This window comes from Stenotrophomonas sp. YJH_SMC_80, from assembly GCF_059372495.1.
On sequence record NZ_JCAFVP010000009.1, the window covers coordinates 1 to 53,288 of the forward strand.

The following is a 53,288-nucleotide window of genomic DNA, read 5'->3' on the forward strand; positions in this document are numbered from 1 at the left end:
CCAACGCTCGATGCCGCGAGGGCGGATGTGTTCGAATACATCGAGCGGTTCCACAACCCGAGGATGCGACGAAGGGTCGCCAGGCAAGACCAGAAGTTCTCAGCCCTTTTACAACCGTCCGTGATTTCGGGGTAGAACCCTTCGCTCCTTCCTGGTGTAAAGGCCCTCTAGCAGTACTACCGTGAAGTCGAACAAGTCATCTGCATCTTGCTCAGAGAGGTTCCCGCGGTGGGCTCCGTCATTGCCATCGTCCTTGATGCATGTGGATAGGTCATGCAGCTCCTCAGGCAGATACCCCTTCTCAAACAGCCAAGGAATTAGTAGTCCGAGGCTGCGCTTGGTCCTGGGGTCGGGCTGTTCGCCTGAAACGCCTTTCAGTATGTCGCTGACGGCCATGTCCACGCAGAGCCGAAACATCGTGCCCGCTGCGTTTACACATCCTGCTCCTAGGCAAGTAGCGCCTTCCCTGAAGGCCGCATCGATCGCTTGGGGTAGGTGATCGGGAGCTTGCCTAGGTTCGCGATCCTTGAGTGATATGTAATTGCGAACCCGCATATGCCGTGTAAGAGAGCCCCCAATGAGTCGTAGGCTTGCGAGCTCGCCAAACGACATTTGCGCATCTTTGAAAGTGGTCTCCCTTGATTCACAGACCAGAATGCAGGACTTCTTGCATGCACGGCAGATCGCATAGACCTCAGCTACCACCCTCCACCCGTGCTCCAACCCAACGAGATTGCTCCCTTCTACGTCGAGTGTGACCTGTTGAGTTCCACACCTTGGGCAATCGAAAACAATTTCAGTCGTCTTTGGGTTTGACACGTTAGCCTCGCTTGATTCTATTGAGATTCGCGTCGTTGTGCGGGGTCTTTGATGCGCAAAGCGTGCCGCAGGACTCATACTCCAAATCATCCATTTGGCGGCTCAGCGCGAAGGTGCGCCTGTGGCCTGCCGCCTCAAACGCTGCGGCCCGTTGGGCTTTCGCCCAAGCGCAGCGATCGGGATCTGGACCGGCCAGACTTCCGTAGACACTCATGAGCCGCTTTGCGCGTCATGTAGCGAAATTGGATAGATCACTTCTTATCCAACGTGTCGTACCCTCGAGACCAGGGAAGACAGTTCGATGGCTCACGCCCAATACCGATAGCTGCCGACGTAGCTCTCGCTTAACAGCCGCCGGGATCACTATCTTCTTCAGCATCTCCAATCCCTTAGGCACATTACCCTCCGAAAGCTCGGGGACGGACATGTCGGTCTTGGATAGAGGGAAGGCTAGAAGACAAGCGTCTTGAGCGGCGATTCTTTCATGCAGCAATTCTGGGTAGAAAGCAAGAAAGTTGTCGAGACTCTCAACATGCGCAGTCCCCTCCATCCAGAAAGCTGGGCGGGTAATGTAGACCACGCCATCCACTGCATCCATGCTTGCTTGCTCAACTGCGAAGAACAAAGCCTTGAGTGGGTTGGTCGACCAGTCCATTAGTCGTGTTGGCAAGCCATAGTGTTGTGCATGAACCAGCTGCTCGATAACTGGGATATTTCTGAAGTCATTGAACGGAATCGCAAAGTGCCGAAATCTCTCAAGAAGGTGATCTTCGATGTCGGAGATGCTGTTGTACCCATGGATAACGTTTGCGAACCTGGCGACGGATGGCAGCAACGGCCACCTCAGGTCCGACTGACCGCGGAACATTGCCTCGGCTCCATGATCGCCAATGCATCCAAGGAACTCAACTACAGATAAAGTTGCAAGGGGGGGCATGGACGCACACCTACTAGGACGACCGACTGGTCAATGCCCTTCAAATTATCCACGGCTTTCCCCATAGCGCAAACCTCCCTGACCACCTGTAGCCGCTACCAGTAGCGCCAGAGGCGGGACTAAGCGTGATCGAATCTCCGTTCGCTCCCAAGGCACGGGGGCGTCCTCCCTGCCCGGCTGACGCACCACGAAGCCAATCTGACCACTCCCAACGAGGCAGTTGCGGTGGCGCCGTAGAGGACGAAGGCAAGAAGGGGGCCGTCATGACAGAATTGCCCTCTTTGCAGGAAAGACACAGGGGGTGACATGGATAAGTGGACATCTAGAACAATCGAAGTAGGGGATGTGTTGCTGGTCGCTGGTATCTGTTCGATGCTCGGTGGAGTACTCAGTTGGTTGATCTTTGCCTGGGTGGGTGGGCCATCTAAGAGCTTCAGCTTTGGCGCCCTTGCCGACTGGGTTGCGGCGGCGGGCACTTGGGTGATTGGCTATGGCGCTTGGAAGTACGCCAGAGAGGCACACAATTTGCGCATGCGCGAAGTAATTATTCAGCAGCAGAATCAGCTTGAAACAGAGCTTTCCACTCTGGATCAGCTGAAATATCGCCTTGATATCTGTACCAAGTGCGCCTCTCTCATCGATGGAATTCAGATCAATGAGGACAAGATTGACCGTGCTGATGTGATTGCGACCTGTGAGACCATTGCCCTCGTGGTCAAAACACTGGATCTCACTGCGCCTTCTTCCGCCGTTCTCGATGCTGACGCACTCGATGGTCTCAATGCACTTCGTATTGCGGTAAGCAACTTCTTTGAAGTTGGTGAGAGCGTCAGGCAGCAGCTGGAAGCGCTTGATGACGAGTACGTACTGAAGACTGGTCGTATGCGCGAGCTTTGGAGCGACGCGGAGTCGATTGAAGAATTTGCTGCCGCTGCGGTTGAGGGCATCGATCGGCGGGCCATGTTGATTCGAGAGCGGATGAACTCCTGAGTCAGTCGCTTAGAGAACTTCAGTCGCCGGGCCCTTTCGGTTGACAGACGGCCGCACTGTCCCCTTCCGAACAATCTCCATCCTCCCAACCTCACCCACAGGCACAAGCACAGCAGCCCTCCTCGCTTGGTCCCACAGCGCGTAGCTGTCACCAAGCCGCCCAATCAGATTCAGGCCACTTTGCGGCTGCCCATCGACACGCACGGCTACCGTGTACTTGCCACTTCCAGATGAAATCGCTTTGGCACGTTCGAAACCCAGCCAGCTCGAAGCAATCGAAATATAGACCAGCATCACCAAGACGTAGATCAACCAGGGGGAGTCCTTGACGGACGATGGAACGATCGGTGAAAGGCGCACGACCAAGGCACAAGCGCCAGTCAACAGTACCCCTATCAGAACAGGCCACGCGTTCGTCCACCAAAGCAGCGCACCCAATCCCGCAAAGAAGAGCACTGGCGCCAGCCATGCGAGCAACTTCCGCTCAGAACTGCTGCTTGCCAGTTTAACTTCCACCCAGCCACTGAACAGTAACGCAACCAGCATCAGGAACAGCGCCATGCCGATACCCGTAAGGCCGGCCAACGCAAGCTCGCCCACCGCCACAAACTGAAAGGGATCAAGGCCAAAGTGGCCCCAATACGCCTTCAGGTAGAAAGCCCCTTGAACCAAACCAAAGGTAACCAGCGCCGAACTGCATCCAGCGACATCGGTCATCGTCAGTTTCTTCTGCGTACGTTCCATGTATCCCCTTCAATCAATGCAGTGCAGTGCAGTGCTTCGCCTCACAGGGCTAGACCCAATTGCCGTGACGCATCAGGCCCGATTATCCCCCGGTCCATTGGCGCCCTACCCCACGTCCACTTTAGTGCCAGGCCCCACAAGGACCAGGCACCCCACATGCCCTACATTGGAGTCGGACTGCACGTACTTGCAGCCATCTACTTCGCGGTGCACGCCATCCGCTCAGGCCAGAGCGTCTACTGGCTCATCCTGCTCTTCTCGTTCCCGCTGCTCGGCAGCGTCGTCTATTTCCTGGCGATCTACTTCCCGGAAGTCCGCCACTCGCGCGGCGCCCGACAGGCCATGCGCTCCGCCAAGAAGCTCGTAAACCCCGGCCAGGAGCTGCGCAACGCACGTGCCGAACTGGCGCGCACGCCCACCGTGCAGAACCGTGTTCGTCTGGGCATGACGCTCCTGGATGCCGGTCAAACCGAGGAGGCGAGAACCCTGCTCGAGCAGGCCGCCAGCTCACCACTGGCCGATGATCCGTACATCCTGACCGGCCTGGCCCGCGCGCGCCTCGACTCCGGGCATGCCGCGCTGGCTGCTGAAACGCTGGACGATCTGTTCACCCGCTACCCGGATGCTCGCCGCAAACCGGAACAAACCCTTTTGTATGCACAGGCACTGGCCGCGACCCAGGCACCGGAAGCCCGCGCTGCATTCGAGCGCGCGATGGAATGCGGAAATGACGCGGCCGCTGGCTGCCTGTTCGCCGAATGGCTGATGGCACAGCCGCAGCCCGCCGACCGCGAGCAAGCCCGCAGCTTATTCGCCAGCATCATCGACGATGCCAAGCATTGGTCACGCTTCGCCCGTAGCCACAATGCCGCTTGGCTGGAGCGAACCAAGGTAGCGTTGAAGAGTCTTTGACGTCTCCAGACAGTGCATCGACCTGTCGCATCTGCCCTGCCCTCGGTGCTGCCAACCGGGCAGCAACCGAAAACGGGCGTGGGCCACAGATGCAGTTGATAGCCTTGGACCGCAGCGCTCCAGCATCGCCGCGCTATTTGCAACGATTCTGAAAATGCTGATAGCAGTGACGGTATCGCCCTTACTGTCTTGGCATCGCGCACAACCGAGCGTATTCCTAGCCGCGCCATCGAGCATCGGTGGCCGGGATTCGAAACCCCGATTGTGTGGATGTAATTTGCGCCTGCCAACCGACACCGCCCCGCGCAGTGTCGGCTGTCAATCCGTCTGTCGGCCATGGCTGATAGCAACGCTATGGGCGAGGGCTGGGTCTTGGGCGGTCGCGCTCCATGCAGCAAGACTTAGTGCAAGAAGGGCAATGGCAGCTCTTTGTGCAACCGCCACTGCCTCGCGGAGCGGGAGTTGAATGGCAATTTCCATCGGCACGGTAGACGCACCCGCAATGAGGGCAGGTGATACTCCCTTGGCTATCTGGCTTGCAGTCGGCCATCTTCGCTTCCTTTGCAATGTCGCTGGCAGGTTGTTCAGCAACCCACATCTATACAAGTGTCGTCGCGAAGCAGGCTGGGCTCGAGCGATCTTCAGCCCTTGCTCCGCTTCCATCGCGCGTCGATTTCCTCGCACGCCGCCGCAATATCATTCATCTTGCGAACATGTGACTTTGGAGCGGTTGAGACAGTCTGTGTTGAAACATCGATGACGTAACACCTGCGATGGTCGACTACAGGTGATTTCTTCTCTCGCTGCAAGAACACCTTGGTCGCCGCTCCAACATACTCTGCTGCCGATTCGGTTAAGGGTGTTGTCTTGGGGAAGTGGAGCTTTATGGCGCCCCTAATCTCACCGGTCACCGGGTCTTTGAGGTAGGCATCTGGGCGCACAGATACCGACACCCCGCTGATCTGCATTGATTCCGATGCGGAGTTTTCCACGGGCACCACTACTAGATCATCAAGTTCAATTTGCTCGCCAACCTCAAGGAAATTATCTATCGCTTCAGCTGACGCGAGTCGATCCTGGTAAGCAAAATCAGTGCCGCTGTCATCCCGACGAAGTCGCTGCGCGGCAGCAATGAGGGCCGAGTCATCCTCCATTCCAGTGGAAAGATACTGCACTATCTCCTCGCGGGCATCTGAGTATCGGGCTGCAATGAATGTCTTAGGCTCTTGCTGATCTTGAACGATGCGCTTCCGTCGCGATGGAGTGGCCGTCAAATACTCTCCGAGCTTATTAAGACTTATCTTTGGCTGAGCCATGATCAATCCTTTAGTTGTAGTTTACTTCCTGTGGCCTCGATCCTAAGGCCCGCTCTCCACCTTGTCTACAGGCTGCCCTGCGCGGGTACAACCTGGAAGGGCTTCGACCCCGCTGGTAGGTGTCGCATCCGCCCTGCCGGATACACCATTTCTCGGACGTCGACAGCAATGAAGTCTATACCAGCCGATACCGGCGATAGCCTTGCGGCTCAAGCCTCTCGCGCCCTTCCTTGCTATGCAACGATTCTGAAAATGTTGAAATCGGTGACGGCATCGCCCCTAATGCCTTGGCATCGCGCACAACCGGGCGTATTCCTTTTCGCGCCGCCAATGCATCGGTGGTCGGGGCTCGAAATCCCGGTAACGCGACTGTAGTTTGCGCTTGCCAGTCGGCACCACGCTTTGTGGTGCCGGCTGGCAATCCGTCGGCCGGCTATGGCGGGCGGTGCGTGGGGGCTTCGTGCCCACCGGGCCTAGTCGCGTACCGGATTTCGAGCCACGCATCGTCCGCCACCTTTATCGGTGGCGGCTTCTGCATGCACGCAAGGAGCCCAGCCATGACCCAGCCCCACTCCCCTGTCCCGCACCCCATCCACGACGTGCCTGCGAATGGCCCTGCGCTGGACCCGAACACCCTCATCGCCCTGCTGCACAGCATCGGCTCCGGCGCCGCCTCCGATGGCCAGCCCTGGCCTGAGCGCCATCAGATGCCGGGCCGGCGTATCGCCCTGGCAGATACCGATTGCTCGCTGGCTGGCCTCCGCGTGGTGTTGGAGATCCTGCTGGCCGCGCAGCGCGCCCGCGAGAACGGTGAGCTGGAGCAGTACGTTGGCCCGCGCGTGATGGAGGGGCTGATCATGGCCGGAATCGGCCTTACCGCACACGCCAGTACCCGACTGCATCCGGAGGGCTGAGTGGCGTGGTGCCGCTGGGTGGCCAACGCGCTCTGTCTTGTGGTGGTGGTTGCGGCACAGGCGCTGTGGCCGGCGCCGCCGGTGTCCTCGCCTGTCGCGTTCCAAAGCGTCAACGATGATCGATTCTCACAACTGCGCCGCCAAGCCGTGCAGTTCGTGGAGGATCGGCCACGACAGGGCTTCCAGTTCGTAGAGCGGCACCGAGATGCCGCGCTCCAGGTTCATTGCCGAGGAATACCCGTGCTGTGGCTGGAGAGGCGCTCGCACCATCTGCTGTTGCAGGTCTCACTGGACGCGAAGCAGCGGGCGCCCGCCGTTGTTCGGTTGCGGGCGCTCCTCCAATGGCAGTTGGAGCCGTTGGATTACCTGGAGCAGGTACTGGCTGGCGTGCCGGAGCCTGTTCTGTTGGATCGGGTGCTGCAGATTCTTGCTGGTGATGTGCCTGATGGGGCGCGATGTGGCGTGCCGTAGTCGAGCATGACCCGACTCTACAGGGTTGCGGGCAGCGAGGGTTCGGGCTGCAGCTCTGCCGCTCGTCGCCTGCGCGACAGGCATTGGCCCAGTGATCATGCGGGTCACCTCCCGGCATCGATCCAGCCCGCATCGCGCGAACGCGCAAGATCTTCTGGCGTATCGATATCCAGGCCCAGTTCCGGTGCCTGTAGGACATGCACCGTATCGACGGGAAGTTGCCGCAGGCGCGCTCCGAAGCCGCGGTCACCGGTTGCACCGACAGAGGTGAACCATGCACGCGGCACTACTGCAGGAATGCCAAGCGCGTCTCCATGACGCGTGCCAGCGCACCCTGACGCCGAGGCGCGGGCACCCGAAAGCAGCGCCTGCAGATGGGAGCGCTCGATTGCGGGCTGGTCGCATGCCACGACCATCACCGCGGTCACCGTGGGCAGCAGGTGTGCGCCGGCAACCTGCAGACTGCTCGCCAGGCCGCGTTCCCAGTGGGGGTTGGTTACCGGAGTGGCCTCCAGCCCGGCAATGCTGGATGTCACGGCCTGTGCCTTCGCGCCCACTACGACTAGGACCTGCGCTGGCGCGAGCTCCCGCGCCAACCGCGCCACGCGATGTACCAGGGTTTCGCCCTGCCGGGTCAGAAGCTGCTTGGGCTGGCCAAGTCGGGTGCTCCCGCCGGCAGCCAGCACGACGACCGCATGCGCGTCAGTCACCTGCCGTGCGCGCTTCGCCATTGCTGCAGCTGCGCGGCGATGCTGAGCGAAATTGCCTCGGGCCCTCGGCCGCCGATGTTCAGGCCGACCGGTGATTGAAGTCTCGGGGAAAGGCGGTGGCGCTGACCCGGTGTCAGCAGCTTGAACAGGTCCTCGCGCCTTCGCCGCGGACCCAGCAGTCCAATGAACGCGACGTTGGTATCGGCCAGGGCCACCAGCGCCTCCCGGTCCAGTTCGAAATCGTGATGCATCACCAGTGCCGCGTCGCACGGGTCGCCATGAAGGGCCTCGGCCGGGCTGGTCTGAAGATGCGCCTCCGCGCACTGCCCGGCAGAGGCCCAGCGCGCTCGCCGTTCGGCCACGCTGACCCGCCACCCCAGGCTCCGCAGCAACGGAACCAGGAAGGGCGTTTCGGGACCGCCCCCCAACACCAGAGCCCGCGGAAGACGGGGCAACGGCAAACGCCACGCCCCCTCGCCAAAGGGCTGCGTACCATCCATCGGATGCAGCTGCCACGCCTGCTCGTGATGGCCGGCACGGAAAATGACCTGCCCCGACGTGCGAAGGTCGCGCTGGAGTGACACACCCTCGCGCAACCAGGCCTCGATGACGTCGTCGATGCCGGACATGGCACGCAATGGCAGGAGCGCAATCCGCAGCCGGCCGCGGCACCCGAGCGCGGACCCGCTCAACAGGTCGTCGTCACTGCGGGTGTCGATCTCGATCCAGTCGACCCGCCCTGCCGCGCTCACCCGTTCCGCGCGTCGCGCGAGCTCGGGCTCCAGGCACCCGCCGCTGAGCCAGCCGACCTGGCCGCCGTTGCAGAACAGCACCATGTCGCCGGCACCGGCGTAGGTGGAGCCATCGGTTTCCAGCACCAGCGCGAGTACGGCGTGCTCCCCCGCGCGCACGCGCGTCAAGGCCGTCTCGAGTACGCCGCGCGGGCTGCCTTCGGCGAGGAAACCCGGCGCTGCGGACAGGTCCTCGGCAAGATCGCCGGGCTCCCCTCCGCCTGCGGCGGAGATCTCCAGAGTGGGCGAGGCTACGGGTCGGTCCATGCGCACCGTCAGCCTACGTCGGGCAAGCCGGGCAACAGCTTGTCCAGCGTGATGGGATAGTTGCGCACGCGGACGCCGGTTGCGTTGTAGATCGCATTGGCGATCGCGGCGCCAACCCCGCAGATGCCCAGTTCACCCACGCCCTTGGCCTTCATCGGCGAGATCACTGGATCCAGCGTGTCGAGGAAGACCACCTCCTGATACGGGATGTCGGCGTGCACGGGAACCTCGTAGCCGGCCAGGTCGTGGTTGATAAACAAACCAAGCCGTTTGTCGACCACCAGCTCCTCCATCAGGGTCGCGCCCGCGCCCATCACCATCCCGCCGATGACCTGGCTGCGTGCGGAGAGCGGATTGAGGATCCGGCCGCCATCGCATACGGCAAGCATGCGGCGGATGCGCGTCTCTCCCGTGTAGGCATGCACGGCAACCTCGCAGAAATGCCCTGCATAGGTGCCGACGTCGTAGCCTTGTTTGAAGTCGCCGAAGGCAATGCCGTCCTCCGCCGACAGTGTGCCCGCCTCCGCCAGCTTGATCGTCCGCCCGCCCGCCTGGATGCGGCCATTGGCGAAGTCTGCGGTGTCGCCGTCGAAGCCCAGTTTCTCGCCCACCTTGCGGCGCAGGCTGACGCACGCCGCGTACACGCCTGCGGTGGAGCTTGCCGCGCCCCACTGGCCGCCGGAACCGGCGGAGGCGGGATGACGGGAGTCGCCGAGGGTCACCTGGACTTGGTCCAGCGGCACGCCCATGGTCTCGGCTGCCGTCTGCGCGATGATCGTGTAGGAGCCGGTGCCGATGTCGGTCATGTCGGTCTCGACAATCACCCCGCCCTGGCCGTCAAGCCGGACCCGCGCCGCCGACTTCATCGTCGGTGCGCCGCGATAGCCCGCAGACACGCCCATGCCGACCAGCCAGTGCCCTTCCCTGACCTGCGCCGGCCTGGGGTTGCGCTTGTTCCAGTTGAAGCGCTCCGCGCCTTCGCGCAGGCAGCGCACCAGGTTGCGGTCAGAGAACTTCTTGGACGGATCGCCGGGCACGAGCTCGGGCTCGTTGAGGATGCGGAACGCGATCGGGTCGAGACCCAGCTTCTCGGCCATTTCGTCCATCGCCACTTCCAGCGCCATGTGGCCCGGCGCTTCGCCCGGTGCGCGCATCGCATTGCCTTCGGGCATGTCGAGCGTGGCGATGTAGTTGGCCACCAGGCGGTTGGCGCCTGCATAGAGCTTGGGCGTCTGCAGGGTGCCGTTTTCGCCATCCTCGCCGTTGATGTTGCCCGACCAGTTCTCATGGGCGATGGCGGAGATCCGGCCATCCTTTCCGCAGCCGATCCGCACGCGCTGGAGGGTGGCGTGCCGGTGCGTGGTGTTGTTGGGCATCAACGGGCGTTGCAGCGCGATCTTCACCGGTCGCCCGACCTGCTTGGCCGCCAACGCGGCCAGCACCGCGTCGGCACGGATGAACAGCTTGCCGCCGAAGCCGCCGCCGATATAGGGCGAGTCCACGCGCACCTTGGCAGGATCGATGCCGAGGATCGCCGCCATGCCCTGCCTGGCCCAGTCGATCATCTGGTTCGCCGTCCACAACGTGAGCGTGTCACCCTCCCAGGCGGCGATGGTGGCGTGAGGCTCCATCATCGAATGACTTTCGTCGGAGGTGTGGTAAGTCTCGTCGAGCTTGACGGCCGCGCTCGCGTAAGCGGTGTCGAAATCGCCCAGCGTCTGCCGGTCGGGCTTGCCACCGCGCCCCTTTGCCAGCGGCGCGGACGGTGCCAGGGCCGGGAAATCGAAGCGGCCCTTGCCGCGCTCGTAGCGGGTGCGGATCAGCGCCGCAGCGGCGCGGGCCTGCTCGAAGGTCTCTGCCACCACGCAGGCGATGGCCTGATGGTAGTGGGCCACCTCGGCTCCGCCGAACAACGGTGCATTGTTCCAGTTCGATGTGCCGACCGGCTTGGTTTCCGGTGCGGTGATGACCGCCAGTACGCCAGGCGCGGCACGTGCGCGGGACGCATCCATCGAAATGATGCGCCCCTTGCCGATGCCCGCGCCGACGATGTAGCCGTAGGCCTGGTTCGGCGCCACGTCATGGCGCTCGTAGGCATAGGGGGCGGTGCCGGTGGTCTTGCGTGGACCGTCGATGCGCGGCGTCGACTTGCCGACGACCTTGGCCTTGTCGAACAGGTTGTCGCCGGCGGGGGCGTTGAATTCAAGGGGCATCAGCGCTCTCCTTCCACCAGCACCGCTGCGAGGGCGCGCTCGGCGAGCGCGATCTTGAACGCATTCTCCCGCGTTGGACGGGCACCGGCGAACACCTGCCGGGTCGCGGCCTTCACGCCGTCGCGCAGCAGGGGTTCGGCTGCCTCGACGCGCCACGGCTTCGGCGCGACCCCACCGAAGGCGAACCGCGCCGAGCCGTCACGCTGCACGACCGCGGCGACCGACACCAGTGCGAACGCATAGGACGCGCGGTCCCGTACCTTGTGGTACACGTGCCGACCGCCCAGAGGTTCCGGCAGCGTGACGTGGGTGATCAGCTCACCGCGCTGCAGCACGTTGTCCTGCTGCGGCCTGTCGCCGGGGGAACGATGGAAATCGGCAATCGGGATGCTGCGCGTACTGCCGTCACCCCTGACGGTCTGGATCGAGGCGTCCAGCACCCGCAGGGCCACCGCCATGTCGCCCGGATAGGTCGCGATGCAGCTGTCCGAGGTGCCGATCACGCCCATCTGCCGGGAGAACCCCTCGAGTGCGCCGCAGCCGGAACCGGGCAGGCGCTTGTTGCAGGGCAGATTGGGGTCGTAGAAATACGGGCAGCGCGTGCGCTGCAGCAGGTTGCCGCCGGTGGTGGCTTTGTTGCGCAGCTGCCCGGAGGCGCCTGCCACGATCGCGCGGGTCAGCACCGCGTAGTCGCTGCGCACGCGCTCATGCGAGGCGAGCGCGGTATTGGTGACCAGCGTGCCGATGCGCAGGCCGCCCTCGTCGGTGGGTTCGATCCTGTCCAGGCCGATGTCCTGCACATCGACCAGGTGCGCTGGCGTCTCGACCTCCAGCTTCATCAGGTCGAGCAGGTTGGTCCCTCCGGCCAGGAACTTCGCGCCCTCGGTACCGGCGACGGCCTTGGCGGCCTCGGCCGGGGATTTGGCGCGTTCGTAACTGAAGGCCCTCATGAGCGCCTCCCTGCAGAGGTCACGCCAGCGACCTCTTCCATCGCCGCGGCAATGTTGGAATAGGCCCCGCAGCGGCAGAGGTTGCCGCTCATGCGTTCGCGCATTTCCATGTTGGTGGCCCGGGGCCGTGCGCTGACGTCCGCCTGCACATGGCTGGGGACACCCCGCTTGATCTCGTCCAGTACCGCCACCGCCGAGCAGATCTGCCCCGGCGTGCAATACCCGCACTGGTAGCCATCATGCTTGATGAAGGCGGCCTGCATTGGATGCAGGTCATCGGGGGTTCCGAGGCCTTCGATGGTGGTGATGGCGTCGCCCTGGTGCTGCACCGCCAGGCTGAGGCAGGCATTGATGCGCTCACCGTTGACCAGTACGGTACAGGCACCACATTGACCGTGGTCGCAGCCTTTTTTCGTTCCGGTCAGCTTCAGATGTTCGCGCAGGGCATCGAGCAGCGTGGTCCGGGTGTCCAGTTCAAGCTCCCGCCGCTCGCCGTTGACGGTCAAGGCCACCGTGCTGATGACCGGGGGCCTGGGCGGCGGGGGCGCCGCCAGTTCGGCGGCGAGCGATGATGCCCCCGGTGCGGCGGACATCGCCACGGTCGTGACGCCGCCGGCGATCACCTGGCGACGCGTCAGCTTCATTCCTTCATCACAACTTGGCACAGTGACCTCCTGGCGTTCGGGGAAACCCCGTGGCTGGATGGACGCGCTCACACTACCGAAGGGCTACTATGCCCCTCTGCGGGGTACAGACCTGTGAAGTCGGCGAAATGTACGAACATGATGCAGCAAGCCCGAAGAAGTCGGCTGCATCCAGCCACAGCGCGGCACTCTTGCGCCATGCGTATGCCTCACTGGATGACTCACAGTCCTGTTTGTCCCTCAGCATGAGGAACATGATGGCCCGACGCTACAAAGGCGTTGGCTGGGAGGGCTCGGGTTCGTGGATGGAGCCCTCCAACAAGGCAACGTAGGTATCCAGCCTGGTGCGAAGGCCGATCAGCATCCAGCCCAGCAGGTACAGCAGCACCATGGCGAAGATAAGCAGTGCGCCTAGCAATCCAACATCGAAAGCGCCCGCCCAGTCGCCCCATTTCCATCCGCGGAACTGCAGGTAGAGGGCAATCAACAGCGGGAATGGCCCCAGCCGCTGCAGGCCGCCATACATCATGCCCATGCGCTCCATCATGTTTGTGCGCAAGGTGCTGACGAACTTGAGTCGCCGCTCGCGCTGGACGCGCGGGAATCCGCGAAGCTCGGTCACCACCGCTTGCCAGTGAGCGAAGTCTTCATCCATCTCCCGGGCGTGCGAGAGCCGCGGCTGGCTGAACTGGCGAATGCCCCTGCGGGCGGCCAGGACGCCACCGACAATGAACCCACCGATTTCGATTGCCAGGCAGGCAACAACCACCTGGAGCACTACGCCAAGAGGCAGCCATCGATCCGGAAGCTGACCCATGAGAATGCCGATGATCGCCGCACCCACGCCGATGCGAAACGCCCACGTCTCCACCCTGCCCGCCTTGGGGTAGATGCTGTGCTCAACCAGTCCCTGCACCCGCTGGTAGAGCCAGTGGAATGTCAGTTCCTGCGAATCGGTCTTTGCCGACGGATCGAATTCGCCCCCTGCCTGCATGTCCATTGCATCCCCTGCCCCACCGGCCAGGTTGCCGGCGCCACCATCGTAGCCGAGCTGGGTTGTGGCGGAATACGGCCTAGCCGTGTAATCGTCAGGGCCAGGACCTTCCCGGAGTCGAGCGTGGCTCGATTCTACAGAGGCGGAGCCTGCGGGCCGACCCGAACATGCACCACATGGCTGACGCCGCGATGGAACATCTTGGCGTATGGGCAGACGCGTTCGGTGTTGCGAACGAGTTCGCAGGCCAGGTTCTCATCCATGCCGGGAAGATGTACCACGATCTCGGCCGACAGCAGGTACAGCCCATCTGCCGGATCACGGGCGAAGGTGACCGCCACTTCGATGCTGGGGTTGTGCAGCAGCAGGCCGGCACGCGCGGCCACCAGCACCATGGCACCGTGGAAGCAGCCAGCGTAGCTTGCGGCGAGCAGCTGCTCGGGATTGGCGCCGCCGCCAGGCCCGCCGAGTTCCGGCGGCAGGCGCAGGTCCACCGCCAGTGCACCGTCGTCCGACCGCACGACGCCGGACGCCCGCCCGTGCTGGGCCTGGCCACCGCTCACCCGCACGCGGCCGGTATACAGCGGCTTCACGTCGTCGCCCTGGTAACGGTCCAGCATGGCGGGCGAAGGAGGCTTCAGCTCGGTCATTGCGCGGCTCCATCAGGCGCAGCTGCGGCAGGCGATCGATTCGCCGCTCAGGCAGGCTGCCGCTGCAACAGGCCGGACTGCTGCAGCCAGGCGTCGAAATCGACCTGCCCCAGCCACGCGTGTCCGACCGGCACCAGCGTGTCGATCTGCAGCGGCGCGCCGAAGTACAGCGCCTGGGCATCCGCAACGACCTGCCGGGAATCACCCGTCATTTGCAGATACTGCCTGGCCAGATCCGCCATCGCGCTACGCTGCGGCCCGGCGATTTCCAGCACGCCATTGGCCGGCGGCTGCTGCGCGATGCGTGCCACCGCTTCGGCAACATCCTCGGCGGCAATCGGCTGCACGTCGGCGGCCGGCAGCCGCAGGGTCTCCCCATCGCCGGCGGACTGGATGATGCCCGGCAAGAACTCGAAGAACTGCGTGGAATGGATGATGGTGTACGGCAGGCCCGAGTCGCGGATCAGCCGCTCCTGGGCGATCTTGCCGCGGAAATAGCCACTGGCTGCCAGCATGTCGGTGCCTACGACGGAAAGCGCAACGTGGTGATGTACGCCGGCACGGATAGCGGCCGCAAGTATGTTGTGGCCAGCGGTCACGAAGAACGAAAGCACTGCCGCATCTTCGAACGAGGGCGAGTTGGCCAGGTCCACCACCACGTCGACGCCGTCCATGGCGGCATCCAGACCTTCACCGGTCAGCACATCCACCCCGGTCGAGGGCGCTGCCACCACGATCTCATGCCCGGCTACGCGCAGGCGCTCCACCACCCTGCTGCCGATGCGGCCGGTACCACCGATGACGAGGAACTTCATTGCATGTCTCCTGGAATGTGAAAGGGCTACTGGGGTGTGGCCGGGTGCAGGCATCGTAGGTAGCGCGGGCGCGAGGCAGTAGGTACGTGACGTGCCGCGCACTGTTGCCCGGCACGCACCAGTACGCTCAGGCCAAGGCAGGCTATGCGCCTGGCTTTAGAGCGGCGCCCTGCTGGCGTGCTTCCCAGTGCGAGATCACATCCAACTCGAGCGCGCGCACCCGCTGCGTGCTGAAGTCGATGAAGGCCCGCACGCGCTTGGGCAGCTGGCGGCGGCTGAGGTAGCACAGGTAGTGGCCGCGATCGAGCGGCGCATGCCGATCCAGGCAGGTCACCACCCTGCCCGCCCACAGCGCTTCACGCACCTGATAGCTGGGCAGCTGGGCGATTCCGAGCCCGTCGATGACGGCCTGCAGGACCAGGTCGGCATCATTGAACACCAGTGTGGCCGGCGGCTGCAGGTGCACTTCGGCACCGTCGACACGGAATTCCCAGGGCTGCATGCGTCCGCCCGGCAGGCGCCGCCCGATGCAGGCATGTGTGGACAGCGCATCCACCGACACCGGTAGACCGTACGCCTGCACGTACGCTGGTGAAACACATACGACCAGCTGCATCGGCACCAGCTGCTTGGCGATCACTTGGCTGTCTTCCAGCAGGCCGTCGCGAAACGCCACGTCGATGCGGTCACCGGCCAGGTCGGGGGCCTGCTCGTCCAGCAGCAGTTCTACAGAGACCTGCGGGTACTCGGCGCGGAATGCGGCCAGCAAGGGGGCGATCACCCGCCGGCCGAAGCCGTGGCTGGCACTGATGCGCAGGTGCCCGCGCGGCGGACCCTCGCGCAGGTCGCGCATTTCCTCCAGCGCCTGCAGGATGCAGGTCACGCCCGGGTTGCAGCCCTCCAGGAACAGCTCGCCTTCCCGGGTCAGCGTGGTCGAGCGCGTGGTGCGCAGGAACAACCGCACGCCCAGCTGGCTTTCCAGCTTCTGCACGCTGCGGCTGACGGCCGAGCGGCCGATGCCGAGGCGGTCGGCCGCGCGCGCGAAACTGCCCTCGGAGGCCACTGCAATGAAGGCCAGCACGCCGGCGTAGCTGGTGGAGAAGGACGCATTGAGCGCATCGTGGCTGTCGCTGGCCGCGCGGGGCGTTGCGGCGTTCATGGGTGGCCTGGCTCCAGGCGGGCACGTTGTGCGTGCAGGTGGCTCCGCGCCAGCGCCAACCGTTGCCTGCACGCGGCAAGATCGAGCCCCAGCAGGGGCACGATGTCCTCGAATCCGGCACCCAGCACGTCGTGCAGCAACAGCACCGCACGTGCATCGGGCGGCAGTTCGCGCAATGCGGCGAGGAAGGCCTGCCAGACCTGTTCGCTGGCAGGGCGCGATGCGGTGCGCAGGTGCGATGAGGTGTCCATGCCCGGCAGACGGCCGAGCATCGGCCGCTGTGACAGGACATTGGTGTCTTTCATGCAACAGCGTGCGGCCCGGTCCCCGCCTACCGGCATTGCGAATGCAGGCCTAGCCTCGCTGTGCCCTTCACACGCTACAGGAACACACCATGACCCATGACCGCACGCCTGGATTACGCCGCGCAATCCCCCGAACTGTTCAAGAAGCTCGGCCTGTACTCGCATGCCGCCCACACCGCCTCGATCGAAGCGGCCATCATCGATCTGGTCAACATCCGTGCGTCGCAGCTCAACGGCTGTGGCTTCTGCCTGGACATGCACGTGAAGGAGGCCACCCTGCGTGGTGAGCGCCCGCTGCGCCTGCATCACCTGGCGGCATGGCGTGAATCAACGCTGTTCAGCCCGCGCGAGCGCGCCTGCCTGGCCTGGACCGAAGTACTGACCCAGCTGCCGGCACAGGGCGTGCCCGACGAGCTGTACGCGCGCGTGCGCGGCCAGCTGTCCGATCAGGAAGTTGTCGACCTCACCCACGCGGTGATGGCGATCAACGCATGGAACCGCGCCAATGTCGCCTTCCGTACCACGCCCGGCACCCTGGACGCGGCCTTCGGCCTGGACAAGGCCGGCCTGGCCTGACCCTTCCGCCGCTGCCCCCATGCAGCGGCCCTCCCCTACCGCTTTGGAGACCTGCCATGCGTCTTTCTGTTCTGGCCCTGTCTGCGCTGCTGCCACTGTGCAGCGCTGCCGCCACCCCACCCTCTGCGGCGCCCGAACCCCTGGTGCGCGAGGTGATGACCCGCGCCCTGCCGGAGCAGCCCGGCAAGGAAGCGCTGATCCTTACCGTGGAGTACCCGCCGGGTGGCGCCGATCCTGTCCACCGCCACGATGCCCATGGCTTCGTCTATGTCCTGGAAGGGCGGATCGTGATGGGTGTGGCCGGCGGCAAGGAAGTCACCCTTGGCCCGGGCGAGGCCTTCCATGAGGGCCCGGCCGATCTGCACACCGTAGGCCGCAACGCCAGCGCCACCGAGCCGGCGAAGTTCGTGGTGTTCCTGATCAAGGACATCGGCAAGCCGGCGGTGCTGCCGCCGCACTGATCGCACGTCCGGCGCTGGCACCAACGACAGGTTCCCGGGTGTCACAATCCGGGGACCTGTCCCGTCTACGCTGGCATGGACGAATCCACTGCGCTGTTCTCACGCCTCCGCCCACGCCTGTTCGGCGTGGCCTACCGCATGCTTGGGTCTTCGCACGAAGCCGAAGACGTGGTGCAGGATGTCTGGCTGCGCTGGCATGGCGCCGACCAGTCGCAGATCGAGAATCCGGAAGCCTGGCTGGTGGCGGCCACCACCCGTCGCGCCATTGATGGCCTGCGCCTGGCCCGGCATGCGCGCGAACACTATGTGGGCATGTGGTTGCCCGAGCCGCTGCTGACCGATGACACCGCCACGCCCGAGTACGTGCTGGAAACCGCCAGCGATCTGTCGGTCGCTTTCCTCAGTGTGCTGGAACGGTTGGCCCCGGATGCGCGTGCGGCTTTCCTGCTGCACGATGTGTTCGATCAGGATTATGCGGTGGTCGCGCGCACACTGGACAAGACGGAAGCCGCCTGCCGGCAGATCGTGCATCGCGCACGCCAGCAGCTCCGGCAGGAACGCCCGCGCTACAACGTCCCGCAGGACGTGCACCAGAAACTCCTGCGTCGCTTCGCCGAGGCCGCGTCCAGCGGAGATTTCCGCACAATGAAGGCATTGATGGCCGAATCGGCCGAGTTGGTGGGTGACGGCGGCGGTATCGTCACCAGCTTCCCCGGGCCGATGGTCGGCGGCGCACGCATCGCCCAGCTGCTGTATGCCCCGCACCTGCGGCGCAGCGCGCAATTGCGGATGGTGCCGGCCATGCTCAACGGACGGCTGGGACTACTGCGCTATTTCGATGGCGTTCTGGAGGCGGCGATGGCCTTCGAGACCGATGGCGAGCGGATCACGCAGGTCCTGGTGCAGCGCAACCCGCACAAGCTGCAGCGGTTGGCTCGCCCTACCGCCATCCAGTAGTTCCACGCCAGGTGTGGATGGCGTCCGTTGTCGGCCTCGCCCTTGCGGGATTCGAGCGGGGCGCCGATGCGCCCCGTCGAAAACCCCTGCTTGCGCTGTATCCGATCAGAAGTCCCAGAACACCGGCACCCAGCGGAACGTCTCGCCCTCCAGCGACACCCGGCCCACTGACGGGAACGGAAGATGCGTAGCCACCAGCATTTCGCCGGTGCCGGCCAGTTCCTTCAGCAGAGCGATGCGTACGCGTGCGGATTCCTCCGGGTCGTGCTCAAAACCGTTGTGCCAGTTCGGCTGGTCGAAGCCGACCGCGAATACCGCGTCACCGGCAAAGGTCAAGGCGTGCCCCGCAGACGCCACGCGCACCACGCAGTGGCCCGGGGTATGCCCACCGGTACGGCGGGCCGTCACGCCAGGGGCGATCTGCTGTTCGTCCTGGAAGGTGTGCACATAGCTGCTGTACTCGGCCCAGAAGTGCTTGGCCGTGGCGCGTAGCGCATCGGGGAAACCCTGCGGCATGTTGGTGCGGCTGAAGTCCGGCGACTTCCAGAACTCCACCTCCGCTGCGGCCACGTGGATCTTCAGGTCCGGGCGCAGCTGTTCCTTCACACCTTCAACCAGCAGCCCGCCGACGTGGTCCATGTGCATGTGGGTGATCACCACATCGGTGATTTCGCCCAGGTTGATACCGGCAGCACCAAGGCGACGGATCAGCTGGCCGGCGCGCGGCAGCTGCAGGTCCGGGTCCATGCCCAGGCCGGCATCGATGAGAATGGTGCGATCCCCGCTGTGCACCACCATCACGTTCAATGCCCAGTCGAAGGCATCCTGCGGCAGGTACATCTCTTCGAACCATTCGGCACGGTCGGCCGCCGGTACGTTGTGGCCGAGCATCTGGGTGGGCAACGGCAGGACGCCATCGCTGATCACCAGCACTTCGACGTCGCCCACTTTCAGGGCGTAGCGCGAGGGCACCAGTTCATCGAGGGCAGGGGCAATGGGCGCGGCGGTGTTTTCCATACTGAACATGAGGGATCTCCACGAAGAGCCATTTGGCGGGCAGCAATGCAAGGCTGGCGCGAACGAATCCGGGCGCTTGTCCATGGCGCAGGCAGTGACATCGCCAGGGCACGGTTGCCTGGCAGGCCAGCGCTGCGGAGTTCATGGGAAGACGGGCCACTGCGCGGGCAATGGGCCCGGAACACGGCAGGTGCCGTGTGGGATCAGCCTAGGCAGTACGCCGCAGGTGCGGTAGCGCCGTGAAGGGGTACGTCATGTTGCGTTCCGGGAAGCAATGCGGAACCGGCTGCAATGCCACCATTGCAAGCGCCTCTGGCTCGTTCGGTAGCGCGCAGGCCCAGGTCGGGCAGCTTCGGATGATCATCCAGTCGACCCCACTGTGGATCCGTGCACTCAGGACGATCTATCAAGAAATTCGGACTTGTCATATCCCTGGCTCCTGATTGCAGGCGCAAAGTACGTCTCACCACCCACCCATGAGAGTTCCCGCATGAACACCTTCGCCCGTACGCTGGCGGTTGCCGCCCTCGCCCTCTCGGTCCAGGCCGGCCTGTCCGCGCAGGCCGCCGAACCGGCCAAGCCGGTTCCGGTCACCGCCATCGCGCGCACCGCCAGCTACATCACCACCGCCGACGGCGTGCAGCTGTACTACAAGGACTGGGGCCCGAAGGACGGCCCGGTCGTGACCTTCAGCCATGGCTGGCCGTTGAATTCGGACAGCTGGGAATCGCAGATGATCTTCCTGGCCGACCATGGCTACCGCGTGATCGCGCACGACCGTCGCGGCCACGGCCGTTCCAGCCAGCCGTGGGACGGCAACGACATGGATCACTACGCCGATGACCTGGCCGCGGTGATCAATACGCTGGACCTGCACGATGTGACCCTGGTGGGCTTCTCCACCGGTGGTGGCGAAGTGGCGCGCTACATCGGCCGGCATGGCACCGGGCGAGTGAAGAAGGCGGTGCTGATCAGCTCGGTACCGCCGTTCATGCTGAAGACCGCCGACAACCCGAACGGCCTGCCGATCGAAGTGTTCGACGGCATCCGCAAGGCACAGATGGATAACCGCGCGCAGCTCTACAAGGACATCCCGTCGGGCCCGTTCTACGGCTTCAACCGTCCGGGCGCGAAGGTCTCGCAGGGGCTGATCGATGCGTGGTGGGCGCAGGGCATGCAGGGCGGCCACAAGAACACCTACGATTCGATCGCTGCGTTCTCCGCCACCGATTTCCGCGCCGACCTGAAGAAGTTTGATGTGCCCACCCTGGTCATCCACGGCGACGACGACCAGATCGTGCCGATCGATATCTCAGGCCGCCAATCGGCAAGGCTCATCAAGGGCGCCAGGCTGATTGTCTACCCGGGTGCGCCGCACGGCCTGACCGACACCCACAAGGACAAGGTCAACCAGGATCTGCTGGCGTTCCTGCAGGAAAAGTGAGTGACAGGGGCTCCGGCACTGCGCCGGAGCCCGTTTCATCCTGCAGGGTGCGGCCTCCATGCGGGCCCTTTCGTGTCGGACATTGGCAGCCGGGCATGGCTCGGCTCCGCACAGGTCCCCGCAAAGACGAACTCAGTCCGCCCCGCCCCGCGCGTTGCGCCGCAGGGACTGCGGGGGCTGGCCGAAGGCGCGCAGGAACGCTCTTCGCATGCGTTCGGTGTCAACGAAGCCCGTTTCGGCCGCGACTTCATCCATCGTGTAGCGGCTCTGCTCGATCAGCACGCGAGCGGCCTCCACGCGCAGGCTCTCCACCGCCTTCGCAGGGGATTGCCCGGTTTCTTCGCGGAACGCGCGACTGAACTGACGGGTGCTGAGATGTGCGGCCTGCGCCAGTTCTTCAACCGACAAGGTGGCGCGCAGGTTGCCACGCGCAAAGGTCAGCGCATTCTGGATGCGATCGGACCGGGCATCCAGCTCGAGCAGCACCGAATGCTGGGACTGCCCGCCTCCACGGCGGTGGTAGACCACCAGCTTCCGGGCCACCGCCCTGGACAACTCCGCACCGAAGTCGTTCTCGATCAAGCCAAGCGCCAGGTCCAGCCCCGCGCTCATGCCGGCGGAAGTCCAGATCGGGCCATCGGTGATGAAGATGCGATCTTCCTCCACCTGCGCGGCGGGAAAGCGCTGCTTGAGCGCACGGGCGTGGAACCAGTGCGTGGTGGCGCGCCGCCCGTCCAGCAGCCCCGCCTCGCCAAGAATGAAGGCGCCTGTGCACACCGACGCGGTCCGGCGCGCGCGCGTGGCCCCCTGGTGGATCAGTTCGATCAGCGTGCCGGTGGACGGGGCTGGCTCCAGCAGGCCGGCCACGATCAAGGTATCCAGCGGCTGCTGCGCCAGCGGCGCCGTCTGCATGGCCATGCCAAGCGAGCTGGGCACCAGCCCGCCCTGTTCGGAGAGCATGTGCAGATCGTAAAGGCGCGCGCCTTCGGTGGCATTCGCCAGTTCGAAGGCGGACGCAGCCGCGATCGCCATGGTCTGGAACCCGGATGGCAGAACAAATCCAGCATTGAGCATGGCGGTTTTTCAGGGATGGCCGTAAACGAGGTATATACGACATTTACGCCATTCACAAGCCGGCCTAGATTTGGCCCTGACCCCGGCGACGCCCGCCGCTTCGGACTGACCACCGTGAACAACCCTACCCCTCAAGGCACCGCTCTCATCACCGGCGCATCGTCCGGCATCGGCGCGATCTATGCCGATCGCCTGGCCCGCGCAGGACACGACCTGATCCTGGTTGCGCGACGCGGCGACCGCCTGCGCCAACTGGCCGAAGCACTCGCCCGCAGCACCGGCCGCGCAGTGGACATTGTCGCGGCGGACCTGACTACCTCCGCCGGGCTTGCCGAAGTTGAGAAGGTCATTCGAGACCGAGCGGATATCCGACTGCTGGTCAACAATGCCGGCATCGGCGCAACGGCTCCCCTGCTGCAGTCGGACATCGGCGAGATGGAGCGCATGATCACGCTCAACGTAAACGCCGCGATGCGCCTGGCCTACGCCGCCGCCCTGGTGTTCGTGGCCCATGGCCAGGGCACGATCATCAACATCGCCTCCATCGTCGCATTGGCGCCCGAGCTGCTCAACGGCGTATACGCGGGAAGCAAGGCGTTCGTTCTGGCGTTTTCGCAGTCGCTCCACCATGAGCTGGCCGACAAGGGCGTGCGCGTCCAGGTTGTGCTGCCGGGGGCTACCGCAACAGACTTCTGGCACCTCTCCGGCCTCCCGGTGGAGCACCTGCCGCAGGGCATCGTGATGAGCGCCGAGGACATGGTGGATGCATCCCTGGCCGGGCTGGCGCAGGGCGAACGCGTGACCATTCCGGCGCTTCCGGACATCGCTGAGTGGGACGCCTTCGAGCGCGCACGCAAGGCGATGGCGCCGGGGCTTTCGCGTGCCCAGCCGGCACAGCGCTATATGAGCAGGGTCTGACCGGCGAACGGGCTACAGACGCCCGGTGCAGGGGATGGAGCGATGGCCGGGCGGCGTCGCGTTGAGCGCTACGCGCCCTGCCCTGCTGATTGTTAACGCGTGTTGCCTGAAGGTTTGACGCCACGTTGCCCCGCCCTTGATGGGGCCGGTCACAGCGCACTCCTATGCTGGGCCCGCCACCTGAGGGGTGGTGATCAACCTGGAGATTCACCATGCAACGCGATCAGAAAGACCTCCCCCACCCGGACGCGGAAGCGCAGCGCCCCGATCCTGTCAGCCCGCTGCAGGCAAAGCTGCACAACCACCGCAATCATGACGAAGCGCTGCAGGAAACCTTCCCTGCCAGTGATCCGATCTCCCCCTTCGTCGCCGCGCCAACGCCGGAAGAGCAGGCCAAGCGCCTGGGTGAGCGGGTCAGGCTGCCAGATCGTCGAACGGATGAGGAGGCCGCGGGAGGTGACGAGTGATCCGGCGCGGCTTCGCCCGGGTCGCGGCCGCGACTGCACGATTGTCCGGCAGCCTGGGCGCATTCGTCGCGGCGCTGGGGGTGATCATCACCTGGGCCGCCAGCGGGCCGGCCTTCCACTTCAATGATACGTGGCAACTGGTGGTGAACACGGGAACGACCATCGTGACCTTCCTGATGGTGTTCCTGATCCAGCATACGCAGAATGCCGATACGGCCGCGCTGCACATCAAGCTGGATGAACTGATCCGGGTCAGCAAGGACGCCAACCAGGAGTTGTTGAACCTCGAGTCGATGGAACCGGCACACCTTGAAGAGATTCGCCAGCGTTACGAGGCACTGGCGAAGACCGCTGCAGACATCAAGTCCAAGAAGGAACGCTGCATGCCCTGCGAGGCGGATGCGGCCGCCGAAGCCTGAGGGTCACCGCTGCAGCGGCTGCTCCGCCTGCAGCGGTTCTGGCGTGAGGCCCTGCCGGGCGGGGCCTTCCAGCAGCGCCCCGGTGGCGGAAAAGCGGCTGCCGTGGCATGGGCAATCCCATGTGCGTTCATGGCCATTCCATTGGACAACGCACTTGAGGTGTGGGCACAGCGCCGACATCGCGTGCAGCTGGCCGTGCTCATCGCGGTAGACGGCGGTCCGCTTTCCATCCACGTCCAGCAGTGCGCCACAGCCACGGCTTAACTCGCTGGGTGAGTGCGACAGCGCAGCACCAAGGCGATCTCCCACCATGTGCCGTGCAACCGTGCCATTGGTACGGGCCCAGCCGGCCGCCGAGCGCACTGGCGTGAAGCGCATGGGGCTTAGCAGCTTCTCGATCTCGCTGGTCGTGCCCATGATTCCCTCGGTGATCGCACGAGCGGCCACGCCCGCCCAGGTCAAGCCATCGGGACCATAGCCGGTGGCGACCCACACATTGTCGTGCGCGCTGCTGCCGATGTAGGGCAACTGGTCGGCTGCACGGAACTGCTGCGCCGACCAGCACAGCGGTTCGCCCTGCACGGTGAAGTTGCGACGCGCGTCGGCGACCAGATGCTGTGCCGGATCCATCACCGGGGTTTCGCCGGTGCGATGTGTCTCGCCGACCAGCACCAGCCAGTCGCGGCCATCAGTACCGCGCACCCCGCGCAGCGAGCGGTGCCGATCGGCGATCCAATGAATACCTGCCGCTGGCGGATTGGCAACCGGCACCGCCACGCCGTACTCGCGGTACACCTCCATCTCGGCCTGCACCAGGTTGAACCCTGCCGGCGAGTGGGTGGCGAGCACGAAGTGCCTGGCATGGATGCGGCCGCCAAGGGCGGTGGCAACGCCTGCTGATGCCTCGATGCTGTTGATCTGGGTCCAGTCGTGGATGCGCACCCGGCCCACCAGGTGTCGCGCCAGCTCCCTGCAGAAGGCCGCCGGATCCAACTGCGCCTGATCGGGAACACGGAACGCGTGGCCCAATGCGAATGGCAGCCCGGACTGCTGGTGTTCGCACTGCAGGCCTACGCGCTGATAGGCCTGAAGTTCACGCTCGAATCGCGTCGTCACCTCGCGCGTGCGCTCCTGCATGCCGTATTGCATGGCCACGCGTTCGAAGCCGCAACGCAGATCGTAGCGATGAACCAGCGTCTCGATGGCGCGCAGCGCCTGCTGCCGCCACTGCACGATGCGACTGGCCGTGTCGCCGCCCCAGCGCGAGACCAGTTCTGCCAGCCGGGAGACGGGCGCGTAAAGATTGCCCGTGGACATCACCGTATTGCGCCCGCCGATGGGCCCTGCATCGACCACCAGCACATCCAGGCCGCTATCCGCCAGGCGGGCCGCTGTCAGCAGGCCGGTCATGCCGGCGCCCACCACCAGCACGTCCGCGCGCGTCGTGCCGGCAAGGGGGCGGAAGCAATGCGACTCGGTGTCAGCTGACCATAAGCTGGCGCGCGGGAACGGTTCGGACATGAAAGGGATCCTTGCAGCTTCAGCTGGGAGGCCTCTCTGATACGCCTTGCCGGGTGAAACGATGGTGGCGCGGCCGTGCAGATGATGCTCACGCGCTGCGACGATCAACGCCATGGTCAAGACAAGGTGAGCACTGCGTGGGCAACACGCCTGTGTCGCCTCTGCGCACCGCAACTCTCTGCTTGCAGCGTGGTCGCTAACGTGCCTGGAAGGAGGATCAGGCAGTGAGCACGCACCTGGAAATCGATCTGATGATCGCGCAACTGGACGAACTGCTGCCAACCTGGGCAGCGTTCTACCCCGAGCAGCAGTTCGTCCGCATGCTTGCCGAGGCACTGGACTACATTGCTGCCAGTGCAGACCCGGAGGCCCGGCTGTATTGCGTGATGCGCACCGGGCACCTCAACGCGTGCAGCGGAGAGATTCCATGCGCGGCGCGCTATGGAGGCCGCTAGGCCGGTGGATCACGCCGCGACCGCGTAGGGTTCCACCAACCTGGCCAGGATATCCATCGCCGTCTCGGTTGGCGCATCGTCACCGCTGTGCTGGGCGAACCCTGACCAGTCCGCGCGGGCAAGAAGCTTCAACTGCTCGGGTTGGGTGGGCAGCCAGCGCATCGGCCAGAACGGGAGCCGCCGGTTGCCCACCCTGCCGCGCTGCAACTCGATGAGCCCGGTATGGCTGGAGGCGCCCACCACCCGCGAATACGCCACCCTCAAGCCGTCTTCGGGCCCCTCCATGTACTGCAGGAAGCGGCTGCCGTCGAACAGCAGGACGCCGGTGACGCCGGCACTGCGGTTGAAGCGGGCGGCATCATCGACCAGATCGTCGAGCTTTCCGCTGCCCAGGCCGAACGGATCACCAGCAACGGCTGGGCCCGCTTCGCTGACGTATGCGACTGCCCTGATCGGCATTAACTGCTCCTGTAGCGAATCCCCCCAGATTCCGTGGCCGTAGGATAGGCCACCTGCGCCCCGCAGTTGTTCCCATCATGTGCATTTTGTGAATCAGTTGGGTTCCAGCTGACAAACGGCATGCAGGACGCCTACACCGCCCATGCCGTGGATCGTTTACGCTTGGGCCAGATGACTCGGGAGCGCCCCATGCCCAATACCGGCCTTTTCCATGTTCTGGAGCTGGACGCTGTTTCCGGCGTGCAGGGTATTGAGCGCGTCAGGTCCATTCGCGTGCGCTGCAACACCTGCGGCGGGATTACACAGTTGTCGGGGGACGCGTTGGGGGCGGTGCCCGGTGGAACGACGCTGGTGTGCGGCGCTTGTCCTTCGCGCCAGACGGTCAGCAACGCGCGGCTGGTCGAATGCGATCATGTCCTGCCCGGCAGCGCGCAGGGATCCGACGCGTAGGCGCGGGCTACGGGTCTGCCTGCGCCCAGCGCGCCAGATTCTGCTTCACTTTCCCAATGCCGGCCCAGGGGTCTTTGCGCCGCCGCTTGAGCTTTGCTGGCACGTCCTTGATCGTGAACGCGTCTGCGCGCTTGAGTTTCGCCAGATCGCCCCAGGCGATCGGCAACGCGACCGGTGCGCCCGGCCGCGCCCGCAGCGAGTAGGACGCGACTGCCGTGGCACCGCGCCCGTTGCGCAGGTAGTCGACGAAGATCCGCTTGTTGCGGAGGCTTTTGGTGGCCGTTGCCAGGAATCGCTGGGGCTCGGATTGCGCCAGCGCATCGGCGAAGCCCTTCGCAAAGCGCTTGGTCAGGTCCCAGTCGCATCCCGGGTTGAGCGGCACCACCACGTGCAGGCCCTTGCCGCCGGAGACACGCAGGAACGATTCCAGCTGCAGCTGCGCGAGCAGTTTACGGATGTCGGTTGCCGCCTTCTTGACCTCTGCAAAGGGTACGTCCGGTCCTGGATCCAGATCGAACACCACCCGGTCGGCCTTGTCGGGCGCTTCGGCGTGGCTGCCCCAAGGGTGGAACTCCAACGCGTTGAACTGCACCAGTTCAAGCAGGCTGGCCGCGTCACGCACCACCAGGTAATGGGCGTTGATGCCGCTTTCCTCCTTCAGCCTTACCGGATCGACCAGTTCCAGCCCGGCTGTGTGGTGTTTCTGGAAGAAGCAGGGCTTTGCGGTGCCACTGGGGCATCGGATGATCGACAGCGGACGATCAACCACCTCGGGCAGGAGGTGCTCCATCACTGCTGAGTAGTAGTCCCATACCTCCTGCTTGGTGTAGCCATCGCCAGGAAACAGGATCTTGCCGGGGGACGAAAGCGCGGGCGGTGTGCGGCCGGTAGCGGGTGACTTTTTCGTATCGCGCGCAGGACGCCTGGATGCGGGCTGTCCACCAGAGGGCATGGCCGGCCCGGAGCGATCAGAATCTTCGAGATCGGCGATGTCCTTGTCCGCCCGTACCGCCTTCAGCGATGCCTGGCGCAACAGCTTCTGCCCGCCAATCCCGCGATAGAAGACCTCCACCACGAAACGCGGTGCGAACCAGGTCGCGGCGCGAAGGTCGGTGTCCTGGGTGGGCACGTGCGCCGTCGGCTTGCGGCCGCCGCCGCCTTCGATGCGCTTGCTGACTTCGCCGATCAGTTCGTCCGAGAACCCGGACCCGACGCGGCCGACGTAGAGCCAGCCATGTTTCGGGTCTGGCCGCGCCAGCAGCAGCGAGCCGAACCCGGTGCGGCTGCCTTTCGGCGCGGTGTATCCGACCACCGCGAACTCGTCGCTGGCCAGCTGTTTGGTCTTTCGCCAATCCTCACTGCGGCCGCTGTGGTAGCTGCGATCGGCGCGCTTGGAAATGATGCCTTCGAAGTGCTGCTCACCGGCCAGGCGATAGGCCTCGTCGCCATCCCCCTGCACATGCGAACTGAACGCCAATGGCCTGCCCTGCCCCTCCAGCACGGAGTGCAGCAGGGCTTTGCGTTCCAGCAAGGGCGCATCGGCGATGTCCACGCCATCAAGATGCAGCAGATCGAACAATGCATACGTCAGGACGCCCTGCCGCTCGCCGGAGAGCGTGGCCTGCAGCAGGTTGAAGTCTTCCTTGGTGCCGGCGCCGGCGATGAGCTCACCGTCCAGTGCCGCCGAGGTGAGGCCCAGTGCCGCGATCGCGTCACGTATTTCAGGCAGCTTGCCGGTCCATTCCAGTGCGTTCCGCGACCACAGCTGCACGTTGCCCTCAGCCACCGTAGCAAGGATGCGGTATCCATCCCATTTGATCTCATGCACCCACTGCCCGCCCTGGGGCGGCGCGTCGCCCAGCTTGGCCAACTGCGGCTCAAACGGCCCGGACGGCGCCGCCGCCCTTCTCGCCTTGCCGAGCGCCAGGGCCTTCTTCGCCCAGTTCTTTCGTCGGGTGCGTGTGGGGGATACGACCGTGAGCTTCTTCTTCGCGGTCTTTCCGGCTCCGGCACGCTTCAGGTCCTCCGGGGGCGCTACAGCAACATCCGCGAGCAGATCGTCTGCCTCGATATCGCTGGCAAATTCATCGTCATCCTTGAACAGCAGCCACTGTGGCTGGCGCGCAGGCTTGCCGGAACGGACCAGATGCCATCCACCCTTGAGCTTGGCGCCGAAGAGCTCGAAGCGTAAATGGCCCTTGGCGAGCTGGGCTTCCGGGTCGCCCTGCGTGGCCCACACACCGTGGTCGAACTGGGCGACATGTCCGCCGCCATACTGGCCTTTGGGAATCTCGCCTTCAAATGCTGCGTAGTCGACGGGATGATCCTCCACCTCCACCGCCATGCGCTTGACCTTCGGGTCGTAGCTGGGGCCCTTGGGAACGGCCCAGCTCTTCAGGGCGTCACCCACCTGCAGACGGAAGTCGTAGTGCCTGCGGCTGGCATGATGCAACTGCACCACGAAAATGGCGCGTTGGCCTTTTGGCAGCGCCTTGCCCGGTTCGGGCTCCCTGGTCTGGTCAAAACGACGCTTGCGGCGGTACTCGACCAGTGACATGGCAGCTCCGCGCTACTTTCCCAGGTGCTTGCGTACAGCAGCGGCGGTGGGCCCGACCTCGGCGACCGCGGCCCGAAGTTCCTCGGCTGACACACCCAGCGTCGTGGTCCAGTACTGCAGTTCATAGTCTTCGTTGACGTTGATGCGATCCCGGTCCGGGCTGCCGGTGTTCTTCTTGTCATCGCTCATGGGAGTCTCCACGCGTGATCGGGCGTGAAGTGACCGTACCGGCCGGCCCATGGGCACCAGGCGATGCCACCGTGAAGCGATGGCGAAGGCCTGCCGTTATCGGCACTGCGGCAGGCGGGCGACGGACGCCACCTCGTGAAGACAACGCGCAGGGTTCGCGTTGGCGTTCACATGCCGCCTTCACCTGGCCCCCGCCTGATCGCAACCGGGCGGGACCTACGCTGAGCGCTCCACTCACAGCGGAGCCCAGCATGGCTATCAAGACAGCGGAAGACCTGTTCATCCACGAACTCTCGGATATCTACAGCGCCGAAAAGCAGCTGACCAAGGCCCTCCCGCGCCTGGCCCGTGCGGCCGAGAACCCTGACCTGGCCACAGCATTTGAAACGCACCTGGAAGAAACCCAGGGCCAGATCGAGCGCATCGACCAGGTGGTGGAGGTTCTCGGCATCCGGCTGAAGCGTATCAAGTGCGCGGCGATGGAAGGTCTGGTGGAGGAAGGCAAGGAAGTGATCGAGAGCATCGACAAGGGCCCTGTGCGCGATGCCGCCCTGATCGGCGGCGCGCAGAAGGTCGAGCATTACGAGATCGCGTCCTACGGCACCATCGCCGCGCTGGCCAAGCAGCTGGGCTACAAGGACGCCCTGCCGCTGCTGCTGGAGACGCTTGAGGAAGAGAAGGCCACCGACGAGAAGCTCACCCTGCTGGCCAAGGGCGGCGGCAATGCCAAGGCGGCCCAAGCCGCCTGATCGACGCGCCCCGAAGCCGGCCGCCATGGACGGCGGCCTCAGGGTTCGTACAGCACCTGGTCGTTCGGGCAGAAGAACGTGCGCCGCCGGGTGGTGCCCATGTAAAGCTTGCTGATCGGGCCGCCGCATGCCGGGCAGATCCTGCGCGTGTGTACCTGCCAGTGCTTCTTCAACTCGAAACGGCGCTTCCACTGCAGGAAATCAAAGCTGTAGGCGCGGGCCTGCGTGATCAGCGCGGTGAGCCTGCGCGGTGGCAGGTCGCCCAGCCGCGTGGCGGGGTGCACGCCTATACGGAACAGCACCTCGTTCTTGATGATGTTGCCCACGCCGGCAAAGACCGTCTGGTCCAGAAGCGCATCGCAAACCATGACGTCCGGCATTGCCTTCAGCTTGCGCCGGGCCAGCTTCGGATCCCATGCATCGTTCATCACGTCCGCGCGCCAGTCGTAGACCTCGTCCAACGGCTCGTCGATCAGCCGCACGGAACACGCATAGAAGTTCAGCTCGCCATTGTCGAACAGCAGGGATACACGCGGCGGGGTTGGCTTCCGTTCGTCGATGCGCCAGCTGCCGAACATCATCAGATGGATGCGCAGTGTGTGGCGGCTGAATTCCAGCAGGAAGTGCTTGCCCCAACTGCGGACCGCCTTGACCCTTCTGCCCTGCAGCGGCGACAGGTCGACCCGGCTGTTCCCGGAGACGGCGCGGACCACGCGCCCCTTGAAGTGGCTCGCTGCTTTGCGCAGCAGGACGATCGAAGGGCCTTCAGGCATGTTCCTTCTCCTGCAGCAGCGCCTGCAGGTGCAGGGCGTTGCCGGTGGCGTGACCCAGTGCGGTGTTGTCCAGTACGAACCAGGCGGGTCGTTTCGCGTCGGCCTCGGCCAGCAGCTGCCGCGCAAGGTGGGCAAGGGTGGGTTCGTCGTAGGCACTGCGATAGATCTGTGGCTGGCCGTGCCAGCGCCAGTAGCTCCACGCGCGGTCACCGCCGGGCGTCGCTGCCGCCGGCACACGTGCCGGATCCGCGGCAACCCGTGCCACGCCATGCGCGCTCAGAAGCGCATCCACTTCCGGCGTGAACCAACTCGGGTGGCGCGGCTCGCACGCCACATCGGCCCGGGTGCGCGCGCGCAGGCCCCGCAGGAATGCTCTGGCCGCGGCCGTGTCGTACACCAGGCTCGGCGGCAACTGCAGCAGTAACGGCCCGAGCTTTTCACCCAGCTCCAGCACGCCTTCAAGGAACCGCTCGAGCGGTTGCATTGCGTCGCGCAGCCGACGCTCATGGCTGATCTCTCGCGGCAGTTTCACCGCGAACCGGAAGCCCTCCGGCACGCTCGCCGCCCATCGCGCATAGGTCCTGGCCTGGTGCGGTCGATAGAAGGATGAGTTGATCTCCACCATCGGCAGGCGTGTGGCGTAGCGCTGCAGCGCGCTGTCGCCCGCGCCGAACGCTTCCTGAGCCGCGCGCGGCAGCGACCAGCCCGCACAGCCGACACGCAGTGGAGCGGATGCACGCGGGGCGGCCGCCACCGTCATCGTACCAACTGCCCGTACGGTTCCAGGGTCTCTCCCGCACCTGCATCCGTGTGCAACTGCGAGACCGACAGCAGACGATCCAGTGCGCTGTTTCCGGAGTCGAGCGCCGAGGCGCTGCGCACGAAGCCGGTCCAATCAGAGATGGCGATCTTTCCCAGCGCGAGCTCATCCACCCGCACGCTGCGCATTCGCCAGTGCGGAAACTGCCGCCGCCCCACCCTGCCCCGGTTCAGCTCGACGATCCCACTGTGGCTGCCGGCCGCGAGAATGCGCGTGTACGCCGCATTGATCCCGGCCTCCGGGCCCTCCAGATACTGCAGGAAGCGCGAGCCGTCGAACAGCAACGTGCCGGTGACATCGACGGATTCGTTGAACTGCACCGCTTCGGCCACAAGCCGTTGCAGCCGCTCTTCGGTCAGGCTTGGGGACGCTTCACTCACATAGGCAATCGCACGAAAAGGCATGGCACCACCGGTTGTCGCAGACAGCTCTACCTTAGCGACGCGGGTCGTATGTGCAGTGAGGCCGGCGTAGAGGCTGCGTCGAGTTGAGGCGCGGGCCCGCCGCATTGCTTTGACACGTGATCGAGCGCGGCGGGCGCGCCTGCGGCGCACACGCGCGTGCACCACGTTTCGTGGAGACCGGATGAGGAATCGTGGGCTTCCGGATGACGCCACGTTGGCGGTCATGCCACCGCCGTCTAGCGCCGGATCTGGAAGATGGTCCCTGCCGCCAGTCGGGCGGCTCAACCCAGGGAGACTTTCCATGGCCAACCAGAACCAGAACCAGGGCAACAGCAACCGCGGTTTCGCTTCGATGGACGAGGACAAGCAGCGCGAGATCGCCGCCAAGGGTGGACGTGCCGCGCACGAATCAGGCAACGCCCATGAATTCAGCTCGGAAGAAGCACGTGAAGCCGGCCGCAAGGGCGGCGAAGCGGTGAGCCAGGATCGCCAGCACATGGCGGACATCGGCCGCGAAGGCGGCCAGAACAGCCGCGGGGGTGGAAACCAGGGCGGTAACCAGGGCGGCGGGCAGCAACAGCAGGAACGCGGCGGCGGCAACAACCGCGGTGGCCAGCAGCGCTGATCGCGGCTGAAGGCAGATGCACCGCTTCGTGGGCGGACGTGATGTCCGCCCACTTTCGTACGCCTTGACGCTGATCAAGGGCTTCGCCACTGGGGCGCCGCAGATGGGCGCCCCAGCCCTTTCACGGCTCGCGTGGTGGCAGGTCCAGTGCTCCCGCGCCCGGGCCGGCCCCCAGCTCGGCCCCGGTGGTCGGCCGCGCTTCCGGGTCGGAGAGTGTACGCAGGGCCATGGTCTGCACTGCCGCTTGTTCGCGCGCGTCCAGGTCCACCGTGCCGCCGCCGTCGCCACCATCCACAGCGGTCTGTGCCTCGCGGTCGCTGACCCGCTCCCATAGCTCGCCGCTGTTCCAGCTGCCCTGCAGGTCGTCGGCGCCGTCGCCCTGCGACATGTCCATGTACAGATCGGTGAACGCAGGGTCCCCCGGCAGCTTGCCCGGCGGGAAGTTGGGCTGGATGCTGTGCAGCGCCTTCTCGAATGACTTCATGTGCGCGATCTCGCGCGTCATCAGGAAACGCAGCGCATCCTTGATGCCGGGGTCGTCGGTGACGTTGATCAGGCGCTCATACACCAGCTTGGCGCGCGCTTCCGCAGCGATGTTCGAGCGCAGATCGGCGGTAGGTTCCCCGATCGAGTCGATGTAGGCCGCTGTCCACGGCACCCCGCTGGAATTGACCAGCGCCGGCCCGCCACCGTACAGGATCTGCTCGGTATGGCTGGTGCTGTTCTGCCCCAGCAGCCGCATATCCTCGGCCTCGGCAAGCCCTTCGGACTGAATGGCCTTCGGCCCGCGGTTGAGCATGGCGATGATGGTGCCGATGATCTCCAGATGGCTGATCTCTTCGGTGGCGATATCCATCAGCAGGTCCTTGCGGCCCGGATCGCATTCGCCAAGTCCCTGGGTGAAGTAACGCATGGCGGCAGCAAGCTCGCCCTGCGGGCCGCCGAACTGTTCAAGCATGAGGCCGGCGAGCTGCGGGTTGGATTCGCGCACGCGCACGGTGTACATCAGCTTCTTGTGATGAAAGAACATGGGGTTTCTCCAATGGCTGGCTGTGCTGGCTTCGGGGTCAGCGCTTGGCTTGCGCGCCCGGCGTTTCGTCGCGATTGAGGAACGCACCGACCAGGCCGTCCTGGTGGTCTTCCAGCCAGCGCGCCATGGCGATCTCTTCCTGCAGGATCTGGCCACAGACCGCGGCGATGTCCGGCGCTGCGGCACGCTCGGCAGCAATCACCAGCGCCCGGTAGGTGGCGATCTCGGTGTTTTCGAAGCCGAACGAGAGCCCTACGCTCTTGACCACCTCGTCTTCCATCAGGCTTGTGCCGGCCGCATGGAGAGCCGCAGTCATGCTGGCGAACAGTCCCTTGGCGGTCGGCACGCTTCCTCCAAGCGCTTCAATGCACTGGCGCAGCGAGGCGGCCTGCCCCTGCGTCTCCTGGACGTGCTGGGCGATCCGTGCAGCGAGGTGGGGATAGTTCTGGATCCGCGAAGCCATGGCCTTCATCATGGTCTCCGCCTCCTGCTCCATGGCGTAGGCGTCCTGCAGCCACTTCAACAGGCGCTCGCTTCGGGCGTTGTTCTGGTCTGCCATTTCGTTCTCCGGTGCGGGGCGACATGCCTCCGGAGACCATGGTGGAGCGCCGGCAATCACTGCCCTGTCGGCCGGTGTGAGCCGTCGAAGGTGGGCGCTGCACGCAGTGGTGATGCGGCGATAACATCCGCAGCCCTGTGTTTCACCCAGGAGGTGCTCTCAGGTCGCCATTGCGCTGGATACGCCCACGCCGGCTGCAGGTCGCTCGCGCCTGGCGTTCGAGGCGCACGCGCCGCCCGCCGCCATCACGGCCTGCATTACCCGATGTTGAGCACGATGCCCGCCACCATCCACGCCCACGACGTAGACGAAGCGCCCATCGAACTTTGCCTGTGCGCCTTCCATGGCGTCGTCGGCCAGCAGTGCTCGCTTCAGCGACTTCATCCAGGCCCGTTCAGGCGCCCGGTCCAGCTCCACGACGATGGCGGCACCGCCGCAGTCGAGTGGCATGCACTCGACACGCAGTACGCCTGGAGCGACAGAATCGGTTCCGGATAGCGGCATGACAGAATCTCCGATGGGGGGACGGCGGCAGTATCCACAGCGCGTGCCAAGACGCCGTCAACGAAATCCAGGGCACCTTCCACACCTCCTCCACCCAGTTGGCGGCGCGCTCTCGGGGGCTTCGCGCCGGGCTGACAATGCACACGCATGGCGTTGATGCAGCACAGCACAGACTGCAGTTCCCAGGACAACACAGGCGTGCACGTATGCAATCCGGAATGAGCCAGCGCAGATGCAACCTGCTGCTGGTGGAAGACCAGCTCGACCTGGCTGCGCTGATGGAACAGGCGCTGGAGGACGCAGGCGATCAGGTGACGCATGCCTACAGCGTGTTCGATGCGCTGGGGCTGCTGGACAACCAGCGATTCGACGGCGCCGTGCTCGATGTCGAGCTTCGCGACGGCGTGGTCTTCCCGGTGGCTGATCGCCTGACGGAACTCGGTATTCCGTTCCTGTTCGTATCCGCGGTCTATGACCAGTTGGTGCCGCAGCGTCACCGTCGCGCCGCTTTCGTGGCCAAACCGTTCCACGTCGGCGAGTTGCAGGAGACGGTTCGGCGCGTCATGGGGGATGTCTGCGTGCAACCGCCGGCGCATTGATTGCCATGGGTGGTCACCCCAGGTGCGGGGCCACCACCAGGCTCAGCTGGCGCAGCGCGCCGCCACGGGAGAGCCCATCCCAGTTGCTGCGCGCCACGCTGCGGATCTCGGAGGCATCGACCCACAGCAGCCGCATTGACCAGTAGGGAAAGAACCGGCCGGAAGCCCTGCCCCGGCCCAGCTCGATCAGCTCGCAATGGCTGCGGGCACTGAGGATGCGGCTGTACACCACGTTGATGCTGTCTTCCGGTCCCTCGATGTACTGGAGGAAACGGAGCCCGTCGTAAAGAAGTACACCCGTAACGCCAGCTTCGAAGTTGAAGCGGGCGGCGGCCCTGGCGAGGTCATCCACATGGTCCATGGAAAGCCCCGATGTCGCCTCACTTGCGTAGGCGACTGCACGGAGGGGCACGTTCATTCCTTCTGACGCAGGAAATTTCCTGCTCGTCCATCATCGCTTCGCGGAGGTAGGCAGGGATGAGGGCCTTCGTGGCCCGCGCTGTCCCAACGCTCTCCTCAACCGCACGCTCCGATAACACGGGGCGCTTGCGTGATGGTGTGGCTGACCCTCAGGTGATCAGCGCCGATGCTTCCGCGCCTGAGCGCTCGCCATCCAGCGCCGCCAGATAAGCGGAGAATCCGCCTGTAGCGCGCCCCTGCAGACGCGCACTTGTCATCACCACGGGAGCGCCGGCCCATCGCACCACCGCACCGCAGCGTTGCAGCGCTCTGACAAGCGCCACGTCTTCACTACAGTGCAGGGGAGCAAAGCCGCCCACGGCCCGATAGGAACAGGCAGATACGCCGAGGTTGGCACCGTGGATGCGCCCATGATCGTCGCCCCACTGCTGTCTTGCCTGCAATGCCCTGCGCAGGCGCCGTTCACCCTGGCAGGACGTCGCTATGTCCACCAGTCCGCAGAAAGCGTCACAACTGCCCTGAACCTGTGCGGCCAGCCACTCGGGAGGCACCTCGCTGTCAGCGTCCGTGCTTGCCAGCCACCTCGCGCCCCGTCCCAGCAGTTCAGCAGCGGCTGCGGCCCGGGCGACACCGACGCAGCGTGCATCCAGCTGTACGCTGCCGACCTGGTGTTGGCGGCAGATGGTGCCCGTTGCATCCGTACACGCATCCAGCGCGACCATCACCTCCACTGCTTCGCCGCCGAGGCCCGGGTGAAGGGCCGCCACCCGGATGGATTGCAGGCACCGCGCGATACTGTCCGCCTCGTTGTGGGCGGGTATCAGGACGCCTATCACCGCAGGCCCTCGTTCCGGGCCAATGACAAGGGGCCCCGTGTCCATCCCTGAAGCACGAAGTCCGCATCGCGGTAGTGGAAGGCTTCCTGCAGGCCTTCCCCCAGGCATCGATGCACCACCTCGGTCCGGCTCGCGCGTCCGGCGAACGAGGGCAACCAATGGCAGGCAACCAGCAGGCCGTCATCGCGAAGTGCTTCATCGATGCCACCGCGCAGCTCGCGCAGTGCGCCTGCCCCCAGGTAGTAGCCCATTTCGCCGCAGACGATCAGGTCGAAGCGTCCTGGCGGCCATTGCTCGGGATGGCTGGCGCAATGGACCTGCACGTGCGGCAGATGGGCCAGGTTGCGGCGCGCCTGGAACGCCGCACGTGGGCTGATGTCCGTTGCCAGCAGGCGTTCGCAACGTGCTGCCAGCGCCTCGGTCAGTACGCCGTTGGAACACCCCAGTTCCCAGCCGCGAGCGAACAGGCGCTGGCTGAGGCTTGCCAGCAGCAGCGCACGCTTGCGCTCTTCATACCACCGGCTGCGGTAGCCGAACGGGTCCTCCTGCTCATGCAGGTCATCGAAGTACGGTTGCGCGCTCATGCAAGGAATACCTCGTAGTTTCGGAAGAATCGGGCGAGCACATGTGCGGGCAGCACCGGCGGGCTGTTCAGGCCCACCACGTCGCCGGTCTGCGTACGGAAATGCGCGATTGCGTTTCGCTTTGCGGACGCCACTGCTGAAATGTCGACCAGCTTCGGAACCTCCCACGCCATATGTGCGCAGGCAGGGTCAAGCCAGTGCCAGCCCCACACCGGATACTCCAGCCGGTGGCAACCAACCGCCCGCGCGGCGCCGCAGGCAGCGCGCCCTGCCGCTTCGTGATCGGGGTGACCATCAAACCGCCATGGCGCCAGGACCAGGTCGCGCGGTTGCAGATACTGCTGCAGCCAACCTTCCAGCCCCTGCTCATGCGCGCTGACCGCGCCGTCGGCGATACCCAGGTGGAAGATGGAGCCGACCGGAATGCCGAGTTCGCCCAATGCCGCGGCAAGCTCCGCTCGGCGCGCTGATCGCAGGCGTTCGGGCGTCCACCACGGCTCGCCCGGGTAGCATGCTTCGCCGTCGGTCACGGCAACGACACTGACGTTGATACCCTGCCCCGCAGCGTGATGCAGCAGTCCGCCACAGCCGAGGATTTCGTCGTCCGGATGCGGCGCGACCACCACCATGCGGTCATGCCCGCTGCAGAGTGCGGTTGCCGATGTGGTCGGTTGCTGCCAGAGCCAATCGCAGTGCAGCCAGGCCTGCTCCTGGGTTCCTTCCCCTTGCAGGGGTGTCCTGGCTACAGCGCCCATGTTGCCTCCTGTGCTGCACGCTGCTCGCCCAGCCATTCCCAATCGCGATCGGCGTGGCTCTGGCGAAGGAACACGGTCAGGTCCGCGCAGCGCCGGGCATGGGCGTCCTCCAGGCACATCGGGCCCGGGCCCAGCGCCCGACCCGCCAGGTCCAGCACACGCGTTGCCGCGCGCTCAACGACACAGCGCACGCGCACTACATCTTCGCGATGGGCCAGTTCGGGCGCGGCGTCGATGTGCGCCGCCAGTTCGCGAAGCAGCGCGGCTGCCGGGCCCAGGGCGAGGTCCACTTCACCCAGCAGCCGCGCGCGATTTCCCTCGGTGCAGGCCGGTCGCATGCGCTCGGCCAATGCAGCCGCTGCACCAAACCAGACCGCCGCGATGCCTGCCCCGCCGTGCCAGAAGCCCGGGCGCTGCAGGTAGTCATCGCGCGCCCCCAGAATCACCATCGGTGCGCCGTCAAAGCGCACCGTGGTGGAAGGGATTGCGGCCATGCCCACGGCAGGCCACGGCTCGCCCGCAAGTGTGTGCCAGTGTTCTGCCGCTACCTGGCATAGCCACACGCCCTGCGGGTTGCGAACCGTTACCAGTGCCGCATCCACCCATGCGCTGCCGGAACACCAAGGTTTGTCACCGTACAACCCACCGCCGGCATCGATGCGAACGGTGTTGGCCGGACCCTCTGCAGCCCACACCGCCAGCAACGTGTCTTCAGCAGGGATGGGCGCCCTCAACTCGGCAGCAATCGCCTGGGCGTCATAGTGGGCCTCCAGTACCTTGGCCAGGCAAAGATCCTCTGCCCCCCAGGCTGCCAGCGCCTGCCAACGCTGCAGCGTCTGGCCGCCACCGGGCAAAGGCAATGCCGGTTGCTGCACCAGCACCTGGCGTGCGCGATTGAACAGCGAAGAGGATGACGTCACATCCTGCATGGGTGGCAGACCTGCAATGGAGATACGCCATGAACGTAGGCGGCGGGCGGTCACATGCCTGTCTTGATGGCGTGGCGGGCACATGAATGCCCGGCACCGTGATCCTCACGGACCCGTCTGCGGGCGTTGCTCTCTTGCACGCACGCACTGCCGCAGTTCCCAGAGCCATGGCAGCACCACCAGGCCCAGCGCCGGCAGCAGGGCGAGCCACCAGACGTCCGGTGCTGCAGGCTTCACTTCGAGCGACCACCGCGGGTGGGCCTGCCAGCCCACCCAGGCCAGCAGGACCCACGGCGCGGCATCCAGCACGCTGTGCACATGTTGTTCCGCCGGGCTGATGCGTCGACGGCCGTCCGCGCTGACGGTATCGAGATAGCCGGCGACCGCGTGTGCGATGACCAGGCCTGCCAGAAGCGCGACCAGCGACAACGTGTTCTCCAGCAGGAGCCAGGCAAGCACGCCGCTGCCGATCAGCAGCAGCTGCACCCCATGCAGCAGGCTTTCGCGCATCGCGGAAGTGTGCGGAAGATCGGTGCGCCGGTGAAAATGGAAATCCAGCGATCCGGCAGCCAGCCACAGGGCGTAGACACAGGCGATGACAATCGCGCTCATGGCGGCACGCTCAGGGTGTCAATACGATCTTGCGGCAGTCATCGTCCTTGGCATCAAACATTGCATAGCCCTGAGCTGCATCGGCCAGGCGCATCCGGTGCGAGATGATGTCACCCGGGTGCAGCTTTCCTTCCATGATTGCGTCGAGCAGTTCCGGCATCAGTCCCTGCACGTGGGTCTGCCCCATCTTGAACGTCAGCCCCTTGTCGAACGCATCACCCAGCAGAAAACCATGGATGAAGCCAGCGTAGACACCCGGGATGCTGACCACGCCGCCGCGGCGTGCTGCCGCGATGCACTGCCTGATCGCCACGCCGCTGCTGCCTTCCAGTTTCACGGCAGTCAATGCTGACTCCAGCGCGCTGCCCTCGGCCTCGAAGCCTACCGCCTCAATGCAGGCGTCCACGCCCCGCCCACTGGTCTGGGCAAGGATGTAGTCCGCCGGGTCTTCGATCTCCTTGAAGTCGATGGGCGTCACACCGTAGGTACGGCGCGCGTAATCCAGACGGTAACGAAGATGGTCGACCATGAAGATGGTCTCTGCGCCCAGCAGGCGGCAGCAGGCCGCGCTCATCAGTCCCACCGGGCCCGCACCGAAGATGGCCACTGTCGAGCCCGCCTTCACCCCTGCGTTCAGCGCAGCCTGGTAGCCGGTGGGGAGAATGTCGGACAGGAACAGCACCTGCTCATCCGCAATGCCCTCCGGAATGCGCAGCGGGCCTACATTCGCCTTCGGTACACGCACGAATTCGGCCTGGCCCCCGGCCACGCCGCTATACAGATGGCTGTAGCCGAACAATGCGGCCGGAGGCAGCATGCCCTTCTGATTCAGTGCGGCGCCCTTGCCGGTATTGGTGGTTTCGCAAGCGGCATACTCGGCCAGGCGGCAATGGAAGCACTCTCCACAGGCGATCACGAAAGGGATCACTACACGATCGCCCGGCTGCACCTGGGTCACGCCGCTGCCGACCTCTTCCACCACGCCCATGAACTCGTGGCCGAGCACATCGCCATCGTGCAGATCCGGAATCTTGCCGCGATACAGGTGCAGGTCCGATCCACAGATGGCGGTGGCAGTTACCCTCAGGATCAGATCATCCTCGGCCGCCAGTACCGGGTCCGGTACGGTCTCGACTCGCACATCCTTGCGGCCGTGATAGGTCAATGCCTGCATCGTGCTTCTCCAGGAGCTCGGGACGCCAGCATCGCAAGGCCGCCATCCCGCTTCGGTGACATCCCGGTGTGCACGGCGTTCATTCTACGGGGTCATGGTGTTAACCCGGCCCGGTGCAGTCTTCGGTCTTTCGACGCAGGAGCTGCCCATGAACGACAAGCTGCCCTTCAATCCGACGACAGACGTGGACGATCAGTCGAAGGCGCACACGCCGGACAAGCGGCGCAACGATCGAGCCAAGTGGAAGGAGCACGACATGCCCGACGACGGCGATGGCCCCAAGGCCGTACCGGAAGACTACGAACGTCCTGATCCTGACCCGACCGGAAAGCGTTGAGTCCGCCTCACATTCTGGATGCGCCGGATTCACGGGTCATGGCCTGCTACCCGCGCAAGCTTCGCGCACGGCCTCTGGAACAGACTGAACGAGGTGTTGCATGTGGAAACGCAACGGTCTCTCGCTGGTGCTGCTTGTGCTCACGCTTGTGTTCATCGTCGGGCAGGCGGTTGCCGGGCATCACGTGCACAACCAGGAACTGGTCGAGCACGGACGCGCGCCGATCGATCTCTGGCACTACCTCGCGACGGGGCACTTCGTCAGCGCCACGTTCGAGAACTGGGAGAGCGAGTTCCTGCAGATGGGGATGTATGTGCTCCTGACGGTCAGCCTGCGCCAGCGCGGCTCGGCCGAATCGCGGCCGCTGGACCCTGCGCAGGAACAGAATCGCGTCGAGCCGGGGCCCACGCCGTGGCCGGTAAGGCGCGGTGGTCCATGGAAGACGCTCTACGGTCATTCGCTTGCGATCGCGTTCGGCCTGTTGTTCCTGTTCAGCTTTACGCTGCATGCAGTGGGAAGCTGGCGCGCCGAGGAAGCCGAACAGCAGTTGAAGGGATTGCCGCCGCCAGGCTTTGTAGAGCACCTCGCCAGCAGCACATTCTGGTTCGAATCCATGCAGAACTGGCAGAGCGAATTCCTGGCCGTACTATCCCTGGTGGTGCTGACGATTTTCCTGCGCCAGAAAGACTCGCCGCAATCCAAGCCGGTTGAAGCCCCACACGCGCAGACAGGTGATTGAGCCATGCGAGATGATCCATCGACGGCCCTGCTGATCATCGACATGTTCAGCCGATTCGACTTCCCTGGCGCTGAGAAGCTGGCGCCGGCGGCAGAGCGGGCGGCCCGGCAGATCCGGCGCCTGAGGGATCACTTCGACGAACGCGGTTGGCCGGTCATCTACGCCAACGACAATTTCTCGGAATGGAAGCGCGATTTCCGCCAGCAGGTGGAACAGTGCCGGCGCGACGGTGGCCCGGCGGGGCGAATCGCCGGCCTTCTCTCGCCTCTGCCAGGTCACTACTTCGTGCTCAAGCCCAAGCACTCGGCCTTTCTGGCCAGCCCTTTGCCGATTCTGCTGGCCAAACTGGGAGTGCGCCGCCTTTGGCTGTGTGGCATGACGGCCGATTCGTGTGTCCTGGCTACAGCGTTGGACGCCAACGCCAGGGAATTCCACGTGGTGTTGGCGTCGGAGGCCGTGGCGGGAATGCCAGCGCAGAAGCGGCGGGCACTGGCGCTGCTTGCTGGTTCGGGCGCAGCGCGGGTCGCGCGGGTTTCTTCGCTTGTCTCTGGGCAGGAGCGGGATGGCGCTGACGGCGACTCAGGCCCGGTCGGCTAAACCCTGTACACCTGAATGACCAGCGCAGTGTGCGCAGCAGAAGATCTGGCCGTTTCCTTCAACACCATGCCCGATAACAGCGCAATCGCAGTGTGCGCAGCGCGGTGCGAATGAGTGGATCGCGCATTCGAACGAATCGAACGTGCCGCTGCGTCCGCCCTGCTGGAGGGTGAAGCTCTTGTCGTAGTTGTTGCCGCAGACATCACAGGTGGCCATGGGGCACCTCGTGCTGTGGAAGGAACATGCAGTGTGGACAGCGCGGGTGTCGGTGGCCGTGAATGCACCGTGTCGCGAGGGTGTAGGACGTTCGCGTCCTCACGCGTTGGGCGCGGCCTGTCCTATTCGTCTTTGCCGGGCTCGGCACTGCCACCCCGTGACGCGCCGCCACCACAGGGAAATGCGGTCCGCAGCGCTTCGGCAACCAGTGAAGACGCGCCCTGCTGCAATCGCTCGCGGGGCAACTGCCGGAGATGGGAAGACACACGGTCGACCAGCTCATGCGGAAGAATCCTGCCTTGGCCACACCACTGGCCGTGGCTGGCATCGGCAACGCCCTGGATGTAGGCGCTGGCGCGAGCGCTGGACAGGTTCCGGCACTGCTCGCCGTCGCAGAAGCCATCAGCGCCTTTGCCCTGCAGCAGGGTGATGAGTTCGGCTCCACTGACAAGCCAGGTGCGTGCCGGTTGCGTTGTTCCGGCGAGGGCGGATCCTGCCAGGGCGCAGAGGCCAAGTGCGAGGAGCCGACGCGTGAGGCGGCGCGCCTCGGGTTCGTGATGTCCATTCATGTCGGGGTCCTTGGCGCGTTCCTGTGGGATGCACACAGCGTGGGTCAAAGTCGATCAAGCTGGTTGTGGACAGATGGCTTTTAACAGACAGCGGTTGGCCCGCCAACACCCGGGCGGCATTCCCAGGCTTCGCCACGATCGGGCGCCGAGCTATCGCGCTGCCGTCGACCCTCTGACCACGCACCGGCCCGTCATTACGAGTCGGCGTACCGGCAGCTCCGGCGTGCGCAGGCGCTCAAGCAGCAGCGACATCGCGGCCCGCCCCATCTCCTCAACCGGTTGCTCGATCACGGTGATGCCCGGCTCGACCAGCTCGGTCCAGCGTTCGTTGTCGAAGCCGGCCAGTGCCAACGCCTCTGGAATCGCCAGCCCGGCGCCGCGGGCGGCTTTCAATGCTCCCATCAACAGCAGGCTGTTGCTGGTGACCAGTGCTTCGGGGCGGGATGGCGTGGCGAGCCACTGATCGACCGTCGCGATGGCGGCTTCGGCCGTGGGTTCAACCTCACGGTAGTCCGGCTGCAACCCATGCGTGCGCATCGCAGCGAGATAACCGTCACGTCGCTCGGCCGCGGTGGTACTGGTGCTGCCGAACAGTCCGCCGATACGCCGATAGCCGCGCTCCACCAGATGCTCGACCAGGCCTGCCATCGCTGCCGGATTGTCGAGTACCACGCTGTCGATCGGACCGCCGGGCGCGGCACGGTCCACCAGCACCGTCGGATAGTCCAGCGTGAGCCGCTCGAGCCGGCCCACCGTGGTCCGGGTCGGCGCGAAGATCAGGCCGCTGATGCGCTCTTCGTGCATCAATTGCAGATACAGCGCCTCCCGCTCGGGGTCCTCGTCGGTGTTGCAGAGGGTGACCCGAAGACCTTCGCGATAGGCCACCTCTTCCACGGCGCGGATCAGCGCCGTGAAGAACGGGTTGCGGATATCCGCCACGATCAAGCCGATGATGCCGGTGTGCCGGGAGCGCAGCCGTCTTGCCTGCAGGTTGGGTCGATAGCCGGTCTGGCGGATCGCCAGCTCGACCCTGCCGCGCACGTCCTCGCTGACCGGACCGCCCCCGAGCACCCGTGACACCGTGGATTTGGACACCCCCGCCACACGTGCGACGTCGTTGATGCTGATGCTCATTGGAAACGTTCCCGGAAACGTGGGCTGTTCATGGCCGGATGGCTGTTCAGGACAATGCTAACGCCAAAGGACTATTGGCTTTTTGTGCAGTGCACATTGAAATGTGCATTGGGAACGTTCCCAATACGCCCCAGCCATCCCTCCCGGAGCCCGCTTTGTCGCCCCTGACCTCCCCTTCCCCCGTCAGCCGGGAACTGATCCGCCTGGATGCGCGGGCACAGGACAAGACCGATGCCATCGCCCAGGTGGCCCAGATGCTGGTCGCTGCCGGCTGCGTGGCGCCGGGCTACCAGGCCAGCATGGGACGCCGCGAAGCGCTGGCGAACACCTTCCTCGGCCATGGCGTGGCGATCCCGCACGGGCTCGGCGAGGACCGCCACCTGGTGCGCCGCGACGGCATTGCGGTGCTGCAGTTGCCGGAAGGCGTGGAATGGAACCCCGGCCAGGTCACCCGCCTGGTGGTTGGCATTGCCGCCCAGTCCGATACCCACATCACCCTGCTGCGCAGGCTGACCCGCCTGATCCAGGACGAGGCCGCGCTGCAGCGGTTGTTCACTACCTCCGATGCAAGCGAAATCGTCAATGCGCTGGCCAGCGACGTCGCAGTCTCTGCCACTCACGTCCCAGTGGCGGACCTGGCCGAGCGTTTCGACTGGACCATTGCTTACCCCAGCGGACTGCACGCGCGCCCGGCCACGCGCTGGGCCGAGACGGCGCGGAGTTTCACGGCCCGCGCCCAGGTGCGCGCGGGCGATCAGGCGGCCGATGTCAAGAGTCTGGTGGCGCTGCTGCAGCTCGGGCTTCGCGAGGGCGATGCCGTGCGTGTTTCTGCCGAAGGCGCCGATGCCCCCGCACTGCTGGCTGCACTACGCAAGACCATGGACGGGCTGGTCGCGCAGGAAAAGGCCGATGCGGAGCGTGCAGCGCAGCGAAGGACGGCGCCGGTCGCGGGCTGGAATCCGCCCGAAGCGCAGGCAGCGATCGTCGGCATCGGCGCCAGCCCCGGGCTGGCCATCGGTCCGCTGCATGTACTGGCCAGCGCGCAGGCCGATGTTGCCGATCGCCCTGCCCCGCTTGGCGAGGGCGGCGCGCGCCTGCAGGATGCACTCAGTCGTACCCGCCAGCAGCTGGCCGCGCTGCAGGACGACACCCAGCGCCGCCTTGGCGCCTCGGATGCGGCGATCTTCAGGGCGCAGGCTGCGCTGCTTGACGACACCGACCTGATTACCCGTACCTGCCAGCTGATGGTTGAAGGTCATGGCGTCGCGTGGTCCTGGCACCAGGCCATCGAGCAGATCGCCTCCGGGCTGGCGGCGCTGGGCAATCCGGTGCTGGCCGGGCGCGCTGCCGACCTGCGCGATGTGGGTCGGCGCGTACTGGCGCAGCTTGACCCCTCTGCGGCCGGTGGCGGCCTGGCAGATCTACCGGCGCAACCGTGCATCCTGCTTGCCGCCGACCTGTCGCCCTCGGATACTGCCAACCTTGACACCACCCGCGTGCTCGGCCTCGCCACCGCACAGGGCGGCCCCACGTCGCACACTGCGATCCTCTCGCGCACGCTCGGCCTGCCGGCGCTGGTTGCCGGTGGCGCCGAACTGCTGGCGATCCAGGCCGGCCGCGAAGCGATCATCGACGGCAGCAGCGGGCGGCTCTACCTGTCCCCTTCCGAGGCCGATCTTGCTTCGGCACGTGCCTGGATCGCCGAGCAGCAGCAGATCCGCGCGCGCGAAGCCGCACAACGCGCGCAGCCGGCGCAGACCACCGACGGCCATCGCATCGACATCGGCGCCAACGTGAACCTGCCTGAGCAGGTGCCATTGGCGCTGGAACAGGGCGCGGAAGGTGTCGGCCTGATGCGCACCGAATTCCTGTTCCTCGAACGCGGCAGCACGCCCAGCGAGGAGGAGCAGTACGCAACCTACATGGCGATGGCCAAAGCGTTGGAAGGCCGTCCGTTGATCGTGCGTGCGCTCGATATCGGTGGCGACAAGCAGGTCGCCCACCTGGAGCTGCCGCACGAGGAGAACCCGTTCCTCGGCGTGCGCGGCGCGCGCCTGCTGCTGCGCCGCCCGGATCTGCTTGAACCGCAGCTGCGTGCGCTGTACCGCGCAGCCAAGGACGGTGCACGCCTGTCCATCATGTTCCCGATGATCACCTCGGTGCCCGAGCTGGTCGCACTGCGTGCCATCTGCGAGCGCCTGCGCACCGAACTCGAGGCACCCGACGTGCCGATCGGCATCATGATCGAAGTACCGGCCGCGGCCGCCCAGAGCGATGTGCTGGCGCGCCACGCCGACTTCTTCTCGATCGGCACCAACGACCTGACCCAGTACGTGCTGGCGATCGATCGCCAGAACCCGGAGCTGGCCGCAGAGGCCGACAGCCTGCATCCGGCCGTGCTGCGCGCGATCCGCACCACGGTGGACGGCGCACGCACGCAGGGGCGCTGGGTGGGTGTCTGCGGCGGCCTGGCCGGCGATCCGTTCGGCGCGATGCTGCTGGCAGGGCTGGGCGTGGACGAACTGTCGATGACCCCGAACGACATCCCGTCCGTGAAGGCACGCCTGCGTGGCAGCGCGCTGGCCGATCTGCAAACGCTGGCTGCGACGGCGCTGGACTGCGAAACCGCCGAGCAGGTGCGGGCCCTCGACGGAGCCCGCGCATGAACGCCCGCGCCGTCACCGTTACCTTGAACCCGGCGATCGACCAGACCGTGCGGCTGGCCAGCCTGCGGCCGGGCCATGTGCACCGCGCCCGCAGCAGCCGCGACGATGCGGGTGGCAAGGGCATCAACGTGGCCGCCTGCCTGGCCGACTGGGGCGTGCCGACCACCGCGCTGGGCGTGCTCGGTGGCGGCAACGACGGTGTGTTCGGCGCGCTCTTCTCCACGCGCGGCATCGTGGATGGTTGCCTGCGTATCCCCGGCTGCACCCGCACCAACATCAAGCTGGTTGACGAGGACAACGGCGAAACCACCGACATCAACCTGCACGGCCTGGCCCTCGACGATACCGCTCTGGACGCAGTGTCGCGGAGGCTTGGCGCCTTGCTGCTGCCGGGCCTTCCGGTGGTGCTGTCCGGCAGCCTGCCGTCTGGACTGCCGTCCGATGCATGGGCGCGACTGCAGGCGCAGGTCGTCGCCGCCGGTGCGCGCGTGTTGCTGGACACCAGCGGCGACGCACTTGTGGCTGCATTGAGTGACACCGCCGGTGCGCTGCCCTACGCGGTCAAGCCCAACCGCCACGAACTGGAGGCCTGGACCGGCACCCCGCTGCCGGACCGCAGCGCCCTGCGCGTCACTGGCCAGGCCTTGGTCGAACGTGGCGTTGCGCTCGTAGCGATCTCGATGGGCACCGACGGCGCGCTGTTCATTGATCGCAGCGGCGCCCTGGTCGCTCGACCACCGCGACTGGCCCAGGGCAGCACGGTCGGTGCGGGCGACGCGATGGTGGCCGGCATCGCTGCCGCCTTGCTGGAGCCTTCCATCGATCTGGACGGCTGCGCGCGGCTGGCGACCGCGTTCTCGATGAGCCGGCTGCAAAGCGGTGACGCACGACGGCTGGACCCGGCGCAGGTACGCGGTTGGACCGGCGATGTACTGATCGAGCGGTTGGATTGACCCCCCTGCCGGGAGCACGGCGGCGGCTTCAGGCTGACCGCAGCGCTTTCGGCAAGCACGAGCCCGAAGAATTCCAGGAGTTTCCATGCACGCTTTCACCGTAGTCATCGCCGCCGGCGAACGCAGCATCGAGGCGGTTCTTGCCGCCGAAGCGCTGCGCCGCGCCGCCCGCCAGCGCGGGCTCGAGCTGATGATCGAGATCCGCAGCGACCAGGGCGTGACCGGCGCGCTGTCTGCCTCGAACGCCGCCGCCGCGACGCACCTGCTGCTGGTGGGTGACGGTGAGGCGGACATCGCGCGCTTCGCCAATGCCGGGATCGTGCATGCCAGCCTGGGCGAGGTACTGGACGACCCGGTTGCGGCGCTCGCACCGCTCGTGGCCGCGGTGTCGGGCAACGCCGGCACGCATGCGGGCAAGCGCATCGTCGCCGTCACCTCCTGCCCCACCGGCATCGCCCACACCTTCATGGCGGCGGAGGGCCTGCAACAGGCCGCCAAGGCACTGGGCCATGCAATCCGGGTCGAAACCCAGGGCTCGGTGGGCGCGCAGGACGCGTTGAGTGACGAGGAAATCGCTGCCTCCGACCTCGTCCTGATCGCCGCAGACCGCGAAGTCGATCTGTCGCGCTTCGCCGGCAAGCGCCTGTTCAAGAGTGGCACCAAGCCGGCGATCAACGATGGGCAGAACCTGATCCGCAAGGCGCTGGCCGAGGCCGGCGTGCAGGGAGGTAGCGCGACTCCGGGCCGCACGGCCGAAAAAACCAGGGCCACCGGCCCCTACAAGCACCTGATGACCGGCGTGTCGTTCATGCTGCCGTTCGTCACTGCCGGTGGCCTGCTGATCGCACTGGCGTTCGCACTCGGCGGCATCTATGCCTTCGATGACGCGCACAAGGGCACGCTGGCGTGGTCGCTGTTCCAGATCGGCGCCAAGTCCGGCTTCATGTTGATGGTGCCGGCGCTCGCCGGTTACATCGCCTACTCCATCGCCGACCGGCCCGGCATTGCGCCCGGCATGATCGGCGGACTGGTAGCAGTGAACATGGATGCTGGCTTCATCGGCGGCATCCTCGCTGGCTTCATTGCAGGTTATGGCGTGCACTGGATCAACCGTGCGCTGCGCCTGCCGCGCAGCCTGGAAGGGCTCAAGCCGGTGCTGATCCTGCCAGTGCTGGGCACACTGCTGGTCGGCCTGTTGATGATGTACGTGATCGGTACGCCGGTCGCCGGGCTGCTGGCGTGGCTGACCGACTGGCTGCGCGGCATGCAGGGCGGCAGCGCGATCCTGCTTGGCCTGCTGCTGGGCGGAATGATGGCGGTGGACATGGGCGGGCCGGTCAACAAGGCGTCCTACGCGTTCTCTACTGCATTGATTTCCAGCCAGGTCTACACGCCGATGGCGGCGACGATGATCGGCGGCATGACGCCGCCGCTGGGTATTGCACTGGCGACATGGCTGTTCAGCAACCGCTTCACCGCCGAGGAGCGCGGCACGGCCGGTGCCGCCGGCGTGCTTGGCCTCAGTTTCGTGACCGAAGGCGCGATCCCCTACGCCGCGCGTGACCCGCTGCGCACCATTCCGGCACTCATTCTGGGTTCTGCGGTGGCGGGTGCGATCTCGATGGCTGCTGGCGTCGAGCTGAAGGTGCCGCACGGTGGTGTGTTCGTGCTGCCGATCCCGAATGCGGTCACTCATCTCGGCATCTACCTGCTGGCATTGCTGGCTGGCGTGGCCGTCACCGCAGTCGCGCTGCGCATCCTCAAGAAGCCGGTGACGGCCGCGGCCTGATCCCCCTGCCCTCACGGTCCTTTTGCGGTCCCTGCGCGCGTAGGGGCTCAACGACCTACGCCCTGCACACGGAGCCCCGCCCATGACCTCCCCTTCCCGCCGCCTGCTGCCGACAGCGATCCTGCTGGTCCTGCCGTCGCTGGCCGCAGCCGCCGACGCGAGCGATGTCCTCATCCCCAAGCTTGCCTACACCGGCGAAGCCGCCGCCACGCTCGACGGCGGCAAGCGCAGCGGTACGGCGTATGCCGGCCAGCTGATGCTCGGTGCCGACGTGGACCTGGACGCCGCGTTTGGCTGGAGAGGTGCGACGATCAAGGCGTACGGCATCAACCGCCACGGCACCAATCTCGCCAACAGCAGCACGGGCAACAGCACCTCGGTGCAGGAAATCTACGGTGGCCAGGGCACGCGCCTGGCCAACCTGACGCTGGAGCAGAAACTGCTCGACGACCGGCTGGTGCTGGAAGCCGGGCGCAGCGTCGCCAACATCCATCATCTTGGTTCGGAGCTGTGCCAGTACTTCCAGGGCAACTCGGCCTGCGGCAACCCGACCTATGTGTTTCGTACCAGCAACTTCACCTGGTGGCCGGTATCGAGCTGGATGGCCGATGCCACGGTCTGGGTGACGCCGGATGTCTATGTTCGCGTCGGCGCGTACCAGGTCGACCCGAGCCAGGCCGAGGACGGCCAGCACGGCCTGAAATGGAGTACGAACCAGGCCACCGGGTGGATCGTGCCGTACACGATCGGCTGGCGCAGCCCGGCATCGGCGCGCTTGAAGGCCCGCTATGAACTGGGTGGCTGGCAGGACAACTCGACCTATCGCGACCCGCTGCGCGATGCCAATGGCATGCCGGCGCTGCGCAGTGGCCAGGAGTACGCGACACGCCACGGTCGTTCCGGTGCGTTCGCCCGCTTCGAACAGCAGCTTACCGGCGATGGCAATGGTCGTGGCCTGACCCTTTTCGGCGCTGCGCTCAAGGGTACCTCCGGGCAGTTGATCGAGGATCACTTCCTGCAGGCCGGGCTTGTGCAGAAAGGTACGTTCGCCAGCCGGCCGCAGGACAGCATCGCCTTTGTCGTGACCCAGCAGAAGTACAGCAGCATCGCACTGGAAAACCTGCGCCTTGCCCGTGCCGCAGCGGGTGGCAGCGGTACCCCCGCACGGGAGCCAGGTGATGATGGAGCTGAGCTATGGCATCCAGGTCACCCCGCAGCTTCGGGTCGCGCCGAACCTGCACTACATCGTGCATCCGGACCAGTTCAACGAACCCGCACGCCAGCATGATCTGCCGAATGCGCTGATCGCCGGCCTGCGGGTCGATTGGAGTCTGTAGGAGAATCCGTTTTCGTCCACGCGATTGCCGCTCAACGGCTCATCAAGTCTCGAAGTGGGCTTTCAGCCAGTCGTCGACACCCTCCAGTTTCACGCCAATGCTGGCATTGAACGTCCCGTCCAGGCTCCAGGAGACGCCCCTGCCCTGGGCGAAGGCAGCACGGTACTTCCTGATCATGTTTGATGGGTCACTGGCAAGCTCCTCCATCAGCTGGGGAACGCTCCACACGATCAGCTTGAAGGGAACACCGAACTTTTCCTCAAGGATGGCGGGCAGCTGCTCATAACGGACCGTGTCTCCCGCAAGATAGACGATCTCGTTTCGAAGGGGGGGCGAGTGGAAGACAATCTGTGCAGTCATTGCACCGATGTCCTCTGGTGTGGTCAGCGTAACCGCATTGGAGGCTGTGCCAAGTGCATTGACCTTTCTGCCGGGAAGATCGATGACGCCAAACTCCGGCTCGAAGAGGTAGCTGGTGAACATGCCGGTGGAAATGACCACCCAGTCCATTTCGGCCTGTGAGCGGAGATAGTCGCGTACATCCAGCTGGGCGTCGAAAAGATCCTGTGGCCCGCCGCGTCCGATGGCGTCAAAGTCGACCCCGAATTGCCAAGGGAAGTACCTGGTAATGCCCGACTTCACGGCGGCGCGCGCTACCTTCATGGGAGTGTCGCGGCCAGCGGCGTAGCCGGTGCAGCCGATGACCGTGTCATAACCGGAAAATAGATCAGCCAGCTCATCGACCGTGGCAGTGACCAGGTCGCCAGGAACGAGGGCCACTCCCAGCGAGCGGATCTGGTCAATGACCGTACGCTTGTCCGGTAGTGTGGATTCCATCGACGCAGGCCTCAGCATCACGCTGATGCTTGCGTCATGCACGACCGCGAGCCGGGCCAGGTTGCGGATGACGGGCATTCCGAGTTCGCCGGCACCCAGGACCAGGATTGAGCGGGAAGCAATCGGGGGAGACATTGAAACCACCATCTGTGTGTACGATGGCGGCGATTCTGCGCCCCTCCCTCGTTGCCACGTAAGAAGGCACACCGATGATACCGACCGCACCGTTCATGAGTTCCGATGAGCTTCTGCGACATTCACAATCGATATGCGACGGCATGAGCGCGGACGACGACGGTCTGCGCCGCGAGGTACTCGCGCATGCCGGCAGCCGCTGGTCGCTGGGCATCATTCACGCCCTGGGGGTCTACGGAACACTGCGTCACGCCGATGTGGCGCGGCGGATGAAAGGAGTCACGCAGCGTATGCTGACGCGTACCCTGCGTCAGCTTGAAAGGGACGGACTGATCCATAGGCAGGATTTCCGTGAGGTTCCGCCGCGCGTGGAGTACACCATCACTCCGCTGGGCAGGGAGCTGCTGGTTCTTATGATCCCGATGTGGACCTGGGTAGTGGGACACGCCGAGGAATTCCGCCGCTGCAGGGAGAATTTCGACACGCATCACGGCCCTCCCCCTGACTGACCCGGCCTGCATCCGGTGCATCCAGGCGCTCCCGCCAGCCGTATGTAGGATGCCCGCGCTGTGCGGGCATCCTATCGAGGAACGCACCGTGAACGCTCTTCAGCGCATCGCCGCCGCAGTCAGCTTCGCCGTACTCGTCTCAGCCGCTTCCGCCAGCTTCGCCGCAGATCCGGTAATGGTTGGCGGGGCCGAGATGTATCCGACCAGGACCATCGTTGAAAACGCCGTGAACTCCAGGGATCACACCACGCTGGTGGCAGCGGTCAAGGCCGCAGGCCTGGTCGAGACCCTCAATGGCGCCGGTCCCTTTACCGTCTTTGCGCCCACCAATGCCGCCTTCAACAAGCTTCCAGCAGGCACGGTCGATACACTGGTGAAGCCTGAAAACAAGGCGCAGCTCACCCGGATCCTCACCTACCACGTGGTCCCAGGACGGTTCAGTTCCGCCCAGCTCCTGGCCGATGCCAGGAAGCACGGTGGAAAAGCCACGCTGAAGACAGTGCAAGGCGAGCCGCTTACCGTGGCGCTCCAC

The 53,288-nt window shown here is 65.2% G+C and carries 61 protein-coding genes and 3 pseudogenes (1 of these 64 running past the window's edge); 26 read left to right on the top strand and 38 right to left on the bottom strand.

Annotated features, from left to right (window positions below):
• A pseudogene (locus AC5P99_RS14655) lies at positions 1-135 on the top strand (IS3 family transposase); the annotation flags it as partial.
• Here AC5P99_RS14655 and AC5P99_RS14660 read toward each other — a convergent pair.
• The 3 genes and pseudogenes from AC5P99_RS14660 to AC5P99_RS14670 form a co-directional block, all read right to left on the bottom strand.
• Positions 109-909: a DUF4145 domain-containing protein gene (locus AC5P99_RS14660; RefSeq protein ID WP_495213271.1), complete on the bottom strand. Its 801-nt coding sequence runs from the start codon at positions 907-909 to the stop codon at positions 109-111. The pseudogene AC5P99_RS14655 and the gene AC5P99_RS14660 sit on opposite strands and share 27 nt — an antisense overlap.
• Positions 910-1,048: 139 nt before the next feature.
• Positions 1,049-1,474 (bottom strand): hypothetical protein, encoded by a 426-nt coding sequence (locus AC5P99_RS14665; RefSeq protein WP_495213315.1) that lies wholly within the window; start codon positions 1,472-1,474, stop codon positions 1,049-1,051.
• 3 nt (positions 1,475-1,477) lie between these two features.
• Positions 1,478-1,756, bottom strand: a pseudogene (locus tag AC5P99_RS14670) (FRG domain-containing protein); the annotation flags it as partial.
• 306 nt (positions 1,757-2,062) lie between these two features.
• Here AC5P99_RS14670 and AC5P99_RS14675 point away from each other — a divergent pair.
• The gene (locus AC5P99_RS14675; RefSeq protein ID WP_495213272.1) at positions 2,063-2,746 is read left to right on the top strand and encodes a hypothetical protein; all 684 of its coding nucleotides are present in this window, start codon (positions 2,063-2,065) and stop codon (positions 2,744-2,746) included.
• Between the two features lie 9 nt (positions 2,747-2,755).
• Here the strand turns inward: AC5P99_RS14675 and AC5P99_RS14680 are convergent, their stop codons facing one another.
• Positions 2,756-3,490, bottom strand: a complete 735-nt coding sequence (locus AC5P99_RS14680; protein ID WP_495213273.1) for a hypothetical protein — start codon at positions 3,488-3,490, stop codon at positions 2,756-2,758.
• Between the two features lie 156 nt (positions 3,491-3,646).
• Between AC5P99_RS14680 and AC5P99_RS14685 the strand changes: the two genes are divergently transcribed.
• Entirely contained in the window at positions 3,647-4,402 is a 756-nt protein-coding gene (locus AC5P99_RS14685; RefSeq protein WP_495213274.1) for a hypothetical protein, read from the top strand.
• A 641-nt stretch (positions 4,403-5,043) separates the two neighbouring features.
• Here the strand turns inward: AC5P99_RS14685 and AC5P99_RS14690 are convergent.
• Positions 5,044-5,718: a hypothetical protein gene (locus tag AC5P99_RS14690; RefSeq protein WP_197654021.1), complete on the bottom strand. Its 675-nt coding sequence runs from the start codon at positions 5,716-5,718 to the stop codon at positions 5,044-5,046.
• A gap of 557 nt (positions 5,719-6,275) precedes the next feature.
• On the opposite strand from AC5P99_RS14690, the gene AC5P99_RS14695 reads away from it, so the two are divergent.
• Positions 6,276-6,632 (top strand): hypothetical protein, encoded by a 357-nt coding sequence (locus AC5P99_RS14695; RefSeq protein ID WP_495213275.1) that lies wholly within the window; start codon positions 6,276-6,278, stop codon positions 6,630-6,632.
• Between the two features lie 18 nt (positions 6,633-6,650).
• Positions 6,651-7,103 (top strand): hypothetical protein, encoded by a 453-nt coding sequence (locus AC5P99_RS14700; RefSeq protein ID WP_495213276.1) that lies wholly within the window; start codon positions 6,651-6,653, stop codon positions 7,101-7,103.
• Positions 7,104-7,207: 104 nt separating this feature from the next.
• Here the strand turns inward: AC5P99_RS14700 and AC5P99_RS14705 are convergent, their stop codons facing one another.
• From AC5P99_RS14705 to AC5P99_RS14750, 10 genes are all read right to left on the bottom strand, one after another.
• The gene (locus tag AC5P99_RS14705) at positions 7,208-7,834 is read right to left on the bottom strand and encodes a nucleotidyltransferase family protein (RefSeq protein WP_058983038.1); all 627 of its coding nucleotides are present in this window, start codon (positions 7,832-7,834) and stop codon (positions 7,208-7,210) included.
• Positions 7,810-8,871, bottom strand: coding sequence for an XdhC family protein (locus tag AC5P99_RS14710; RefSeq protein WP_169448596.1), 1,062 nt, complete (start codon positions 8,869-8,871; stop codon positions 7,810-7,812). The genes AC5P99_RS14705 and AC5P99_RS14710 overlap by 25 nt, the downstream gene beginning before the upstream one ends.
• 8 nt (positions 8,872-8,879) lie before the next feature.
• Positions 8,880-11,084 carry an aldehyde oxidoreductase molybdenum-binding subunit PaoC gene (gene paoC, locus AC5P99_RS14715; RefSeq protein ID WP_169449110.1) on the bottom strand — a complete coding sequence of 735 codons (2,205 nt, stop codon included), beginning with the start codon at positions 11,082-11,084 and terminating at the stop codon, positions 8,880-8,882.
• The gene (locus tag AC5P99_RS14720) at positions 11,084-12,034 is read right to left on the bottom strand and encodes an FAD binding domain-containing protein (RefSeq protein ID WP_169448594.1); all 951 of its coding nucleotides are present in this window, start codon (positions 12,032-12,034) and stop codon (positions 11,084-11,086) included. The genes paoC and AC5P99_RS14720 overlap by 1 nt, the downstream gene beginning before the upstream one ends.
• Positions 12,031-12,678, bottom strand: coding sequence for an aldehyde dehydrogenase iron-sulfur subunit PaoA (gene paoA / locus AC5P99_RS14725; RefSeq protein WP_169448592.1), 648 nt, complete (start codon positions 12,676-12,678; stop codon positions 12,031-12,033). The genes AC5P99_RS14720 and paoA overlap by 4 nt, the downstream gene beginning before the upstream one ends.
• 268 nt (positions 12,679-12,946) lie before the next feature.
• On the bottom strand, positions 12,947-13,678 hold the full coding sequence (locus AC5P99_RS14730) for a hypothetical protein (RefSeq protein ID WP_169448591.1): 732 nt from the start codon (positions 13,676-13,678) through the stop codon (positions 12,947-12,949).
• A 128-nt stretch (positions 13,679-13,806) separates the two neighbouring features.
• Complete coding sequence (locus AC5P99_RS14735) at positions 13,807-14,322, bottom strand: OsmC family protein (protein ID WP_012480266.1); 516 nt, start codon at positions 14,320-14,322, stop codon at positions 13,807-13,809.
• A gap of 47 nt (positions 14,323-14,369) precedes the next feature.
• Positions 14,370-15,137, bottom strand: a complete 768-nt coding sequence (locus AC5P99_RS14740) for an SDR family oxidoreductase (RefSeq protein ID WP_058983012.1) — start codon at positions 15,135-15,137, stop codon at positions 14,370-14,372.
• Positions 15,138-15,279: 142 nt separating this feature from the next.
• The gene (locus AC5P99_RS14745) at positions 15,280-16,296 is read right to left on the bottom strand and encodes a LysR family transcriptional regulator (RefSeq protein ID WP_169448589.1); all 1,017 of its coding nucleotides are present in this window, start codon (positions 16,294-16,296) and stop codon (positions 15,280-15,282) included.
• Positions 16,293-16,601, bottom strand: a complete 309-nt coding sequence (locus tag AC5P99_RS14750) for a sigma factor-like helix-turn-helix DNA-binding protein (protein WP_169448587.1) — start codon at positions 16,599-16,601, stop codon at positions 16,293-16,295. The genes AC5P99_RS14745 and AC5P99_RS14750 overlap by 4 nt, the downstream gene beginning before the upstream one ends.
• A 96-nt stretch (positions 16,602-16,697) precedes the next feature.
• Between AC5P99_RS14750 and AC5P99_RS14755 the strand changes: the two genes are divergently transcribed.
• The 3 genes from AC5P99_RS14755 (at position 16,698) to AC5P99_RS14765 (ending at position 18,595) form a co-directional block, all read left to right on the top strand.
• The gene (locus AC5P99_RS14755) at positions 16,698-17,177 is read left to right on the top strand and encodes a carboxymuconolactone decarboxylase family protein (RefSeq protein WP_495213277.1); all 480 of its coding nucleotides are present in this window, start codon (positions 16,698-16,700) and stop codon (positions 17,175-17,177) included.
• Positions 17,178-17,233: 56 nt separating this feature from the next.
• On the top strand, positions 17,234-17,638 hold the full coding sequence (locus tag AC5P99_RS14760) for a cupin domain-containing protein (RefSeq protein WP_049447955.1): 405 nt from the start codon (positions 17,234-17,236) through the stop codon (positions 17,636-17,638).
• A 75-nt stretch (positions 17,639-17,713) separates the two neighbouring features.
• Complete coding sequence (locus AC5P99_RS14765; protein WP_169448585.1) at positions 17,714-18,595, top strand: RNA polymerase sigma-70 factor; 882 nt, start codon at positions 17,714-17,716, stop codon at positions 18,593-18,595.
• Positions 18,596-18,700: 105 nt separating this feature from the next.
• On the opposite strand, the gene AC5P99_RS14770 is transcribed toward AC5P99_RS14765, so the two are convergent.
• Positions 18,701-19,621, bottom strand: coding sequence for an MBL fold metallo-hydrolase (locus AC5P99_RS14770; protein ID WP_058982997.1), 921 nt, complete (start codon positions 19,619-19,621; stop codon positions 18,701-18,703).
• 481 nt (positions 19,622-20,102) lie between these two features.
• Between AC5P99_RS14770 and AC5P99_RS14775 the strand changes: the two genes are divergently transcribed.
• Positions 20,103-21,056, top strand: a complete 954-nt coding sequence (locus AC5P99_RS14775; protein WP_495213278.1) for an alpha/beta fold hydrolase — start codon at positions 20,103-20,105, stop codon at positions 21,054-21,056.
• Between the two features lie 132 nt (positions 21,057-21,188).
• Here AC5P99_RS14775 and AC5P99_RS14780 read toward each other — a convergent pair whose 3' ends face one another.
• The gene (locus AC5P99_RS14780; RefSeq protein WP_495213279.1) at positions 21,189-22,016 is read right to left on the bottom strand and encodes a GlxA family transcriptional regulator; all 828 of its coding nucleotides are present in this window, start codon (positions 22,014-22,016) and stop codon (positions 21,189-21,191) included.
• On the opposite strand from AC5P99_RS14780, the gene AC5P99_RS14785 reads away from it, so the two are divergent.
• The 3 genes from AC5P99_RS14785 (at position 22,017) to AC5P99_RS14795 (ending at position 23,934) form a co-directional block, all read left to right on the top strand.
• Positions 22,017-23,048 (top strand): SDR family NAD(P)-dependent oxidoreductase, encoded by a 1,032-nt coding sequence (locus tag AC5P99_RS14785; RefSeq protein ID WP_495213280.1) that lies wholly within the window; start codon positions 22,017-22,019, stop codon positions 23,046-23,048.
• Between the two features lie 212 nt (positions 23,049-23,260).
• Positions 23,261-23,515 (top strand): hypothetical protein, encoded by a 255-nt coding sequence (locus AC5P99_RS14790; protein WP_005409683.1) that lies wholly within the window; start codon positions 23,261-23,263, stop codon positions 23,513-23,515.
• A complete protein-coding gene (locus tag AC5P99_RS14795; RefSeq protein WP_005409684.1) occupies positions 23,512-23,934 on the top strand; it encodes a low affinity iron permease family protein in 423 nt (140 codons plus the stop codon). Before AC5P99_RS14790 ends, AC5P99_RS14795 begins: the two co-directional genes overlap by 4 nt.
• Before the next feature lie 3 nt (positions 23,935-23,937).
• On the opposite strand, the gene AC5P99_RS14800 is transcribed toward AC5P99_RS14795, so the two are convergent.
• Positions 23,938-25,455 carry an FAD-dependent oxidoreductase gene (locus tag AC5P99_RS14800; RefSeq protein WP_495213314.1) on the bottom strand — a complete coding sequence of 506 codons (1,518 nt, stop codon included), beginning with the start codon at positions 25,453-25,455 and terminating at the stop codon, positions 23,938-23,940.
• A gap of 224 nt (positions 25,456-25,679) precedes the next feature.
• Between AC5P99_RS14800 and AC5P99_RS14805 the strand changes: the two genes are divergently transcribed.
• Complete coding sequence (locus AC5P99_RS14805; RefSeq protein ID WP_024956843.1) at positions 25,680-25,910, top strand: hypothetical protein; 231 nt, start codon at positions 25,680-25,682, stop codon at positions 25,908-25,910.
• A 9-nt stretch (positions 25,911-25,919) separates the two neighbouring features.
• On the opposite strand, the gene AC5P99_RS14810 is transcribed toward AC5P99_RS14805, so the two are convergent.
• On the bottom strand, positions 25,920-26,369 hold the full coding sequence (locus AC5P99_RS14810; RefSeq protein ID WP_005409687.1) for a BLUF domain-containing protein: 450 nt from the start codon (positions 26,367-26,369) through the stop codon (positions 25,920-25,922).
• 189 nt (positions 26,370-26,558) lie between these two features.
• Here AC5P99_RS14810 and AC5P99_RS14815 point away from each other — a divergent pair, with 189 nt between their 5' ends.
• A complete protein-coding gene (locus AC5P99_RS14815) occupies positions 26,559-26,819 on the top strand; it encodes a hypothetical protein (protein ID WP_224482002.1) in 261 nt (86 codons plus the stop codon).
• Between the two features lie 7 nt (positions 26,820-26,826).
• Here AC5P99_RS14815 and ligD read toward each other — a convergent pair whose 3' ends face one another.
• Positions 26,827-29,376, bottom strand: a complete 2,550-nt coding sequence (gene ligD, locus AC5P99_RS14820) for a DNA ligase D (protein WP_495213281.1) — start codon at positions 29,374-29,376, stop codon at positions 26,827-26,829.
• Between the two features lie 12 nt (positions 29,377-29,388).
• Positions 29,389-29,565 carry a DUF3606 domain-containing protein gene (locus tag AC5P99_RS14825; RefSeq protein WP_005409690.1) on the bottom strand — a complete coding sequence of 59 codons (177 nt, stop codon included), beginning with the start codon at positions 29,563-29,565 and terminating at the stop codon, positions 29,389-29,391.
• 251 nt (positions 29,566-29,816) lie between these two features.
• Between AC5P99_RS14825 and AC5P99_RS14830 the strand changes: the two genes are divergently transcribed.
• Complete coding sequence (locus tag AC5P99_RS14830) at positions 29,817-30,314, top strand: YciE/YciF ferroxidase family protein (RefSeq protein WP_495213282.1); 498 nt, start codon at positions 29,817-29,819, stop codon at positions 30,312-30,314.
• Positions 30,315-30,352: 38 nt separating this feature from the next.
• Here the strand turns inward: AC5P99_RS14830 and AC5P99_RS14835 are convergent, their stop codons facing one another.
• The 3 genes from AC5P99_RS14835 to AC5P99_RS14845 are packed head-to-tail and all read right to left on the bottom strand — an operon-like array spanning position 30,353 to position 32,311.
• Complete coding sequence (locus AC5P99_RS14835; RefSeq protein ID WP_149501052.1) at positions 30,353-31,087, bottom strand: DNA-formamidopyrimidine glycosylase family protein; 735 nt, start codon at positions 31,085-31,087, stop codon at positions 30,353-30,355.
• On the bottom strand, positions 31,080-31,847 hold the full coding sequence (locus AC5P99_RS14840; protein WP_495213283.1) for a DUF72 domain-containing protein: 768 nt from the start codon (positions 31,845-31,847) through the stop codon (positions 31,080-31,082). Before AC5P99_RS14840 ends, AC5P99_RS14835 begins: the two co-directional genes overlap by 8 nt.
• Positions 31,844-32,311, bottom strand: a complete 468-nt coding sequence (locus tag AC5P99_RS14845) for a BLUF domain-containing protein (RefSeq protein ID WP_495213284.1) — start codon at positions 32,309-32,311, stop codon at positions 31,844-31,846. Before AC5P99_RS14845 ends, AC5P99_RS14840 begins: the two co-directional genes overlap by 4 nt.
• Positions 32,312-32,612: 301 nt before the next feature.
• On the opposite strand from AC5P99_RS14845, the gene AC5P99_RS14850 reads away from it, so the two are divergent.
• Positions 32,613-32,936 carry a KGG domain-containing protein gene (locus AC5P99_RS14850; RefSeq protein WP_005409695.1) on the top strand — a complete coding sequence of 108 codons (324 nt, stop codon included), beginning with the start codon at positions 32,613-32,615 and terminating at the stop codon, positions 32,934-32,936.
• A 121-nt stretch (positions 32,937-33,057) separates the two neighbouring features.
• On the opposite strand, the gene AC5P99_RS14855 is transcribed toward AC5P99_RS14850, so the two are convergent.
• The 3 genes from AC5P99_RS14855 to AC5P99_RS14865 all read right to left on the bottom strand — a co-directional run bounded on the left by AC5P99_RS14855 (position 33,058) and on the right by AC5P99_RS14865 (position 34,909).
• A complete protein-coding gene (locus AC5P99_RS14855; protein ID WP_495213285.1) occupies positions 33,058-33,966 on the bottom strand; it encodes a manganese catalase family protein in 909 nt (302 codons plus the stop codon).
• A gap of 37 nt (positions 33,967-34,003) precedes the next feature.
• Positions 34,004-34,525 carry a ferritin-like domain-containing protein gene (locus AC5P99_RS14860; protein ID WP_005409697.1) on the bottom strand — a complete coding sequence of 174 codons (522 nt, stop codon included), beginning with the start codon at positions 34,523-34,525 and terminating at the stop codon, positions 34,004-34,006.
• 159 nt (positions 34,526-34,684) lie between these two features.
• Positions 34,685-34,909 carry a hypothetical protein gene (locus AC5P99_RS14865; RefSeq protein ID WP_044571370.1) on the bottom strand — a complete coding sequence of 75 codons (225 nt, stop codon included), beginning with the start codon at positions 34,907-34,909 and terminating at the stop codon, positions 34,685-34,687.
• A 326-nt stretch (positions 34,910-35,235) separates the two neighbouring features.
• Here AC5P99_RS14865 and AC5P99_RS14870 point away from each other — a divergent pair, with 326 nt between their 5' ends.
• Positions 35,236-35,628, top strand: a complete 393-nt coding sequence (locus AC5P99_RS14870) for a response regulator (protein WP_005409699.1) — start codon at positions 35,236-35,238, stop codon at positions 35,626-35,628.
• A gap of 13 nt (positions 35,629-35,641) precedes the next feature.
• Here the strand turns inward: AC5P99_RS14870 and AC5P99_RS14875 are convergent, their stop codons facing one another.
• The 7 genes from AC5P99_RS14875 to AC5P99_RS14905 all read right to left on the bottom strand — a co-directional run bounded on the left by AC5P99_RS14875 (position 35,642) and on the right by AC5P99_RS14905 (position 40,938).
• Entirely contained in the window at positions 35,642-36,046 is a 405-nt protein-coding gene (locus tag AC5P99_RS14875; RefSeq protein WP_495213286.1) for a BLUF domain-containing protein, read from the bottom strand.
• 151 nt (positions 36,047-36,197) lie between these two features.
• Complete coding sequence (locus AC5P99_RS14880; RefSeq protein WP_149501104.1) at positions 36,198-36,884, bottom strand: glycosyltransferase family 2 protein; 687 nt, start codon at positions 36,882-36,884, stop codon at positions 36,198-36,200.
• On the bottom strand, positions 36,881-37,468 hold the full coding sequence (locus AC5P99_RS14885; protein WP_149501105.1) for a class I SAM-dependent DNA methyltransferase: 588 nt from the start codon (positions 37,466-37,468) through the stop codon (positions 36,881-36,883). Before AC5P99_RS14885 ends, AC5P99_RS14880 begins: the two co-directional genes overlap by 4 nt.
• Positions 37,465-38,223, bottom strand: coding sequence for a PIG-L deacetylase family protein (locus AC5P99_RS14890; protein WP_149501106.1), 759 nt, complete (start codon positions 38,221-38,223; stop codon positions 37,465-37,467). The genes AC5P99_RS14885 and AC5P99_RS14890 overlap by 4 nt, the downstream gene beginning before the upstream one ends.
• Positions 38,211-39,152, bottom strand: a complete 942-nt coding sequence (locus AC5P99_RS14895) for a hypothetical protein (protein WP_059034455.1) — start codon at positions 39,150-39,152, stop codon at positions 38,211-38,213. Before AC5P99_RS14895 ends, AC5P99_RS14890 begins: the two co-directional genes overlap by 13 nt.
• Positions 39,153-39,257: 105 nt before the next feature.
• Positions 39,258-39,764: a hypothetical protein gene (locus tag AC5P99_RS14900; protein ID WP_149501107.1), complete on the bottom strand. Its 507-nt coding sequence runs from the start codon at positions 39,762-39,764 to the stop codon at positions 39,258-39,260.
• A 10-nt stretch (positions 39,765-39,774) separates the two neighbouring features.
• Positions 39,775-40,938, bottom strand: coding sequence for a zinc-dependent alcohol dehydrogenase (locus AC5P99_RS14905; protein WP_164255466.1), 1,164 nt, complete (start codon positions 40,936-40,938; stop codon positions 39,775-39,777).
• Positions 40,939-41,086: 148 nt separating this feature from the next.
• Here AC5P99_RS14905 and AC5P99_RS14910 point away from each other — a divergent pair, with 148 nt between their 5' ends.
• From AC5P99_RS14910 to AC5P99_RS14920, 3 genes are all read left to right on the top strand, one after another.
• Complete coding sequence (locus tag AC5P99_RS14910) at positions 41,087-41,275, top strand: hypothetical protein (RefSeq protein ID WP_005409707.1); 189 nt, start codon at positions 41,087-41,089, stop codon at positions 41,273-41,275.
• 100 nt (positions 41,276-41,375) lie between these two features.
• Positions 41,376-42,014 carry a DUF6766 family protein gene (locus AC5P99_RS14915; RefSeq protein ID WP_005413480.1) on the top strand — a complete coding sequence of 213 codons (639 nt, stop codon included), beginning with the start codon at positions 41,376-41,378 and terminating at the stop codon, positions 42,012-42,014.
• Positions 42,015-42,017: 3 nt separating this feature from the next.
• Positions 42,018-42,611: a cysteine hydrolase family protein gene (locus AC5P99_RS14920; protein ID WP_149501109.1), complete on the top strand. Its 594-nt coding sequence runs from the start codon at positions 42,018-42,020 to the stop codon at positions 42,609-42,611.
• Here AC5P99_RS14920 and AC5P99_RS14925 read toward each other — a convergent pair.
• The 3 genes from AC5P99_RS14925 to AC5P99_RS14935 form a co-directional block, all read right to left on the bottom strand.
• Positions 42,594-42,827 carry a metallothionein gene (locus AC5P99_RS14925; RefSeq protein ID WP_080353111.1) on the bottom strand — a complete coding sequence of 78 codons (234 nt, stop codon included), beginning with the start codon at positions 42,825-42,827 and terminating at the stop codon, positions 42,594-42,596. The two genes, AC5P99_RS14920 and AC5P99_RS14925, sit on opposite strands and share 18 nt — an antisense overlap.
• Positions 42,828-42,949: 122 nt before the next feature.
• Complete coding sequence (locus AC5P99_RS14930; protein ID WP_080353112.1) at positions 42,950-43,396, bottom strand: Rap1a/Tai family immunity protein; 447 nt, start codon at positions 43,394-43,396, stop codon at positions 42,950-42,952.
• A gap of 150 nt (positions 43,397-43,546) precedes the next feature.
• Positions 43,547-44,530 carry a LacI family DNA-binding transcriptional regulator gene (locus AC5P99_RS14935; RefSeq protein ID WP_005413481.1) on the bottom strand — a complete coding sequence of 328 codons (984 nt, stop codon included), beginning with the start codon at positions 44,528-44,530 and terminating at the stop codon, positions 43,547-43,549.
• A 155-nt stretch (positions 44,531-44,685) separates the two neighbouring features.
• Here AC5P99_RS14935 and ptsP point away from each other — a divergent pair, with 155 nt between their 5' ends.
• From ptsP to AC5P99_RS14955, 4 genes and pseudogenes are all read left to right on the top strand, one after another.
• On the top strand, positions 44,686-47,196 hold the full coding sequence (gene ptsP, locus AC5P99_RS14940) for a phosphoenolpyruvate--protein phosphotransferase (RefSeq protein WP_164255470.1): 2,511 nt from the start codon (positions 44,686-44,688) through the stop codon (positions 47,194-47,196).
• On the top strand, positions 47,193-48,149 hold the full coding sequence (locus AC5P99_RS14945) for a 1-phosphofructokinase family hexose kinase (RefSeq protein WP_149501111.1): 957 nt from the start codon (positions 47,193-47,195) through the stop codon (positions 48,147-48,149). The genes ptsP and AC5P99_RS14945 overlap by 4 nt, the downstream gene beginning before the upstream one ends.
• Positions 48,150-48,234: 85 nt before the next feature.
• Positions 48,235-49,938 carry a PTS fructose transporter subunit IIC gene (locus tag AC5P99_RS14950; protein ID WP_495213287.1) on the top strand — a complete coding sequence of 568 codons (1,704 nt, stop codon included), beginning with the start codon at positions 48,235-48,237 and terminating at the stop codon, positions 49,936-49,938.
• 82 nt (positions 49,939-50,020) lie between these two features.
• Positions 50,021-51,275 (top strand): annotated as a pseudogene (locus AC5P99_RS14955) (carbohydrate porin).
• Positions 51,276-51,317: 42 nt separating this feature from the next.
• Here AC5P99_RS14955 and AC5P99_RS14960 read toward each other — a convergent pair.
• A complete protein-coding gene (locus tag AC5P99_RS14960; protein WP_099605189.1) occupies positions 51,318-52,247 on the bottom strand; it encodes an aromatic alcohol reductase in 930 nt (309 codons plus the stop codon).
• Between the two features lie 143 nt (positions 52,248-52,390).
• Between AC5P99_RS14960 and AC5P99_RS14965 the strand changes: the two genes are divergently transcribed.
• Positions 52,391-52,756, top strand: a complete 366-nt coding sequence (locus tag AC5P99_RS14965; protein WP_232622059.1) for a winged helix-turn-helix transcriptional regulator — start codon at positions 52,391-52,393, stop codon at positions 52,754-52,756.
• 49 nt (positions 52,757-52,805) lie between these two features.
• On the top strand, positions 52,806-53,288 hold the 5' portion of the coding sequence (locus AC5P99_RS14970) for a fasciclin domain-containing protein (RefSeq protein ID WP_012480305.1). The gene runs 117 nt beyond the window's last position; the window shows 483 of its 600 coding nt (coding positions 1-483); its start codon is at positions 52,806-52,808; the stop codon falls past the right edge of the window.

Excerpts from the sequence above, each read along its gene's own strand:
- AC5P99_RS14885 (WP_149501105.1), bottom strand. The coding sequence starts at position 37,468 with ATGAGCGCGCAACCGTACTTCGATGACCTGCATGAGCAGGAGGACCCG.
- AC5P99_RS14830 (WP_495213282.1), top strand. The coding sequence starts at position 29,817 with ATGGCTATCAAGACAGCGGAAGACCTGTTCATCCACGAACTCTCGGAT.
- AC5P99_RS14930 (WP_080353112.1), bottom strand. The coding sequence starts at position 43,396 with ATGAATGGACATCACGAACCCGAGGCGCGCCGCCTCACGCGTCGGCTC.
- AC5P99_RS14760 (WP_049447955.1), top strand. The coding sequence starts at position 17,234 with ATGCGTCTTTCTGTTCTGGCCCTGTCTGCGCTGCTGCCACTGTGCAGC.
- AC5P99_RS14935 (WP_005413481.1), bottom strand. The coding sequence starts at position 44,530 with ATGAGCATCAGCATCAACGACGTCGCACGTGTGGCGGGGGTGTCCAAA.
- AC5P99_RS14800 (WP_495213314.1), bottom strand. The coding sequence starts at position 25,455 with ATGTCCGAACCGTTCCCGCGCGCCAGCTTATGGTCAGCTGACACCGAG.
- AC5P99_RS14840 (WP_495213283.1), bottom strand. The coding sequence starts at position 31,847 with ATGACGGTGGCGGCCGCCCCGCGTGCATCCGCTCCACTGCGTGTCGGC.
- AC5P99_RS14950 (WP_495213287.1), top strand. The coding sequence starts at position 48,235 with ATGCACGCTTTCACCGTAGTCATCGCCGCCGGCGAACGCAGCATCGAG.
- AC5P99_RS14780 (WP_495213279.1), bottom strand. The coding sequence starts at position 22,016 with ATGCTCTCCGAACAGGGCGGGCTGGTGCCCAGCTCGCTTGGCATGGCC.
- AC5P99_RS14835 (WP_149501052.1), bottom strand. The coding sequence starts at position 31,087 with ATGCCTGAAGGCCCTTCGATCGTCCTGCTGCGCAAAGCAGCGAGCCAC.
- AC5P99_RS14900 (WP_149501107.1), bottom strand. The coding sequence starts at position 39,764 with ATGAGCGCGATTGTCATCGCCTGTGTCTACGCCCTGTGGCTGGCTGCC.
- AC5P99_RS14740 (WP_058983012.1), bottom strand. The coding sequence starts at position 15,137 with ATGAAGTTCCTCGTCATCGGTGGTACCGGCCGCATCGGCAGCAGGGTG.
- AC5P99_RS14910 (WP_005409707.1), top strand. The coding sequence starts at position 41,087 with ATGAACGACAAGCTGCCCTTCAATCCGACGACAGACGTGGACGATCAG.
- AC5P99_RS14750 (WP_169448587.1), bottom strand. The coding sequence starts at position 16,601 with ATGAAAGACACCAATGTCCTGTCACAGCGGCCGATGCTCGGCCGTCTG.
- AC5P99_RS14925 (WP_080353111.1), bottom strand. The coding sequence starts at position 42,827 with ATGGCCACCTGTGATGTCTGCGGCAACAACTACGACAAGAGCTTCACC.
- paoA (WP_169448592.1), bottom strand. The coding sequence starts at position 12,678 with ATGAAGCTGACGCGTCGCCAGGTGATCGCCGGCGGCGTCACGACCGTG.
- ligD (WP_495213281.1), bottom strand. The coding sequence starts at position 29,376 with ATGTCACTGGTCGAGTACCGCCGCAAGCGTCGTTTTGACCAGACCAGG.
- AC5P99_RS14875 (WP_495213286.1), bottom strand. The coding sequence starts at position 36,046 with ATGAACGTGCCCCTCCGTGCAGTCGCCTACGCAAGTGAGGCGACATCG.
- AC5P99_RS14730 (WP_169448591.1), bottom strand. The coding sequence starts at position 13,678 with ATGGACATGCAGGCAGGGGGCGAATTCGATCCGTCGGCAAAGACCGAT.
- AC5P99_RS14870 (WP_005409699.1), top strand. The coding sequence starts at position 35,236 with ATGCAATCCGGAATGAGCCAGCGCAGATGCAACCTGCTGCTGGTGGAA.
- AC5P99_RS14675 (WP_495213272.1), top strand. The coding sequence starts at position 2,063 with ATGGATAAGTGGACATCTAGAACAATCGAAGTAGGGGATGTGTTGCTG.
- AC5P99_RS14770 (WP_058982997.1), bottom strand. The coding sequence starts at position 19,621 with ATGTTCAGTATGGAAAACACCGCCGCGCCCATTGCCCCTGCCCTCGAT.
- AC5P99_RS14720 (WP_169448594.1), bottom strand. The coding sequence starts at position 12,034 with ATGAGGGCCTTCAGTTACGAACGCGCCAAATCCCCGGCCGAGGCCGCC.
- AC5P99_RS14945 (WP_149501111.1), top strand. The coding sequence starts at position 47,193 with ATGAACGCCCGCGCCGTCACCGTTACCTTGAACCCGGCGATCGACCAG.
- AC5P99_RS14920 (WP_149501109.1), top strand. The coding sequence starts at position 42,018 with ATGCGAGATGATCCATCGACGGCCCTGCTGATCATCGACATGTTCAGC.
- AC5P99_RS14860 (WP_005409697.1), bottom strand. The coding sequence starts at position 34,525 with ATGGCAGACCAGAACAACGCCCGAAGCGAGCGCCTGTTGAAGTGGCTG.
- AC5P99_RS14815 (WP_224482002.1), top strand. The coding sequence starts at position 26,559 with ATGCCCAATACCGGCCTTTTCCATGTTCTGGAGCTGGACGCTGTTTCC.
- AC5P99_RS14790 (WP_005409683.1), top strand. The coding sequence starts at position 23,261 with ATGCAACGCGATCAGAAAGACCTCCCCCACCCGGACGCGGAAGCGCAG.
- AC5P99_RS14850 (WP_005409695.1), top strand. The coding sequence starts at position 32,613 with ATGGCCAACCAGAACCAGAACCAGGGCAACAGCAACCGCGGTTTCGCT.
- AC5P99_RS14710 (WP_169448596.1), bottom strand. The coding sequence starts at position 8,871 with ATGGACCGACCCGTAGCCTCGCCCACTCTGGAGATCTCCGCCGCAGGC.
- AC5P99_RS14905 (WP_164255466.1), bottom strand. The coding sequence starts at position 40,938 with ATGCAGGCATTGACCTATCACGGCCGCAAGGATGTGCGAGTCGAGACC.
- AC5P99_RS14890 (WP_149501106.1), bottom strand. The coding sequence starts at position 38,223 with ATGGGCGCTGTAGCCAGGACACCCCTGCAAGGGGAAGGAACCCAGGAG.
- AC5P99_RS14705 (WP_058983038.1), bottom strand. The coding sequence starts at position 7,834 with ATGGCGAAGCGCGCACGGCAGGTGACTGACGCGCATGCGGTCGTCGTG.
- AC5P99_RS14775 (WP_495213278.1), top strand. The coding sequence starts at position 20,103 with ATGAACACCTTCGCCCGTACGCTGGCGGTTGCCGCCCTCGCCCTCTCG.
- AC5P99_RS14855 (WP_495213285.1), bottom strand. The coding sequence starts at position 33,966 with ATGTTCTTTCATCACAAGAAGCTGATGTACACCGTGCGCGTGCGCGAA.
- AC5P99_RS14745 (WP_169448589.1), bottom strand. The coding sequence starts at position 16,296 with ATGAACGCCGCAACGCCCCGCGCGGCCAGCGACAGCCACGATGCGCTC.
- AC5P99_RS14690 (WP_197654021.1), bottom strand. The coding sequence starts at position 5,718 with ATGGCTCAGCCAAAGATAAGTCTTAATAAGCTCGGAGAGTATTTGACG.
- AC5P99_RS14915 (WP_005413480.1), top strand. The coding sequence starts at position 41,376 with ATGTGGAAACGCAACGGTCTCTCGCTGGTGCTGCTTGTGCTCACGCTT.
- AC5P99_RS14810 (WP_005409687.1), bottom strand. The coding sequence starts at position 26,369 with ATGCCGATCAGGGCAGTCGCATACGTCAGCGAAGCGGGCCCAGCCGTT.
- AC5P99_RS14695 (WP_495213275.1), top strand. The coding sequence starts at position 6,276 with ATGACCCAGCCCCACTCCCCTGTCCCGCACCCCATCCACGACGTGCCT.
- paoC (WP_169449110.1), bottom strand. The coding sequence starts at position 11,084 with ATGCCCCTTGAATTCAACGCCCCCGCCGGCGACAACCTGTTCGACAAG.
- AC5P99_RS14825 (WP_005409690.1), bottom strand. The coding sequence starts at position 29,565 with ATGAGCGATGACAAGAAGAACACCGGCAGCCCGGACCGGGATCGCATC.
- AC5P99_RS14965 (WP_232622059.1), top strand. The coding sequence starts at position 52,391 with ATGAGCGCGGACGACGACGGTCTGCGCCGCGAGGTACTCGCGCATGCC.
- AC5P99_RS14735 (WP_012480266.1), bottom strand. The coding sequence starts at position 14,322 with ATGACCGAGCTGAAGCCTCCTTCGCCCGCCATGCTGGACCGTTACCAG.
- AC5P99_RS14685 (WP_495213274.1), top strand. The coding sequence starts at position 3,647 with ATGCCCTACATTGGAGTCGGACTGCACGTACTTGCAGCCATCTACTTC.
- AC5P99_RS14960 (WP_099605189.1), bottom strand. The coding sequence starts at position 52,247 with ATGTCTCCCCCGATTGCTTCCCGCTCAATCCTGGTCCTGGGTGCCGGC.
- AC5P99_RS14680 (WP_495213273.1), bottom strand. The coding sequence starts at position 3,490 with ATGGAACGTACGCAGAAGAAACTGACGATGACCGATGTCGCTGGATGC.
- AC5P99_RS14755 (WP_495213277.1), top strand. The coding sequence starts at position 16,698 with ATGACCGCACGCCTGGATTACGCCGCGCAATCCCCCGAACTGTTCAAG.
- AC5P99_RS14895 (WP_059034455.1), bottom strand. The coding sequence starts at position 39,152 with ATGCAGGATGTGACGTCATCCTCTTCGCTGTTCAATCGCGCACGCCAG.
- AC5P99_RS14765 (WP_169448585.1), top strand. The coding sequence starts at position 17,714 with ATGGACGAATCCACTGCGCTGTTCTCACGCCTCCGCCCACGCCTGTTC.
- AC5P99_RS14865 (WP_044571370.1), bottom strand. The coding sequence starts at position 34,909 with ATGAAGTCGCTGAAGCGAGCACTGCTGGCCGACGACGCCATGGAAGGC.
- AC5P99_RS14665 (WP_495213315.1), bottom strand. The coding sequence starts at position 1,474 with ATGGACTGGTCGACCAACCCACTCAAGGCTTTGTTCTTCGCAGTTGAG.
- AC5P99_RS14845 (WP_495213284.1), bottom strand. The coding sequence starts at position 32,311 with ATGCCTTTTCGTGCGATTGCCTATGTGAGTGAAGCGTCCCCAAGCCTG.
- AC5P99_RS14660 (WP_495213271.1), bottom strand. The coding sequence starts at position 909 with ATGATTTGGAGTATGAGTCCTGCGGCACGCTTTGCGCATCAAAGACCC.